Below are 57,671 nucleotides of genomic sequence, written 5' to 3' on the forward strand. Positions count from 1 at the left end.
GTTGTTGATGAGGAGAAAAGGTTGGTGGGTGCGTTGAATATGCATGATTTGCTGAAGGCACGTATTATATAAAATATATGCAAATTGAATAAAAATAGGATTTAAAATTAATGAACCTTTCTCCCGAATTGGAAACAAGAGCCAAAGCCGTTAAGCTACTGATTATGGATGTGGATGGCGTGTTGACCGATGGTCATATCTATATCCGTGATAACGGTGAAGAGATTAAGTCGTTTCACACTTTGGATGGGCACGGTTTGAAAATGTTACAGAATAGCGGTGTCAGAACGGCGATTATTACCGGCAGAGATGCGCCGTCTGTCGGCTTGCGTGTTAAGCAATTAGGTATTAACTATTATTATAAAGGCATACACGATAAAAAAGCGGCCTATGCTGATTTGCGCGCCCAAGCAGGAGTAGAGGAGCATGAGTGTGCTTTTATCGGTGATGATGTGGTTGATTTGCCTGTTATGGTACGCTGCGGTTTGCCGGTTGCCGTACCTGAAGCACATGATTTTACTTTGCGGCATGCGGTTTATATAACGAAGAAGCAGGCAGGAAGAGGTGCGGTACGCGAATTGTGTGATTTGATTATGCTGGCACAGGGAACATTGCAGCCTGCACTGGAAGAGTACATTAAATGATAAAAAAATGGCGAGGCGGTTGGCTGTTTCCGCTGGTTTTGGCACTCGGTTTAGGAGTGTTGAGCGCCTGGTTGGGGCGTATTAGCGAGCTGGATATTGAAGAGGTGGCATTGAATCCGAACGAACCCCAATACTCTATGAGTGGTATTGATGGCCGTCGCTTTGATGAAACCGGCCGTCTGAAAGAGAATCTCAGTGCGAGAAAGGCTTGGCAGTTGCCTAAAAGTGATGATGTTTATTTTGCCGAACCAAATTTGGTGTTATACGGAGAAAGTGGGAGACTGTATGATGTAAATAGCAGTGAAGCCCGCTACAATACAGAAAACCGCCAAGTGGTTTTTGAAAAAAACGTGGTGTTGACCAAAGCGGCTGAAGCGGGACGTCCGGCCGGAATCTTGAAAACATCGAGTTTGACCGTAGATACCCAAAATGAAAATGCTTATACCGATGCAGCGGTTGTGTACCAATACGGACAATCGCAAGGTACGGCACAAGGTGTGCAATACAATCATCAAAAAGGTTTCCTAAATTTACCCTCGAGAGTGAAAGCCATTATTTATGACCCGAAAAATCCTTAAAAGCGCGGCATGGGCCGTATTTTTGGCTGCTGCGCCTGTCGCTTTCGCATTGGAAAGCGATCGTAATCAACCAATTGAAATCGAAGCAGACCAAGGCTCGCTTGATCAGGCTAACCAAGTAACCACTTTCAGTGGGAATGTTATTATCAAACAAGGTTCGCTCAATATCCGTGCCGGAAGCGTAAAAGTTTCGCGCGATGCGAAAGGGCAGCAGCTAATGGCGGCAACGGGCAATCCTGTCCGTTTCGGGCAAACGCTGGATGGTAATAAAGGCCGTGTCGAAGGGCAGGCCAATAATGTCGAATATTCTTCGGCAACAGGCATCGTGAAGTTGACCGGTAATGCCAAAGTTCAACGTGGCGGAGACAGGGCGGAGGGGGCCAGCATCGTTTATAATACCCGCACGGAAGTTTATACCGTTAGCGGCAGCAAGGTTGCCTCCGGTAAAGGCGGTAAGCGGGTAACCGTAGTTATCCAGCCTAATAAATAATTTTGAGCTCAAGATTCATCCGTCAGGCCGTCTGAAATTGACAGAAGCATTTCAGACGGCCTTAAAAACGTTTACAATAACCCCAATCACTTTTTTGAGTTTTCCTATGAATGCTACGCACAGCCGCTTACATGTCGCAAATTTACAGAAAGCGTTTAAAAAGCGCCAAGTAGTGAAAAACTTTTCATTGGATATTGAAAGCGGCGAAGTTGTAGGCTTGCTTGGGCCGAACGGGGCAGGTAAAACCACCAGCTTTTATATGATTGTCGGCTTGATTGCCGCGGATGCCGGTACGGTACAGCTCGATGGGCGGGAAATACGTCATCTGCCGATTCACGAACGCGCGCGGTTGGGTTTGGGTTACCTGCCCCAAGAGGCGTCTATTTTCAGAAAAATGACGGTAGAGCAAAATATCCGGGCGATCTTGGAAATCAGCTTGTCGGATAAGTCGAAAATCGACAGCGAATTAAACCGTTTGTTGGCCGATTTAAATATCGAGCGTTTGAGGGAAAGCCCTGCACCTTCTCTTTCTGGAGGAGAGCGCCGTCGCGTGGAAATCGCCCGTGTATTGGCTATGCAGCCGCGATTTATTTTGCTAGACGAACCCTTTGCGGGTGTAGATCCGATTGCCGTGCTGGATATTCAAAAAATCATTGAGTTTTTAAAGGCACGGGGTATCGGTGTATTGATTACCGACCATAATGTACGGGAAACCCTACGCATCTGTGATCGTGCTTATATTATCAGTGAAGGTACCGTATTAGCCTCAGGCGAACCTGATGAGTTGGTCAATAACGAGCAGGTACGCGCCGTTTATCTTGGTGAAAATTTCGATTATTAACATTCTTTATGAGCAGCCAGACTTTCCGCCTAAAACTGAAACAAACCCAGCAGCTGAACCAAAATTTACAGCAGTCTTTGCGTATTTTGCAGCTGTCGGGTTTGGAGTTGGAGCGGGAGGTGGATGATTGGTTGCAGGATAACCCCCTGCTTGAAAGGGTTGAGGCTGATTTCCAGTCTGAGCCCGAACGAGTTTCCGCTGCACCTGCCCGAACCAACCAAATCGGCGGCGAAGAGGCCGAAGATGTTTGGGCGACTATTGCCGATGAAGATAATTTCCACGAATACTTACACAAGCAAGTCAGCGAGCATCCCCTGAGTGCCGAAGAAGCGGCCAAAGTTCATTTTCTGATTGATTTTCTTGATGAACAAGGCTATTTGACAGATAGTCTTACCGATATTATCGAGCATACACCGCTAGAATGGATGTCGGATGAAGAAGATATCCAGCATGCTTTGGATTGTTTGCAGCAGTTTGATCCCGCAGGTGTTGGCGCTTCGGGTTTGGCTGAATCGTTGCTGTTGCAGTTGCAACGCTTGCCGGCTTCTTCCGCGCGCCAGTGCGCTGCACGGATCACTTTGGAGTATCTGGATGACTTGGGTGGGAGCCGGCAGCAGAATGTGATTAAATTAAAACGCGAGCTTCCGGATGATGCAGATACTATCCATCAGGCATTGGATATTATCGGTAGTCTTAATCCTTTTCCAGCTTACGGTTTTTCAGGAGGAGAACCTGCCGGTTATGTTCAACCCGATGTATGGGTTAAGGAAACTGCCGAGGGATGGACTGTTGGAAGTAACGAACAGGCATGGCCTCAAGTACGGGTTAATCAAGAATTTTACGACTTGCTGAAGAGCAGCCACGATGTGGATCCTGTGTGGAAAGAAAAAATTACCGAGGCACGCCAAAAAATCGAAAGCTTGGCACACCGTAAAAGTACGGTATTGCGTTTGGCGGAATATATTGTTGAACGGCAAGCCGATTTTTTTATTTTCGGTGAAATCGGGCTGACGCCGATGCTGTTGAAAGATGCCGCTGTCGATTTGGGTGTTGCAGAAAGTACGGTGTCCCGAGCTGTTAATCATAAATATTTGGCTTGCCCGCGCGGTGTGTTTGCGTTACGCTACTTCTTCACACAGGCAGTAGATGCAGGTGAGGACAACGAAGGAACCAGCCAAAGTGCAGTTAAAGCGATGCTGGCTCAATTGGTGGAGTCTGAAAATAAATATAAGCCTTATTCGGATCAAGCTTTATGTAAAATGTTGTCGCAGCAGGGGATTGAGATTGCACGGCGTACCGTTGCCAAATATCGCGAATCGATGAATATCGCTCCCGCCCACCAACGCAAGCTCGCACGGTAAGTATTTTTCTCCAATCCGTTTCAGGCGGATTGGAATTCTCAACCGAAGGAGTATAGTTATGAACCTGAAAATTACCGGTCTGAATTTCGATGTTACCGAAGCTATTAAGAATCACGTTGCCGGTAAACTTGAGCGGATTAACCGCCATGCGGAAAATGTGATTTCGGTGACCGTCACCCTTTCGGTGGAGAAAGTTAACAATAAGGCAGAGGCTGATGTACATTTGGCCGGTAAAAATTTGCATGTCGAAGCTGTTGAATCAGATATGTATGCGGCGGTAGATGTATTGATGGACAAACTTGACCGCGCCATTTTGAAGCATAAGGAAAAACGCAATGATGTGCGCTCGGCTCCGGTTCCGGCTGCCGAAGAATAATGTTCTATATTTCTTTTGAAAAACCCTGCTCAGGCAGGGTTTTTATTTATTTATGCCGTCTGAAAGTGTTTTCAGACGGCATATTTGAGGAGATATGAAGAAGGCGTGCCGCACTAGCGTTTGGTGCCGCTTAAACATGCCCAACCGTTATCGATTTGAGCAGGCGCCAAGTCGAACCACTGGCCGTAGATGCCGCTCATTTCCTCTACTTGTTCTTCGAGAATACCGGATAAAACGATACGGCCGCCTTGTTTGGTACGGCCAGCCAGCATTTCACCGAGCATGCGCAACGGATTGGCCAGAATATTGGCAACGACTACATCGAATTGGCCCTGTGGTAAAGCATCCGGAAGATAGAAATGGGCGCTGACATCGTTTTGGGCGGCATTGTCGTTACTGGCGCGGATGGCTTGTTCGTCAATATCTACGCCAGTAGCACTGCCGGCGCCGAGTTTGAGTGCGGCAATGGCCAAAATCCCTGATCCGCAACCATAGTCCAGTATGCTTTCTCCGCCTTTTAAATTGTTATCCAGCCATTGAAGACACAAATGTGTAGTCGGGTGGCTGCCGGTGCCGAATGCCAACCCGGGATCAAGTTGGAGGTTGACTGCTTGGGCATCCGGTACTTCGTGCCATGAGGGAGTAATCCATAGGCGGTCGGAAATTTTAATCGGGTCGAATTGTGATTGCGTAAGGCGAACCCAATCTTGCTCGGGCAGAAGTTCGGTTTCATAAACGGGGATGTTGATTCCGCATTGTTGTGCCGCCGCAGCGATAATCGGATCAACATCGGCTTGTTCTTCAAATAATACGATCACTTTGCTTTGCTGCCAGATTTGCTCGGTCGGCATGCCGGGCTCGCCGAAAATAGCTTGTTCGTTGGCGGTTCCGGCATAGGCGTCTTCAATGGCGGCTGAAAGGGCACCGTGTTCCATAAGTGCGTCTGAGAGAGGCTCCGCGATATGATCGTTGACGGCAATGGTGGTTTGTTGGTAGGCCATAATTTCTTTCATGTAAATTAAGGAGCCGTCTGAATGGTTTCAGACGGCTGATTCAGAATAGGTTCATTTTAACGGAACGGCTGCAATTTAAAAAGGTTTGAGGCCGTCTGAAAAAGCGGGCTTTACACGTCGGTATGATCCATCAGCCCTTTGGCGACTTTATCGGGTGTAAAGCGTACCGATTGAGGGTAGGGATAGAAATCGTCAAACAGGCCTTGTTCGAGCAAGGCTTTTTTCCCTTGCCAGAATTCAGGTGTGAGCAGGTCTTTGTGGTGTTGCAGGAACACTTGCTTCACATCAGGTTCGCCTAGTAGAAACGGGCCGAACTCTTCGGGAAAAACGTCTCCTTTGTGGACCGGATACCAAACCTCACCCGACATTTCGAACTCGGGATTGGGGGCGGGCGGGATGGCGCGGAAGTTGCAGTCGGTCATATATTCGATTTCGTCGTAATCATAGAAAATCACGCGCCCGAAACGGGTCATGCCGAAGTTTTTATACAGCATATCGCCGGGGAAGATGTTGGCAGAGGCCAACTCTTTGAGGGCGTAGCCGTAATCGATGACGGCAGCGGCTTTTTCAGCGGGTTTTGCCTGCTGCATAAAGAGGTTGAGCGGTTTCAAACGATACTCGACATACACGTGTTTGATAATCAGCCAGTCGTCGTTTTCTTCGATTTGTTCGGGCGCCAGTGTGCGCATTTCCTCAATAAATTCTTCACTGCAACGGTTTTTGGGCAGCGGTACATTGGAAAACTCCAAAATATCCGTCATCCGCCCGACGCGGTCATGTTTTTTCACCAAAAGATATTTTTGCCGCACATATTCGCGGTCGAAGTCTTTATTGGGGCCGAACTTATCTTTGATAACTTTGAAAACGTAGGGAAAAGAAGGTAGGGTGAACACCGTCATTACCAAACCTTTTACGCCGGGAGCGAGGATAAATTGGTCGTGGGAGTATTGGAGGTGTTGGGTAAATTCGCGCCACCAGATATTTTTTCCCTGCTTATGCAGACCCACCATGGTATAAAGATCGCCTATGGAACGGACTGGAAGCATATTGTGCAAAAAGCGTACATATCCGCTGGGTACGGGCATATCGACTAAGAAATAGGCTCGTGCAAATGAGAATAAAACGGCAATTTGTTTGGGGTCGAAAAGTGCTGTATCGACAATCAGCTTGCCGTTAGCGTTGTGCAGAACAGCCAGTGCAAAGGGATGGCGGACGCTGCCGTTGATAATCTGCCCGAAAATGTATGCGCCCTTATTCCGGTAAAAAGGTGAGTTCAGCACCTGAACATGCAGGTTCATTTCTTCGGGCGGCCAATCGGTTTGGAAGTGTCGTTTGGCAGCCCGCAAAATATTGCTGATGTCTTTGCCGATATGGGCAAACGGAACATTCCAGCCGAAATGAAAGAGGATATCGCGCATACAACCACGCAGGCCTTGTTTGCTGGGGTAAAACGAGCTGAAAGTGGGCGGGTCCGAGTCGATATATTCTGTGCTGGTGGCCGGTTTTACAAAGATGAATTGATTGTTGTAATACTCTTTTGAAAGCAGGCGGGTAGATACGGAATTGAAAAAAGTTTCTGCCAATTCGGGCTGTTTGTGGTTCACTAAAAGCGCAATATATTCGGTTTTGGCCGCCGCCCATACTTCATCGCTCAGCGCATTGGCGGCATGTTCGCGGCGCAGTGTGTCTACTGCCTCGGAAACCCGCTGATCGTACATCTGGATACGTGTGGCCACCAAATCCTGAATGCCGCGCCAGTTGCGCTCTTCGAAAAACGCCTTGGCTTTGGCGGTTACTTCGCGGTAAAGACGGTAGTGTTTGTTGAAGCCGGCAAGCATGGTTTCTGCAACCGCGCGCCCTTGAAGTTGCGATAGTTGTTGTCGCGTCATGATTTTCCTCAATACTTTGTAGATTTTTTGGCCTGGTTCATTAGTTCAGGCAGCCTGTATTTGATTGTTTATACAAGCGATTGGTTTATAAGTCTAACCTTATAAAGTTTCGGATGATTTTGCAAGCCGCTTGTTTGCTATGACCGTGATTGACCGGGATATTCGGTAGGGTGCTTGAATATTTTTCAGACGGCCTTATATAGGTAAAGATAATTTATATTGAAAGACTGTTGGATACAGGATATCGAAAATGAGCGAACAAAATACCCATACCGAAGAGAATATCGACAATGCAGCCGCTCCGGAGACAGCCGAAGCAGATGCTCAAGAGCAAGCCGTACCGCCTACATACGAAGAATTGCAGGCACGCGTAGAAGAGCTGGAGGGCATGCTGAAAGACGAGCAACTTCGCAGTTTGGCCAATGAGCAAAATTTGCGCCGCCGTCATGTTGAAGAAATCCAATCGGCACACAAATTCGCCGGCCAGAAATTCGCTACCGAAATGCTGCCCGTGAAAGATTATTTGGAGATGGCGCTGCTGGATCAAAGCGGTAATTTCGATGCCCTTAAAATGGGCGTTCAGATGACGCTGACCGAGCTGCAAAAAGCTTTCGACAACACTCAAATCACCGAAATCACCCCTCAGGCCGGAGAAAAACTCGATCCGCACCGTCATCAGGCTATGCAGGCGGTAGAGAGCGAGCAGGAGCCTAATACCATCGTGAGCGTTATGAAAAAAGGTTATGCCTTAAACGAACGCGTATTGCGCCCAGCTATGGTTGTGGTCGCAAAAACTACTGAAGAGTAAAGTTTAAAATGAGTAAATATAACAAACGGTATGAATATTCTTTCAACGACTGGGTACAAGATAATTTTACTGAGTTTTTGCCAGATTATGTCGAAGTAAGTACAGGCGATTATGGATGTCAAGGTGGTTCTTTGGATAGCGAAGAGTTTGAACGCATTGATGTCATTGATTACAAAGAAGGTGAAAATTGTATCCAGTTCACCTTTAAATTATTTGTTAATGCTAACGTGAGTGGTGAGGTTGGTGGCTTTCATGAACCTAATGAGCCAGATAATATGTTTTCCGTTTTTTGTGGGATTGCTGTCAATGATTGTATAGCTATAGGCCATAAACAACATAATGATATTGAGTGGGAATTTTCAAGTAAGGGCAATTACAAGATAGAAAATTTAAGCGGAGAATATTTGGATTAAGATATTTTTATTGCTATTTTCAGATACCTATGTTGGTAAAAATAGCTATCTGAAAACAAATAAAACTATATTTCTATTCAAATATTTGATTTTGAAGTAAATAAAAAAATATCCACAGGTGCTTGAAAACACCGCAATCCCCCTTATCTTGCATAACAATGCTGGGCACCGTGCTAGAAACAGCAAGTAGCCCCAAAGAATTATTCAATCATTAAGGAGCTATAAATCATGGCAAAAGTAATCGGTATTGACTTAGGTACAACCAACTCTTGTTTGGCTATTTCGGAAAACGGCCAAACTAAAGTGATCGAGAATGCCGAAGGCGCACGTACCACCCCGTCAATCATCGCTTATTTGGACGGTGGTGAAATCTTGGTCGGCGCACCGGCCAAGCGTCAAGCCGTAACCAATGCAAAAAATACTATTTATGCCGCCAAACGATTGATCGGCCATAAATTCGAAGATAAAGAAGTACAAAAAGACATTGACTTGATGCCTTTCGAAATCATCAAAGCCGCCAATGGCGACGCTTGGGTGAAAGCACAAGGTAAAGAGCTGTCTCCGCCGCAAGTATCTGCCGAAGTATTGCGCAAAATGAAAGAGGCCGCCGAAGCTTACTTGGGTGAGAAAGTAACCGAAGCCGTGATTACCGTACCGGCTTACTTCAATGACAGCCAACGTCAGGCAACTAAAGATGCCGGCCGTATCGCCGGCTTGGATGTGAAACGTATCATCAACGAACCGACGGCCGCAGCATTGGCGTTCGGTATGGATAAAGGCGACAACAAAGACCGTAAAATCGCCGTGTACGACTTGGGTGGCGGTACTTTCGATATTTCCATTATCGAAATCGCCAATGTGGATGGCGACAAACAATTCGAAGTATTGGCTACCAACGGTGATACTTTCTTGGGCGGTGAAGACTTCGACCAACGTTTGATCGACTACATCATTACCGAGTTCAAAAAAGAACAAGGTATTGATTTGAAACAAGACGTAATGGCTCTACAACGCTTGAAAGAAGCTGCAGAGAAAGCCAAAATCGAATTGTCGAGCGGTCAGCAAACCGAAATCAACCTGCCTTACATCACTATGGATGCGACCGGCCCGAAACATTTGGCGATGAAAATCACCCGTGCCAAGTTCGAAAGCCTGGTAGAAGATTTGATTGAACGTTCTATCGAGCCTTGCCGTATTGCTTTGAAAGATGCGGGCTTGAGCGCAAGCGAAATCGACGACGTGATTTTGGTGGGCGGTCAAACCCGTATGCCGAAAGTACAGGAAGCCGTAAAAGCCTTCTTCGGTAAAGAGCCGCGTAAAGATGTGAACCCCGATGAAGCGGTAGCCGTAGGTGCTGCGATTCAGGGCGAAGTATTGGGCGGCGGCCGCAGCGACGTATTGCTGTTGGACGTAACCCCCTTGTCGCTCGGTATCGAAACTATGGGCGGTGTGATGACCAAGCTGATTCAGAAAAACACCACTATTCCGACCAAGGCTTCACAAACTTTCTCGACTGCCGAAGATAACCAAAGCGCGGTAACCATCCATGTGTTGCAAGGTGAGCGTGAGCGTGCCTCTGCCAATAAATCGCTGGGTAACTTTAACTTGGGCGATATTGCACCGGCTCCGCGCGGCGTACCGCAAATCGAAGTAACATTCGATATTGATGCTAACGGTATCTTGCACGTGTCTGCCAAAGACAAAGGTACCGGTAAAGAAGCCAAGATTACCATTCAAGGTTCTTCCGGTTTGAGCGAGGAAGAAATCGAACGCATGGTGAAAGATGCGGAGGCCAATGCCGAGGAAGATAAAAAGCTGACTGAGCTGGTAGCTTCACGCAATCAGGCCGAAGCATTGATTCACTCGGTGAAAAAATCACTGGCTGATTACGGCGACAAACTGGATGCCGATGAGAAAGCTAAAATCGAAGATGCTTTGAAAGCTGCAGAAGAAGCCGTAAAAGGCGAGGACAAAGCTGATATCGATGCCAAGGCCGAAGCATTGGGTACTGCCAGCCAAAAACTGGGTGAGCTGGTTTATGCTCAAGCCCAAGCGGAAGCCCAAGCAGCTGAAAGCGGCGCACAAGCCGACGGTAAGAAAGACGATGATGTCGTTGACGCCGAGTTTGAAGAAGTGAAAGACAAAAAAGACTAATTGTGTTTAGTTCTTAGTGTAAAAAGCACCGCATATAGTTGCGGTGCTTTTTTATATTCGGATCATTCGTTGATATCAAATGCCGTCTGAAAACTTTCAGACGGCATTTGATTCAATATTATGTAACCGGAAAGAATTGCTTAAGATTTATCAGAATGTGCTACTTGTTATTTCAGTTGATTGTTGTAAATCAAGAGAGGGTTCAAACCTGATGTTTTCTAGTGCGATATAAACGGCAAAGCATTTATTGTCCGTTTAGGGAGAAAAAGGCCGTCTGAACTTCAGACGGCCTTTGAATTTTAACTGCCAAAATATAGGTAAACGGCAAAAAGTTCGTTATCGAACTATCAACTGCTTAGTTTCCCAATCCGGAAAGCTGACGGGTATCGAAGGCAATCATGCGTTCTTCGTTAGTCGGCACAACCATCGCACAAGGCATACTGCCTGCTTGTGTGATGATACCGGCCTTGCCGAAACGTGTGGCTTCATTGGCTGCTTCGTCAAGTTTCAGACCCAGAATGCCGAGGTATCCGATGGTTTTGGCACGGATCAGGCTTGAGTTTTCACCTATACCGCCGGTGAATACGAGCGCATCCAAGCGACCGGTGGCAACGCTCATGGCGGCAATGTATTTGGCTAAGCGGTAAGCGGTGATTTCTAAGGCCAATTTCGCCCCTTCGTGTCCTTCGGCGGCTGCTTCCTGAATAGTGCGCATGTCGTTCGATAGCTCGGAGATGCCCAGCAGTCCCGATTTTTTATTCAGCATATCGTTCACTTCTTTTGCGCTCAAACCGGTGGCCGCTTCAATAAAGGTGAATGCGCCGGGATCAATATCGCCGCTGCGCGTACCCATTACCAAACCTTCCAGAGGAGTCAGGCCCATGCTGGTATCTTTTGATTCTCCGCCCAAAATAGCGGCAACCGACGCACCATTACCCAGGTGTGCAACGATTAGGGCAGTGTCTTTCAAATCTTTGCCAAGCATATCGGCTGCTTCTTGGGCAACGTAGCGGTAGCTTGTACCGTGAAAGCCGTAGCGGCGCAATCCGTATTTGTGATAGAGCTCGCGCGGAACGGCATAGGTGTAGGCATGTTCGGGCATGGTTTGGTGGAATGCAGTATCGAATACGCCGACATTGGGCAGACCAGGGAAAATAGTGCGGGCGGCTTCGATACCGGTGAGGTTGGCGGGATTGTGTAACGGTGCCAGGGGAATACATTCTTCCAATGTGGCAATGACGTCGTCAGTCAGCAACACCGAAGCGGAATATTTTTCTCCGCCGTGTACGACGCGGTGGCCGATGGCCGCAACCAAGCTTTGCAGGTCATGGGATTTTAATTCTTCCAATAGCGCTTCTACGGCACCGGTATGGTCGTTCTTTTCGCCTAATTCAACGCGGTGTTTTTCGCCGGCATGACGTCCGATAAACCATGAATCGCGGTCGGCAGGAAGGGCTTTCGGATTATCAGCATAGCTGAAGGTGATATAAGCATCGGGAGTAGTTAGCTTTTCGGCTAAACAGCTGAGAACCAGTTCGCCGTGTTCGCTATCGAGCAGAGCGCCTTTGAGGGACGAGCTGCCGCAGTTTAAGACCAAAATCATTTTGGGATTGGCTTGCATTTGATATTTCTCCTTTGTGGTTTTTCTTGTGTAGTGCAATGTAATTGAAGAAGATGAGGTTGTGAAATTATTTCTGTGGATTGCTGCCATCAGAAAAATTGATAGAGGTTGTCGGTTTGGAAGATAAAAGGGATATTTACAAGCGTATGAATATCAATAAGATATTTTAAGATGGTAAATTTGGCCGAACGGTTAAGCTTTATGAAAAACGGCTCTACATAAGCAGAGCCGTTTTCAGACGGCCTATTTCTGATTAGGGTCGGGTATGCGGACAAAGCCTTCCATAATGATGCGTGCACTACGGCTCATGATGGCTTTGGTAACCGTCCATTCGCCGTTGCGTTCAACAGCTTGCGCACCGACGCGCAGCGTACCCGAAGGGTGGCCGAAGCGTACAGCCTCGTGGTTGCCTCCGCCTGCCGCCGCATTCACTAAAGTACCGGGAATTGCGGCGGCCGTGCCGATGGCAACGGCAGCGGTTCCCATCATGGCGTGGTGCAGCTTGCCCATGCTTAAAGCGCGAACCAGCAGGTCGACCTCCGCTGCCGCTACGTTTTTACCGCTGGAAGCTTTATAGCTTTGCGGCGGTGCGACAAAGGCGATTTTAGGTGTGTGTTGGCGGGTGGCGGCTTCGGAAAGATCTTGAATCAACCCCATTTTTAATGCCGCATGGGCACGGATGTTTTCGAAGCGGGCTAAGGCCTCCGGGTCGTTGTTAATATCATCTTGCAACTCGGTACCGGTATAGCCGATATCGGCGGCGTTGACAAAAACAGTGGGAATGCCGGCATTGATTAAAGTAGCTTTGAAAGTACCAACTCCGGGTACTTCAAGGTCGTCAACCAAATTTCCGGTTGGGAACATGGCTCCGCCGTCTTCTCCGTCATCTGCAGGGTCGATAAATTCGAGTTGGATTTCTGCGGCGGGGAAGGTTACGCCGTCTAGTTCGAAATCGCCGGTTTCCTGTACTTCGCCGTTACAAACGGGAACATGAGCCACAATGGTTTTTTGAATATTCGCCTGCCAGATCGTAACCGTACAGATGCCGTCTGAAGCGATGCGCTCGGGCGGAATAAAGCCCGCATGAATGGCAAATGCGCCTACGGCGGCGGAAAGGTTGCCGCAATTGCCGCTCCAGTCGACAAACGGTTTGTCGATAGAAACTTGACCGAACAAATAATCGACATCATGACCGGGGCGTGAAGATTTGCTGAGGATTACGGCTTTGCTGGTAGACGAACTGGCATTACCCAAACCGTCTATCTGCTTGCCGTAAGGATCGGGGCTGCCGAGTATGCGCAAAAGGATGTTGTCGCGCGCAGCACCTGCCGTGCGTGCTGCTTCGGGTAAATCCTCGAGTTTGAAAAATACGCCTTTAGAGGTGCCGCCGCGCATATAGGTGGCGGGTATTTTGATCTGCGGGGGAAAGTGGTTCATGATTTGGTTTCCTTTGTAAATCATTTTCTTATGGTTTGTTGCAGAGATTATTTTAGCGTTAATGTTTCCGGAGGCATAGAGGGTGGGAAATTTTGCCGGGATTTTTACCATATGGAGGCGGCTTGATTGCAAAAGGTTGGGCGGCAGGCAGTTTCAGCCGGTTGGCATGGCGCGGTTTTATTAGAATAAACATTCTTTTGCAGGTTAAGGATTTATTAGGTAATCGTGATATGATGGCGGATATTTTATGAAATGGTGATTGGTAAAGGAGAAACCATGTCTGCACCCCAAGCCGTATTGAGCGGCACCGGCTTGTTCACCCCGTCTAACGCGATCAGCAACGATGAGCTGGTGGCAACTTTTAACCGCTATGTTGCGGCCTTTAATGAACGGCATGCCGATGAAATTGCCGCTGGCACAATGGAGCCTTTGGCTGAATCAAGCAGTGAATTTATTGAAAAGGCATCCGGTATCAAAAGCCGTTTCGTATTGGATAAAGAAGGCATTTTGAATCCTGATATCATGTGTCCGCAGTTTCCCAAGCGTAGCAACGAAGAGTTGTCGGTACAGGCCGAAATGGGCGTTGCCGCAGCTAAAGAGGCACTGGAAAACGCCGGCGTAGAAGCTGCCGATATCGATATGGTGTTGGTAGCCAATTCCAATATGCAGCGCGCTTATCCCGCTATGGCGGTAGAAATTCAGACGGCCTTGGGCTGCGGTGGCTTTGCTTTTGATATGAATGTTGCCTGTTCGTCGGCTACATTCGCTCTGCAAACGGCAGCCGATGCGGTGAAAAGCGGCTCGGCTTCGCGCGTATTGATTGTGAATGCGGAAATTTGCTCGGCGCATTTGAATTTCCGCGAACGCGACAGCCACTTTATCTTTGGAGATGCCGCTACGGCGATGGTGGTTGTTCGAGATGACCTGGCCCGGGAGGGGCAGGGATTCCGTATTGTCGGAACGAAGTTGTGGACCCAGTTTTCTAATAATATCCGCAATAATTTCGGTTTTATCAACCGTTGTGAAATGGATGCCGATCCGATGGCGGCGGATAAATTGTTTGTACAAAACGGGCGTAAGGTATTTAAAGAAGTTTGCCCTGCAGTGGGTGAACATATTGTTGCCCATTTGGCCGAAAATCAAATCAAACCGCAAAATGTAGCGCGTTTTTGGCTGCATCAGGCAAACCGTACTATGAACGAATTAATCAGCCGCCGTGTATTGGGTCGTGACGCAAGCGCAGAAGAAGCGCCGATTATTCTTGATCGCTATGCCAATACCAGCTCTGCCGGATCCGTGATTGCATTGCATCTTCATCATGCGGACCTGCCGACCGGCAGTATCGGTGTGTTGTCCAGCTTCGGAGCGGGTTATTCTATCGGTTCGGTAATTTTGGAAAAACGTTAAACCCTGATGTTGATAAGGCCGTCTGAAACTCAAAGTTTCAGACGGCCTTTTTTATTGTTTCGATGCGGCTTAAAGCAGATTCGGGATTTTGTCTGAAATTGTATGCAAATCTATATATTTTTAGCTAAATATTTGATTTTACATTGGTTGACAACGCTATTTGTTTGAATTTACTATCTGACGGACTATCTGGGAAAGATAAATGCGGCAGAAATGGCTTTTGCCGAAAGGTTGGTATGAATGCCGTTGAAACACATAACTAAAGGAGGGTAGGGGTATGAATGATTGGCTTGAGAGAATGCGCGAGGCAATGCCTAATGGGGCAGGCGTATTATGCGATTGGTTTGCTGAAAGTGCCGACAATGCAGTCATTGTTTCGGCAGACGGCCGTGAGTTTATCGATTTTGCAGGCGGTATCGGCGTATTAAACACAGGGCACCGCCATCCGAAAGTGACCGCTGCCGTAGCCGATCAGCTTGACCGCTTTACCCATACGGCTTTCCAGGTCGTGCCGTACCAAAGCTATATCGAATTGGCAGAGCGCATCAATCGGTTGGTGCCGATCCAAGGTAAGGTGAAAAGCCAGTTTTTCTCTAGCGGTGCCGAGGCGGTGGAGAATGCCGTTAAAATCGCGCGCGCGTATACGAAGCGTAACGGCATTATTGCTTTTGGCGGCGCGTTTCACGGACGCACAATGATGACATTGGCACTTACCGGGAAAGTGATGCCGTATCAGGCCGATTTCGGTGCCATGCCCGCAGGTGTATTTCATGCGCTGTATCCTGCCTCTACCCAGAATATCAGCGTTGAGGATGCCGTTAAAAGCATCAAGCGTATTTTCAAAAGCGATATCGCCCCGCATGATGTGGCGGCGATTATTTTGGAACCGGTGCAGGGTGAAGGCGGTTTTAATGTTTGCCCGCCCGAATTTATGCGTGCGGTTCGTAAGATTTGCGACGAACACGGTATCGTGATGATTGCCGACGAAGTACAGGCCGGTTTTGCGCGTACGGGCAAATTGTTTGCTATGGAACACTATGATGTACAGCCCGATATCATGACCATGGCCAAAAGTATGGCGGGCGGGTTCGTATTGAGCGGTGTATCGGGTAAGGCAGAGATTATGGACGCTCCGCGCAAAGGCGGCTTGGGCGGCACTTATGCGGGAAATCCGTTGGGCATAGCGGCTGCTTTGGCGGTATTGGATGTGATTGAGGAAGAAAAATTATGCAATCGCTCAAAAGTTTTGGGCGAGCGGCTGACGACATTCCTAAAAGATTTGAACGCGCCTGAAATCACCGAAATCCGAGGTCTGGGATCAATGGTGGCGGTTGAATTCGGTGATGATGAAAATCCGAACGGTGAATTTGCCGCCAAAGTGCAGAAAGAGGCCATGAACCAACAATTGCTCTTACTTACATGCGGCGCCCACGGTAATGTTATCCGCTTCCTCTACCCGCTGACGATTGAAGATGATACTTTCGATAAAGGCTTGGCGGTGTTGGCACAAGCGATTTCTCGGGCACGAGGTTGAGAGCGGCAGGCCGTCTGAAGCAGGCGGCGGATATACAGATAATCAGTATGAGGAATTCAAATGAAAACCATAGAGCAGTTGCTGCAACATTCTGATGTGAGTTTCGATAAAATTTCAGACGGCTTGGAAGTGACTAATCCGGCTACCGGCGAAACGATTGCTTTCGTACGGAAAACCGATGCAGCAACTTTAAACGGTTTGATTGAGAAAGCGGCACTGGCGCAAAAACAGTGGGCGGTAAAAACTGCCTTAGAGCGCGCCGATATTCTATTGTGCTGGTATCGTTTGTTGAAAGAGAATAAAGAAAACCTCGCCCGTATCATGACTATGGAGCAGGGAAAAAGCCTGATCGAATCGCGCGGCGAGATTGACTATGCCGCCGGTTTTATCCGCTGGTTTGCCGAAGAAGCCCGCCGCATAGACGGTGATATTCTTACGAGTGTGAAGCCAAACCAGAAAATGCTGGTGTTGAAGCAGCCGGTCGGGGTAACTGCCGCTATCACACCGTGGAATTTCCCTGCGGCAATGATTACCCGTAAAGCAGCTCCGGCTTTGGCAGTGGGCTGTGCCATGTTGGTGAAACCTGCCAGCCAAACCCCACTTTCCGCCTATGCGCAAGCCGTGTTGGCTTACGAAGCAGGCGTGCCGGAAGATTTATTTGTGGTCGTGAACGGCAGTGCATCGGAAATAGGCGGTGTGTTTGCCCATCATGAAACCGTACGTAAAATCAGTTTTACCGGTTCTACTGAAGTAGGGGCGAAAATCTTTGCCGAATCTGCAGGGCAGATTAAAAAACTCAGCTTGGAGTTGGGCGGTAATGCGCCGTTTATCGTTTTTGACGATGCGGATGTGGATAAGGCGGTTGAAGGCTTGCTTGCAAGTAAATTCCGCAATAGCGGCCAAACCTGTGTTTGTACAAACCGCGTGTACGCCCATGCGGCAGTTTATGATGAATTCTGCCGGAAATTGGCAGAGAAAGTATCCGGTTTCAAATTGGGTAACGGTTTGGAGGAGGGCGTCAACCAAGGGCCGTTGATTGATGAAAAAGCCGTCTGCAAAGTAGAGGAGCATATTGCCGATGCTCTAGAGAAAGGCGCCGTATGTTTGGCAGGCGGTAAACGCAGCGCTTTGGGAGGAACGTTTTTCGAGCCTACGGTATTGGGCGGCGTAACTGCCGACATGAAAGTCGCACATGAAGAAACCTTCGGCCCGCTCTGTCCGGTATTCAAATTCGAGCATGAAGAAGACGTCGTAGCTGCCGCTAATAATACGGAATTCGGCTTGGCCGCTTATATCTATACGCAAAGTGCTGCCCGTCAATGGCGTGTGGCCGAAGCTTTAGAATATGGCATGGTTGGTATCAATACCGGATTAATCAGCAACGAAGTTGCACCCTTTGGCGGTATCAAGTCCAGCGGCTTGGGACGAGAGGGCAGCAAATACGGGGTAGATGAATATTTGGAATTGAAATATTTGTGTTTGGATTTGGGCTAGAACAGTGTTGCTGCCGTACGATAAAAAAGCCGTCTGAAAATATTTTCAGACGGCTTTTTTAGTTTGATCGGCTTTAGCCGTTAACGTTATCTGTTTGCGGAGCCGGTACTTCAAACACTTGGCGCAGATAAGCGAGGAAAGTGTCGTTGTCGGTCATGGTTTTACCGGGGCTGTCGGAGAGTTTGGCTACCGATTGGCCGTTGCATTCCACCAGTTTCAAAACGATATTGAGGGTGGTCAGCCCCATATCATTGGTTAAGTTGGTACCGATACCGAAGCTGGTTTTGAAGCGGTCTTTGAAGTATTGGTGCAGCGCCCATGATTTTTCGATATTAAGGCCGTCACTGAAAGTCAGCATTTTGGTATGGCTGTCGATTTTCAGTTTTTTATAGTGATGGTAGGCTTTGTCGCCCCATACATAAGGATCTCCGCTGTCGTGGCGCAGGCCGTCGAAAAGCTTGGCGAAGTATAGGTCGAAATCGCGCAGGAAGGCATCCATGCCGACTACGTCGGTTAGGGCGATACCGAGGTCGCCGCGGTATTCGTGTACCCACGCCTCAAGAGCGGCTTTTTGAAAATCGCGCAGGCGGACATCCAATGCCTGAAAGGCTTGTAGAAATTCGTGTGCCATCGTACCGATGGGTGTGATACCGAGTTTTTTAGCAAGGTAAACATTGCTGGTGCCGCGTACGATATTGGGCGCGGCGGCATGAAGGGTTTTGATGACGTGTTCCTGCCAGGCCAGCGTATAGCGGCGGCGGGTGCCGAAATCGGAAATCAGGAACGGAGGATCTTCGGGGTTTTGTTGCTTATCGAGTTCTTGGAGCAGGGCGGCTTTGGCCTGAAGGCGGCACTCGCCTTCGGCGAGGATTTCGGGTGTTTCCAAGCGGCGGAAGTAGAGTTCATTCACGATTGCCAAAGTGAAAATTTCAAAGAACATGGCTTGGATAATCGGGCCTTCTACTTTGATGTTCAGACGGCCTTTGCTGTCTGTGGAAACGGTAATAAAGCGGCGTTTGAGCTGGAAAAGCTCGAGATAGTCGACAAAGTCGCTTTTGATAAAGCGCATATCACGCAGATATTGGAGCTCGTCTTCTTTAAATTTGACTTCGCATAAGGCATCCAGCTCGCGTTCGAGTTCTTCTTTTATTTCGGCCAGCGGGTAAGCTGTTTGATCGTTGTTGCGGCAACGGAATTCATAGACGCCGTGTGCTTGCGGGAATTGGTGCAGCACTACTTGCAGCATGGTGAATTTGTATAAATCAGTATCAAGTAGGGAATGGATAATGGGAGCGTGCGGCATGAGAATGATTCTTATCGGTTGCAATGATGTTATTAAACCACGTTTTACGGAGTTTGGGTATGTACCGGATAGGAAGTCATGTTTAGCTGCAAGTATTTGTCTCAGTTAAGTATCGTATCAGCATGGAAAAGGCCGTCTGAAAGAATATGAAGAGACTGCAAACTGCAAAAGTTTTCAGACGGCCTGCAAACAACAAATTGGTTTTGAAGAACGGTTTATTCCGGCATTTGGAAATGGCAGCGGGCAATGGCGAAAGGTTTTGACTCGTCTGCTTGCCAAGCTTCTACCGAAAGATTGGCTATGCGGCTGCCCTGGCGGGTAAGAATACAGCGGGCATAAGCGGCCTCAGGGCGGGCGGAGCGCAGGTAATCGATAGAAAAATTAATCATTTTGGGTATTTCGGTGAGCCCGGCTTGTTCGTACAGATAAAGTGCCGCACAGCTTTCCATAAAACCGCCGATCAAGCCGCCGTGCAGTGCGGGTAGGAAAACGTTACCGATGAGCTCGGGTTTGTAGGGCAGGGCGTAAATACGGCGGCCTTGGGCGTCTTGGCCGGTTTGCAGGCCGATAAATGCGGCATAGGGCATTAATGATTCGGCAGGCTCGGGTTGGCTTGCGGTGAAGTCGGGAGTCGCCGGAGACGGAGGCGGAAAGCGTTGGTACGATTGACCGGCATGTCGGCTGAAAAAGTTATGCAGCTGCTGTTTTTGCTCATCCGAGAGGGCTGTACGCATGAAAGTGGCGGTACTTAGAGCGATGGGATCGTTCGGATCGTCTTGATAGCAGCGAGTACGGACGAAAGCGACTTGCCCGGCCAAACGGTGGCAGGTGGCGCGGCAGAATACGGGCCGGTCGTTGCGGGCGGGGTGCATATAATCGATGCGCATATCCAGTGTCGCAAGCGCTTCGTAATCGGGCAGGTGGGCGGCAACGGCACAAGCAGAGGCAACGTCGATTAGGGCGCATACCGCGCCGCCGTGTATGGTGTGGCTATCGTTGCGTCCGACCAAATCGGCACGGTTGGCAATGCTTAAAATGGTTTGGCGGTTGCCGGTGTGTTTGAGTTTCAAGCCGATATCGAGACAGTGCGGCAAGGTTAGGTAATGTTCGGAGAGATAGCGGTAGACTTCGGGGTTTTGCGGCATGATTTATCCTTTGCAGTAACAATATTATTTTTATTTGTATTAAGTTTTTGTGCTTAACTTTCAGAGAGGCGCCGTGTCGTTGCCGTCTGAAAGCATTGTTTCGAATTTTTCGCTACCGTCTTGCAGGTGGATTTCGATGGTGTCGAAGCCTTCGTCTTGGATGATGCGTACCAAGCCTTCTTTAGCCAGTTCGAGTAAGGCGATAAAGTTAACAACAACATAGGCAATGCCCTGTTCGGGCTTGAATAATTCGTGAAACAAGCAGCTTCCTTGGCGCAGCCGACGCAAAATACTGCTCATTTGCGCGCGTACGGAAATGGCTTCGCGCACCACTTCGTGGCTTTGCGTGTGTTTGGCGCGGGAGAGAATAGCCAGCCAGGCTTGAGTAAGGTCGGCGGTTTGTACATCGGGCAGCTTGGCTTCAATGGCGATTTCAAGCGGCAGGTATGCCCATGCAAAATCACGGCCAGCACGCGGCAGAGCGTCCAAACCTTGTGCCGCCAGTTTCATTTGTTCGTAGGCAAGCAGGCGGCGTACCAATTCGGCGCGGGGGTCGGCAGCTTCTTCGTCTTCAATGCTTTCGGGCTGAGGCAGCAACAAGCGGGATTTGATTTCTATCAGTACGGCGGCCATCAGCAGATATTCGGCGGCCAAGTCAAACTGATGGGCTTCCATTTGGGCGATATAGTGCAGATATTGTTCGGTGATTTTGATCATCGGAATATCTAGCACATCAATATTTTGCTTGCGGATAAGATACAGCAGCAAATCGAGCGGGCCTTGAAAGCTGTGCAGTACCACCTTAAGCGCATCGGGCGGTATAAACAAATCTTGCGGTAAATCGGTTACCGGTTGGCCGAAAATCCATGCGACGGCATTTTCGGGGGATGAGGGCGGTGCAGAGACGGCTGGCTTATTCATGGGCTGCAATATGGTCGATGGCGGCTTGCGCACAATATAGGCCGAACGAAGCGGTTACCAACATGCTGGCACCGTAACCGGCGCAAGATAAACCTTGAGGGGCGGTATCGGTAGCGCAGGCTTCGCCCGATTGGGGCGGGGTAACGTTTTCGGTGGAATAAACACAGGGTACGCGCATTTTGGCTTGGGTATCTCGTGAAAAACCGTAGCGTTTGCGCAGAGTATAGCGAAGATTGGCCAACAGCGGATCGTGGGTAACACGGCTTAAGTCGGCAGTACGGATAAGGGCCGGATTTTTTTGTCCGCCGGCTCCTCCGCTCATAATAAAAGGTTGCTTTTGGGCGACAAAATATGCGGCCATAGCGGCTTTCACGCGGACTTGATCAATCGCATCAATTACGAAATCAAATTTTTCGGAAAAAATTTCAGGCAGGTTTTCAGGGGTTACAAAATCCTCAATTTCTACCACGTGGCAGCTTGGGTTGATTTGGGTAATCCGCTCTCCGAGTGCGCTGACTTTGGCTTTGCCGAAATCATCCGTAAGTGCGTGAAGCTGGCGGTTAACATTGGATTCGGCAACATTGTCTAAGTCAATCAAGGTAAGTTTGCCTATGCCTGAACGTGCCAATGCTTCGACTGCCCACGAGCCTACCCCGCCTACCCCGACCACGCAAACGTGGGCATTTGCAAAACGCCGTAGCGCTTCGTCTCCGTAAAGGCGGGCAATACCGCCGAAACGACGGGCCGAAACAGGTGGATGCTTAAGCATAAAATGACCTTGTGATAAATCAAAAACCAATAAAATAACAGCTGGCAAAACAATAGGAACGTATTATACTGCAAAGAAAGGGGTGAAACCCAATTATGCCAACGACAGCCGGCTCTTTGAGTCTGCATGAATCAGGAGGATAGATATGTATAAACATTTGGTTGTAGCGGTAGACGGCAGCAGCACCGCACTCAATGCTTTGAAACACGCGGCCGGCTTGGCTGTGGCGATTAATACCAAGCTGACTTTGGTCAATGTGGCCAATCCTGCCGAATATATGGCACTTGCTCCCGAATTTTTGCAGCATGAAAGCTATGAAGCCGCCGCTGTGGCCCAAGGGCATGAAGTATTGGATTTTGCGGTCAATACCGCTAAGGATTTAGGCGTGACCGATGTAGACAAACATCTTCTGGTAGCCAATAAAGGCGCGCGCGAGATGGCTCAGGAATTAGTAGATTATGCCGACTCGCAAGGTGCCGACTTGTTGGTGTTGGGTACGCATGGCCGTACCGGTTTGATGCACCTACTGATGGGCAGCTTCGCCGAAACAGTCATGCGCCAAAGTCATTTGCCACTGTTGGTAATTCGCAGCGAGGGTGAAGAAGAATAATACGCGTTGAATTTGGTATATTTTTATTAAAATGCCGTCTGAAAATTTTCAGACGGCATTTTTCAGATGGCTTTATTTCAATTTTAGTAACGACTCAACGTTTAATAAAATCATCTCATTGTCATCTGCTTTATTCGGATCTCGGCTGCTGGAGTATGGCAGGTTGTTATCGTTGCCAACAATAATATGTTTGTCATCGACTATATCGACATTTTCAATCGTAAAAAATGGAAATTTAAATACGCCTTCGCTTAGTGGTTTCTTGGCGATTTTATCCGGATCTTGAATATTGAGCAGATCGATATAACCTAATTTTTCCACGTTTTGGCCTATATTGTTTTTGCCGAATCTAACTAAATATACCCGTTTGAATTTAGGGAGATTGCTGAAACAGCGGGTAGTATCTTTATCCGTCGGCTTACAGGCTTTTTCGGTGATTCCCTCTCCGTTGTCTCTTTCTATGATTAAAGCACGGTTTGTATCAATCATATTGAAGTCGCCAATAGCATTACCATTGTCTTCCAGCGGGTATTTCCAGAAATTACCCGTCCATTTTTGTTTTTTTACATCAAACTCTAAGATGCGCAGGTAATTTTTTCCATTGTCGTTTTCATAGCTATTTTTATCGGCATCCCATAGAGCTCCCTCCAGCAGAGGATATAATATTTTCCCATCCACAGAAGCCCCCATTCCTTCAAAACCTTTAGAACGGTTGACTTCAAACTTCATCTTTGAGGCCGGGGTGGCCGGTGATTGTAAACTGAAGTGTTCCGGTGATCGGATAACTTTTCCGTTAACTTCGGTTTCAAAAATATTCAATACTTTGCCCGTCAAATCTGCTTGGATAAGGTAAGGGCCGAATTCGTCGCCAATCCAAATATTGCCTCCGATAATCTGTAGGCTCTCCGGATCAAAATCAGCTCCTGTTAAATAACGGGTTTCGGTGGATTCGTTAATAATATGGAAAGGGATTTTTTTATCGGGATCTTTTAAAAAAATGGTTTCAAGCGGAGAGAAAGTGTGGTTTTTAAAATCGATATGATAACGGGTGAGGTATAGCATAAAATCCGGCGAATTTTTTCGGTTTCCTGCGCCGTTATCTGTCAAAACCCAATAACTGTCGTCGGCCATTTTGGTAATGCCGGAATGTCCTTGAAGCGGTTGCCCGTCAAAAGGTAAAAATACACCTGTCGGGCGATTATCCGAAAAGCCTTCAATGCTGTTTAATTTTTCTGTTCGCTTGCTGGTAGTGAACTTCCCCGCATTTGTCAATACTTTAGGGGCATCGGAGGGGGCTTGTATAAAGGATTCGGCAGGTAATATAGCATGGCCGGCCAATATGGCAGGGTGTTCAATAGCAGCGGCCGAAGTATATTGTGCTATTGCGAGTAAGACGGTAGCGGTGAGAACAGATTTACAGGTTTTGAATGTCATGGTGGGAAAATCCTATAGGTTAAGTTTCAATGTAATTTTAGAAACTCAGTATGACAATCTTGTGGCTGTTGGGAATTTTATGGTGCGTTGATCGGTTTTATATATGGCATATATGCTATGCTTTAACTGCTATGTACTTATGATATTAAAGTATTTTATTTTTTAAGCACGTGATTTGTAAGTTATGGAATAGCCTCACATTAAAAGATATAACGCAACAAATTATTTTTAACAATCGTCCAATGTTGTACCGCAAAAATAAAAAATGCCGTCTGAAAATTTTCAGACGGCATTTTTTATTAAGCAATACGATAATGTTTTTGATAATTAGAGGAACCAACCTCGCACGGCTTCTAAGCCGCAGTGGTTAATACATAAACGGGCATTTTGTTGGGTTTTGGGTTTGGCCCGGTAGGCAATGCCGATGCCGGCTTCTTGAAGCATCGGAATATCATTGGCTCCGTCTCCCATGGCTAAAACCTGTTTCTTTCTCAAACCCAGTTTTTTACGGTATTCGGCCAGTAGTGATGCTTTGGCTTCGGCGTCGATAATACGCCCTTGCAAGCGTCCGGTCAGCTTACCGTTTACTATTTCAAGCGTGTTGGCATAGCTGTAATCAAGGCCGAGCCGGTTTTTCAAACGGTCGGTAAAAAATGTGAAACCGCCCGATACCAGCATAAATTTCACCTGATTTTTTTTGCACTCTTCAATCAGATATTCCGCACCGGGCGAAAGCTGTAAAACATAATCGTAAACTTCTTGGAATACGCCCTCTTCCAAGCCTTTGAGCAAAGCGACACGGTGGCGAAGCGATTGTTCGAAATCCAACTCGCCGCGCATTGAGCTTTCGGTAATTTCGGCAACTTGGTCTTTTAGGCCCACACCGGCGGCAATTTCGTCAATACATTCAATAGTAATCAGCGTGGAATCCATATCGCTGACAATCAATCCCAATTCGTTGAAGGGCATATCGGGTACTATGCCGAAATCGATCTGTTGGCGGGTAAGTTCGGCAGCTATGGGGTCGGGCAGGGTGTAATCAGGCTCAACCGCGATGCGTACGATACCGGGTGCGTAGGGTGTGGTTGCCGGTAAACCACCGAGTGTGTAGGAGGCAATATCGGGATGCTGTAAAACGAGAGAATAGCTCATGATGAGTGAAGGTGTGTAGTGGTAAATAAGGCTGGATTATAAAATAATCAGCACGAGCCGTCTGAAAAAATGTAAAAAACGCTTTCCGTTATGGAAAGCGTTTTTTGAAATCTGGCACGCCCACGGGGATTCGAACCCCGGTTGCCGCCGTGAAAGGGCAGTGTCCTAGGCCTCTAGACGATGGGCGCGTAACCGAAGGCAGAACTATACAGATTCATTGTTTTTTCGTCAATAGGGAAATAGCGGAAATATTGTGTTAGGCGTGGAGATTGGGCTGAAGTTGTCTGAAGGCAAGGGCAGGATGCTTGGCGGTTTGCTGTATAATACGGCGGTTTGGACAAAGAAATAATAAAGGATGCCCTTATGTGGTTTAAGCAAATCAGTTTTTACCCGCTCAATCTTGAAAAATTGCCCCAATTGGAAACTCTGGCGGCCAAGCTGGCAGAGGCGGAGTTTACCCCTTGTATGGGTTTGGACTGGTTTAGCGAGGGTTTTGCCGCCCCCGTATCTTTTTCACCCGAACCGGTGTTCCCGGCCGACTACACTTGGTTGGTGGCCTTGAAAAAAGAAGAAAAAGTATTACCGGCAGGTGTAATCCGCGATATTTTGGAAGAACGCGTGGCCGATATCCAGAATGCCGAAGCGCGTAATGTCGGGCGTAAAGAAAAACAAGAGCTAAAAGAGCAGATTACTGATGATCTGCTGCCGCGTGCTTTTACCCGCAGCAGCCGTATTCAGGCGGTTTTTGATACTAAGCACGGCTTTTTGTTGATCAATAATGCCGCCTCCGCCAAAGCGGAAACTATGTTGACTAAATTGCGTGAAGCCTTGGGCGGTTTGGAAGCCAGCCTGCCCAATACCAAGCAGTCTCCCTCAAGCTTGATGACGGAATGGCTGTTGCAAGGCAGTGCGCAAGGCGGGTTTGAGTTGGATAGCGATTGCGAGCTGAAAGGTACTGGTGACGTAGTACCAACCGTAAAAGTATCCAAGCAGGATCTGACCGCCGATGAGGTGGTGCAACATGTGAGAAATGGTAAAACGGTTACCCAATTGGGGCTGACTTGGCGGGATCAGATCAGTTTTATCCTTACCCAGGATTTCACTCTCAAACGTATACAATATCTGGACGTATTACAGGAAGAGGCTGAAAACCACGGCGATGATGCCGCCAGCTTGGCGTTTGCTTCGCAGATTTTGATGAGTGAAGCTTTGAGTACCATGATAGGCGAGTTAGTATCGTATTTAGGTGGCTGGCAGGAATAAACAGTTTAGGCCGTCTGAAAATAATGCGGTAGCGTGTATGAGATTGCGCGCGCTGCCGATTTTCCATAGAATAAACGCTATTTTCCCGCTTGGCGGGACTTATCCGCAGGGAAACAGAAAATGAGCATTAAATCCGACAAATGGATTCGCCGCATGAGCGAGGAATACGGCATGATTGAGCCGTTTGAGCCTAACCAGATTAAAGAAGTCAACGGGCAAAAAATTATTTCATACGGCACTTCAAGCTATGGTTACGATATCCGTTGTGCCAATGAATTCAAGATTTTTACCAATATCAACAGCACGATTGTTGATCCGAAAAACTTTGACCCGAAAAACTTTGTGACGGTAGAAGACGATTGCTGCATTATTCCGCCAAATTCGTTTGCATTGGCACGAACTGTGGAGTATTTCCGTATTCCGCGTAATGTGTTGACCGTATGTTTGGGCAAATCGACTTATGCCCGCTGCGGTATCATTGTTAACGTAACCCCGTTCGAGCCGGAATGGGAAGGTTATGTGACTTTGGAGTTTTCCAATACCACACCGCTGCCGGCGAAAATTTATGCAGGTGAAGGCGTTGCCCAAGTTTTGTTTTTCGAGAGCGACGAAGTATGCGAAACCTCTTATAAAGACCGTAACGGCAAATATATGGGGCAAACGGGTGTAACGTTACCGAAGACCTGATTTTTTGATATATATCTAAAATATATATTTATACAATGCCGTCTGAAAATTTTTCAGGCGGCATTTGATTTATGGTGGCGGTAGAATGAATCGGCAAGAAAATTTCGGATACGGAAGAGCCGGATAGGAAATGATAAATCCCCTGGAAAATTCGAAGGCTTGTATAGTTTGCCGTATGTGATCATGAAAGATGGAATTTGGCTTGGGCGATATGCGGTAAATTGTAGATTTGGCTATAAGCCATACAATTTAATTATATGTTTCTGAATATATTTCAGACGGCCTTATTTTTACATTGCATAGTTACGGTGCGGTTTGTTGCCTCTGCAACGAATAGTTCGGCCAGTTTGGTTTGTTTGTATCGGCTTAAGTGGCTTTTTCATCAGGGTTATTTTAAATTTTTTAACTACCCCTAGTTATCTAGGGCAGGCCTTTGATGAATACAATTTTGATATTTTTTATGATTTTATGAATGGTGGTCGGTGGTTTGCCTCTGATGTGGAAATATTGACGGGTCTCAGGCCATAAAAAATACCGCTCTTATTAAGAGCGGTATTTTTGCACAAATAAAATTATTTACGCAGACCCAAGCGGGTGATGACGTTGCGGTAAGTATCCGGTTGGGTACGGCGCAAGTAGGCCAGCAGACGGCGGCGTTGGCTAACCATTTTCAACAGGCCGCGGCGGCTGTGGTGGTCTTTAGCGTTTGCTTTGAAGTGGGGAGTCAGATCGTTGATGCGGAAAGTCAACAATGCGATTTGTACTTCAGAAGAACCGGTGTCGCCTTCTTTGCGTTGGAAATCTTTGATAATTTGTGCTTTTTGTTCTACGGTCAATGCCATTTTAAAACTCCGAAAATAAAATGAACCTCTCGGTTCGGACAAGTTTGCCAAGCCGAAACCTGTGCAAACTCCTGTATCTGCTAATTGCGGGAGCGCGCGGCTTCCGAAAAAGGCAGAATGCGGATTATGCCATAAATTTTCCGGTTTTGCATATGTTGCGTTCGGAAAATGTTGAATGTTATATAGGGCAAAAATTAGGAAGTGGTGTTCATCAGCCGAAGGGCTTTCAGACGGCCTTTGTCGGCCAAATAATCGGCCAAGCCGATAAATTCACCGTTTTCGCTGTAAATGCGGATAGGCGTGTTGGTCGGCAGGCCGCTGTTTTTAAAGGCGGGTTGTTGGCCGAATTTGAGCATTGTAACGGCATTCTCTGCCAATGTGATGTGAGGCAGGTGTTGCACCAAGGCATCACAGGGCAGTAGGAGTGCATCGCGTTCAGCTTCATTTAATGCTTCGAGTGCTTCAAGCGTATGGGTTTGATCGATGGCGAACCCGGCGGTTTCCGTACGGCGCAGGGCGGTGAGGTGGGCGAAGGTGCCGATGTGTTTGGCGATGTCTTCGGAAAGGGTGCGGATGTAGGTACCTTTGCTGCACCGCACATCTATTACGGCTTTTGGGGCGGTAAATTCACGGATGTTAATGGCATAGATGGTAATGTCGCGGGCTTTTCGTTCGATAACGATGCCTTTGCGGGCATATTCGTAGAGCGGTTTGCCTTCGTGCTTGAGAGCTGAAAACATAGGGGGCACTTGACGTATCGCGCCCGTGAGTGCGGTGCAGGCATCTTGGAATTCTGTAAGGCTGATATCGCTGCGGGCGGTATCAATAATTTCGCCCTCGGCATCTCCTGTGCTACTGGCCTCGCCGAGTTTGAGCGTGGCGGTATAGGCTTTGTCGGCATCCAGCAGGTATTGGGCGAATTTGGTAGCCTCGCCGAAGCAGACAGGTAGCAGGCCGGTAGCCAGCGGGTCGAGTACGCCGGTATGGCCGGCTTTTTCGGCACGGTAGAGACGGCGGGCTTTTTGCAGGGCGGTATTGCTGGACAGGCCTTGGGGCTTATCCAACAGTAATACGCCGTTTACGGGGCGTTTGGCTGTTTTTGCGGGTGTATTCATTGGCGGATAAGTAAAAGGCCGTCTGAAAAGTTTCAGACGGCCTGTGGGGTGAGGTTAGTCGTCTACCGGCTTTTCTTTGGCTACTTCATCAATCAGATGGGAAATGCTCATGCCGCGTTCTACCGATTCATCATATTTGAAGTGCAGTTCGGGCGTGCGGAATACGGTAATACGTTTGCTCAGCTCGCTGCGTAAGAAGCCCTTGGCGTGTTCGAGTGCTTCGGCAGTTACCTCGCGGGTGTTGTCGTCAAGCACGGTGTAGTAGATGGTGGCGTGGCTGTAATCGCGGGTAACTTCAACATCATTGATGGTGATGAAGCCGGCGCGCGGATCTTTTAAGCCGGTACGGACGAGTTCGGCCAATTCGCGCATAATTTGCTCTTTAACGCGGTCGACTCGGGCATAGCCCCGTTGCGGTTTTCTCATGTGTTTATTCCTTTTTATGCAAGGCCGTCTGAAACGGTTTGATGCGAATGTTGGCATTATAACTGCTTTCATCGGCTTTCGGGCGTGCTTGAAGTGCGTTAGAGTAGGTTTGGTTTCAAATACTGGTAGTAAATGTAAGGATTTATTATGGCACGAAAGGTAAAAATCGGATTGGCGGGGTTCGGTATGTCGGCTCAGGTATTTCATCTGCCGTTTTGGCGGGCAGACGGCCGTTTTGAAGTGGTGCGTGTGTTCGAGCGCAGCACGGACAGGGCGCATGAGAAATTGCCGTATGCGTTAACGGTGCGTGAATTTACCGGCCTGCTTGCCGATGATGTCGATTTGGTCGTGATTACCACGCCTAATCAAACGCATTTTGAGTTTGCCAAACAGGCTTTAGAAGCCGGCAAGCATGTAGTGGTGGAAAAGCCATTATGCGCGACGGCTGCCGAGGCGGCGGAATTGGCGGCATTGGCTGAAAAGCAGGGAGTTGTGTTAACGGTTTATCAAAACCGCCGTTGGGACAGTGCGCCGCTGACGGCAAAAAAACTATTGGCGGAGGGGTGTTTGGGTGAGATTGTTGATTGTGATATCCGTTTCGAACGCTATGCCGAAGGTTTGAATAAGAAACGCTGGAAAGAAACGGGCGGTGCAGGTGTGGGGCTGGTGTATGATTTGGGCGTACATTTGGTGGATATGGCGGTAGATTTGTTCGGTATGCCTGCTGAACTTTATGCTGATGTGCGCTACCAGCATGAGGGTGCGCTGAGCGACGATTATTTTCAAATACAGCTTTATTATCAAAACGGTAAGAAGGTATGCCTCACGGCCGGAAAATATATGCGTGAGGCCGGGCCTTTTTTCAGCCTGCACGGTAAGAGAGGCTCGTATGTGAAACATGAGGCCGACAACCAAGAGGCATTATTGGTATCGGGTGCGGCGGTAAAGCCCGGTTGGAATGTGGAGAGTGAAGCGGAGCAGGGTATTTTGCACACGGTGGTAAACGGTGAGGTAGTTCGCTGCCTGATACCTAGTGTATCGGGAGATTACGGGGCTTTTTACCGCAATTTGTATCAGGTGTTGCATGAAGGTGCGGGCTTGGCCGTTACCCCTATTCAGGTAGAAAAGGTATTGGGTTTGTTGGAAAAGGCGTACCAAAGTGCTAACAGTGGTAAACGGCTATCGGTATGCGGGTAATTAAACTGTTTTGCTTGCCGCTCCGGTTTTACAGATTTATTTTGAGTATGTAAGTTTCGGGGCTGTTCCGGATTAGTCGGAGCAGCCCCGAGGTACTTTATTTCAAGCGTTGTGTCAAAAACGGAATTTTAGATACCAGTAGTTTATCAAGCAGCCAGATAGCGGCAATGACTATAGCGGCGGCCGGAAATATCAGCGCAATGGCCAGTAAGATAAATGTTGCGCTTTTCCATGAGGGCAGTGGTCTTCCTTGTGCGGGCGGTACTAACCCGACGGCATCTTGAGGGCGCCGTTTCCACCACATGATCATGCCGGTGATGCACATTAATACGACAGACAAGCAGAATACGACGTTCAACGCTATGCTCCACCAACCCAGTGTACCCATGTGCAGGGCAATACCGACTGCCATCAATTTGCCGATGAAGTTGTAGTCATCGTAAGAAATATCGGCCAAAATTTTGCCGCTGTAGCGGTCGATATGTACGGTGCGGTCGGCTGTCGGGTTGGGGCTGTCGTAGCTCATCGAATCTTGGTTGAGTGTCCATACGCCGGTTTCTCCCTTGGGCAGATATAGTTGGTAGCGGCCTTTGAAGCCGATTTCGCGGGCAAAGCGGTCAACGGTATCTAAAGTAAGCGGTGCTTTATCAATATCGATGCCGTCTGAACCTTTGGTGCTGCCCGAGGCGGGAAGGGGAGTCAAATCCAATACCCACGGAATTTCTTTGGTGGAGCCGCCGTTAAGATCGCCATGTGTTAAGGAGGAGAGCGGCACGGGTTCCACTCCCCATTTGCCAGCCGGAAATTGAGACCATGCTTGTATCATTTTGCCGCCCCAAATGCCTGCCCAAGCCAAACCGGAAAGGCAAAACAGCAAAAGCATAACCGATACCCAGCTACCCACTGCGGCATGAAGGCTGCGCCAAAAGACACGCTTACGCCCCATTTCGGGTAACAGCATGGCTTTAAGGCTGCGCTGTTTGTGCCACCAAAGATAGGCTCCGGTGAGAATCAGCAGAATGGTAAGAGAGGCGGCCGCTTCCATTATAAAGTCGCCGGCAGTGCCGATCAGCAGATCACCATGGATATTGTCGAGCAGGTGGTAAATGCTTTGGTTACGCGGATAGGTGTCGACAACAGTGGCGGTATAGGGATTAACTGCCACCATCGTGGCATTGCCATCGCCGTCGTTTACTCTGAAAACCGCTACCATATTGTCGGCCCTCGGAGCGATGTATTGGGCGACCATACCTTGGGCCGGGTCTATTTTGTCTAATGCAGCCTGAGCTTGTTGGGACAGCGGCTTGACTGTTTGTTGTACGGTAACGGTTTGCCGTTCGCCGTCTTTGCCGCTGATATTGGCAAACAGCATCATCAGCATTCCGGTTACGGCCAAAATGATCAGAAACGGGGCAGCCAGCATGCCGGCATAAAAGTGCCAACGCCAAATCAGCAGATAGCGTTGCGGGTCGGGTTGTTTGGAAGTAGGAGACATATTTTGGAAACGTAAAGTATATTTTAGTGTTAAGCCGCAGCATTATCTGCAACATCGGCAAAAAGCACAATGCGGCAAATTGTCACAGTTATATTTCAGACGGCCTGAGTATTTGCCGAATGGGCAACCGGTTTGGCGATATAATCTGCTTATAATTTTTTACTTTGCCTGATTATGCTTTATCTTTATCAATCAAACCGTCTTGAAACGCTGGCCGATATATTTTGTGTTTTGCATCAGCAACTGCCTTTGAGCCAAGCCCTAGTGCCCGAGGAAGTCGTGGTGCAAAGTCAGGGTATGCGCCGTTATCTAAACCAATATCTAGCAGGGAAAACCGGTATAGCGGCCAATTTACGATTCAGCCTTCCTGCCGGATTAAGTTGGCGGCTGATGCGCGAATTACTTCCCGGTATTCCCGAATTAAGTCCGTTTCATCCCGAAGTATTGCGTTGGCGGTTGTTTGATTTGTTTCAAAACAGCGCTTTTCACGAGCAATCGGTATGCCCCGCCGCTTATCGGGCATTGCACGGTTATTTAGGCAGCAGCGATACGGCGGCTTACCAATTGGCCGGGCAGTTGGCCGATATTTTTGACCAATATCTGGTTTACCGTCCGCAATGGATAGAAAGTTGGCAGAGCGGCGGCTTGTATGGTTTGGGTGATGATGAAATCTGGCAGGCGGAATTGTGGCGTTATCTGGATAATGGCGGCAACCACGCACCGCATCGGGTAGCATTGTGGCAGCAGCTGCTCGGTGCTTTGGATGCCGAACATTTGCCCGAGCGTTTTTTCGTATTCGGCATTGCTACCATGGCGCCGATGTATTTGCAGCTTTTACAAGCTTTGGCCGAACATTGCGACGTACACATTTTCGCTCTAAACCCCAGCAGCCATTATTGGGGTAATGTTATCGAGGCTGCCCAAATCCTGAAAAGTGAAGAGGATACCGATCTTTCCCAAAGCGGTCATCCGCTCTTGGCCTCATTGGGTAAGCAAGGGCGTGATTTCTTCGATGCCCTTACCGAGGCGGGAGTCGCGCAGGAGCGCAGTTTTTATGTTGATAGTGAAAGTCAAGCCGGAATGCTGCAGCAATTGCAGCAGGATATCCAAAATCTGGTTTTACCCGGCAGCGAGAGGAGTTGTCTGCCCGACGGTACTATCCGTATCCGTTGCGCACACAGCCCTTTGCGGGAATTGCAGATTTTAAAGGAGGAGTTGCTGGAGGTGTTGGCGGCAAACCCTGACTGGCAGCCTCATGATATTGCCGTGCTGACTCCTAATATCGAACCTTACAGCCCTTATATAGAAGCTGTATTCGGGCAAGCGCAGGGTAGTGCGCAGGCATTGCCGTATTCGGTTTCGGATGTGCGTCTGAGCCGCCGTCAGCCGCTTTTGTATGCGCTCGAACAGATTCTTGCCTTATTCGACAGCCGTTTTGAGGTTGATAAAATATTGCCTTTACTGGAAAGCAATCTGATATTGCGCCGCTTCAATCTTACCCACGAAGATTTACCGCTGCTTCACACAATTATTGCAGAACTGAATATCCGTTGGGGTTTAGATGGAAATATGCGGCGAAACCACGGCGCAGACGATAATTTATTTACTTGGCAGCAAGGTTTGGACCGGCTGGTGTTGGGCTGGATGTTGCCCGAGGGAGACCTGTCTTTATGGGAGGGTGTCAGTGCCTGGCACAGTGAGCCGAACCAATTGGCCGTACTCAGCCAATTCAGTGCGTTTTTGAATACGCTTGCCAAGCATTACCGCCTATGGCAGCAGGCAGCAGATACGGCACAATGGTGCGTCCGCGTGCGCGGTTTGTTGGGCGAATTGTTTGCGCCCGAAGGAGACGATCAGGCCGCCGTACAACAAATCGAACAGTCGTTGGTACGCTGGCAGGAAGAGGCTTCATTGGCACAGTTTGAAGGGGCATTGCCGCTACACACCGTTATCCGCCATATCGGGCGCTTTCTCGACAGTGAAAGCGAAGCGGGATTTTTACGTGGCGGTATTACGTTTTGCAGCATGGTACCGATGCGCAGCCTGCCGTTTAAGATGATTTGTTTGCTAGGTTTGAACGACGGAGATTACCCGCGCAATACTAAAGCAGCCGGTTTCGATTTGATTTCGCGTTATCCGCAAAAAGGCGACCGCGCCCGCCGTGACGATGACCGCTACTTGTTTTTGGAGGCCATCTTAAGTGCGCGCGAAATCCTTTATTTGTCTTATATAGGGCGTGATATTCAAAATAATGAAATACTTGCTCCTTCATCTTTGTTGAGTGAATTAATCGATACGCTGGCGGCGATGGCAGGTATGCGCAGCAGCGAATACGGTAAAAAATATATTGTGCAGCACCCGTTGCAGGTATTTTCCCGTCGCTATTTTAATGCGGAAAGCGGCTATAGAAGCAGTCGGTCGGATTATGCGGCTGCGTTGAATCAGCCCGTAATCAGTAGACGTTCGTTTTTTGACGGTGCTTTTACCAAGCAACAAGATACGGCAGAAACTTTGATTACCCAGTCGGATTTTCTCAGCTTTTGGCGTAATCCCGTCCGTGCTTGGCTGCAAGGGCAGTTGGGGTGGAGGGAGCCTTATCGTGATGAAGCATGGGAGGCAGCCGAACCGTTCGAACCGAACCGGTCTGATATCGTTTATGCCGAATATACAGAGGCGCGCCGTACTCATGCGGATTTCGGCAGTGTCGGACACCGTTTGCGCGCACAAAGTTTGTTGCCGCCGGGAGAGTTGGGGAGGCTTTGGCAGCAGCGTTTTGAAATTGCGGCGAAATCGTTAGACGGAACGCTTTGTTTGAGCCGTAAGTTGCCGCCACAAGCTTATACTCTGATGCTTGCCAGATATACGCTTGAGGGTAGTTTGGGTCATTGTTACCAACACGGACAGATTTTCTTTCTTGATAGTCAGCCCTACGCACCGCAAAAAATCAGCCTGTATTTGCAACATTTGATTTTTTGTGCGGTCAGGCCGTCTGAAAGCCCTTGTTTCGAAAGTCATATTTTGTATCCCGATCATCATGCCAAGTTGTCGGCAATCACTCAAGAAAATGCTTGTAAGCAGCTTGAAAAGTGGTTGGATTATTTCAGAATCGGGCAGAGCAGGCCGCTTCCGTTTTTTGCGAAAACCAGTTTTGCCGTAGCGGAAAGGTTATTGGCTACCGATGATAGGGAAGCTGCTGAAAATGAAGCGTTTTCACAGTATTTGGGCAGCAAAATGAGCAAGGGGCAATGCGACTATACCGAAGTACGGTTGGTATTCGGACACGATGATGCATTACCTATTGAAACGCCGTTGTTCTGGAACTTGATTGAGGATTTGGTGGTTCCTTTGCTGGAAGTTTTGGCTACTGATAAAACAGAAGATAGTGGTACCGTATAAAAAATGCCGTCTGAAAAATTTCAGACGGCATTTTTTATCATCTACAACTTGCTTAACCGTAACGGCGTTGGAATTCCTGCATAAAGTCGATAAGTGCTTCTACACCTTGCAAAGTCATTGCATTGTAGATGCTGGCGCGCATGCCACCCATCGATTTATAGCCGCGCAATAGTTGCAAGCCGCGGGTAGTTGATTCTTGTGCAAATAATTCATCCAATTCCTTATTGCCGGTATGGAAGATTACATTCATTTTCGAACGGGCACCCGGATGAACTTTATTAATATAGAAGCCGCCGCTGTTATCAATTGCCTCATATAGCGTTTTGGCTTTTAATGTATTAATGGTTTCCATCTGCTCCACGCCGCCTTGGGATTGCAACCAGCGGAATACCAAGCCGGAAATGTAAATCGGATAAGTGGCCGGCGTATTGTACATGCCTTGTTTTTCGATATGCGCTTTGTAGTTCCAAACGTCAGGGATATGGCTGGAGCAACGATCAAGCAAATCTTCGCGGATAATTACAATCGTTGCGCCCGAGGGGCCGATATTTTTTTGCGCACCTGCGTAAATCACACCGAAATCGCTGACATTGATTTTACGCGACAAAATCTCACTCGACATATCGCATACCAAAGGAGGCATGCCGTCTTCCAATTTGGGAACTTCACGGTATTGCAGGCCGTGTACCGTTTCGTTGATCACAAAATGCACAAAGGCGGATTTCGGATCAATATCCCAAGAGCTCACAGGGGGAAGGTTGGTGTAGTTGAATTGCTCGCCGCCGTGGGCCGCCAAATGTACGTCAACGTCGGAAAGTTTGCCCATCTGGCTGTGGGCGATACGGCTCCAGTTGCCTGTTACCACCGAATCCACACGTTTGAAGCCGTTGGCCAGGTTCATCACCACCATATTAAATTGCGCGCTGGCACCGCCCTGCAAAAACAATACTTTGTAATTGTCGGGGATGTCCATCAGCTGGCGCAGATCTTGTTCGGCATGATAGAGAATACTCATAAATACATCCGAACGGTGGCTCATGGTCATCACAGAAAAGCCGGTGCCGTTGTAATCAAACATTTCGCTTTGAGCGGTGCGCAAAACCGACTCGGGTAAAATAGCGGGGCCGGCTGAAAAGTTATAAATCGGAGTAGGAAGCATAGTATCGAAAGCCTTTAAAGGAAGAGAATCCAACCGCCGACAGCCCCGTTGCAGCTGCCTTTTACAGCGGTTGCGGTAAATATACATAACTTAACGTCCGATTCTAGACGCCGCAAAACCTTTACGCAAGCCGAAAAGTAATATTTTTCAACCTTTTTATGATATTGAGTGATAGTGAAAGCATAAAAATATAACAAAAATATTATTAAAAAATAGTGAAAATTACTATTTAAAAAAATTAAAAAGGGAGTTTAACTGATTGAGGAGTAAAAACCGATAATAAAGTATAAATTTGTTTTCAGTTGTATTAGAAGGCTTGAAGCCGTCTGAAAACTGCTTTATGGTTTGTATGGGTTTTCAGGCGGCCTGCTTGCTTCGAAGGCTTGTATGATAAAAGCTTTTCTTTTAAAGATAAGCAGGTTATAATAAAGAAATTTTTCAATTTTCAAGAAAAATGGCCAGTCGGCCATTTTTTTGTTTCCGTGGAGTAAAATGGATATTCAAACCATTCTGGATAAAACCCTGCCCGGTTTGGGCTACGAACTGGTCGACTTCGAGCTTACCGCTCAGGGCGACCTGCGTGTTTTTATTGATAAAGAAGGCGGTATTACCGTTGAAGATTGTGCGACGGCCAGTAACCACCTCAGCCGCCTTTTTATGGTGGAAGATATAGATTACAAGCGTTTGGAAGTATCTAGTCCGGGGCTGGACCGCCCGTTGAAAAAGGCTGCTGATTTCGTGCGTTTTGCAGGTCAGCAGGCAAAAATCAAAACGCGTCTGCCGATAGAAGGGCAAAAAAACTTCATCGGCCGCATCGAAGGTTGTGAAAACGATACCGTACGTATTACATTCGACGGAAAGACCGCCGATATTGAAATCAGCAATATCGACAAAGCCCGTCTGCGTCCCGAATTCAAATTTTAAAAATAGCAGATTGAGATTGGAGAACCATTATGAGTCGTGAAATGCTGCAGCTGGCCGAGGCATTGGCCAGCGAAAAAAACGTGGATACCGAAGTTGTTTTTAAGGCGCTTGAGTTCGCCCTTAGTACCGCCGCCAAGAAAAAGGCGGATAGAGAGCACATGGATGTGCGCGTGGAAATCAACCGTGATAACGGCGAATACCGTACTTTCCGCCGTTGGCTGATTGTTGCCGATGAAGATTATACTTATCCGGATGTTGAAAAAACCATTGAAGAAATTCAAGAGGAAATCCCGGGAACTACTATCCAAATCGGCGAGTATTACGAAGAACAGTTAGAAAACGAAGGTTTTGGCCGACAAGCCGCCCAAACCGCCAAGCAAATTATTTTGCAACGTATCCGTGATGCGGAGCGCGAGCAGATTTTGGAAGACTTCTTGGCCCGTAAAGAAGATATCGTTATGGGTGTGGTAAAGCGTGTGGAGCGTCATGGCACTATTGTGGAAATCGGCAAACTTGATGCTTTGCTGCCGCGTGACCAAATGATCCCGCGCGAAAATTTCCGCAACGGCGACCGTGTCCGCGCATTATTCTTGCGGGTAGATGAAATCGGTAATACAGGCCGTAAGCAGGTTGTCCTCAGCCGTACTTCACGCGAATTTCTTGTTAAGCTTTTTGAAATGGAAGTTCCTGAGATCGAAGACGGTTTGTTGGAAATCAAAGAAGCGGCACGTGATCCCGGTCAGCGCGCTAAAATCGCCGTGAAGGCCAATGATGCGCGTATCGATCCTCAGGGTACTTGTATCGGTGTGCGCGGTTCTCGTGTGAATGCCGTGACCAACGAGTTGGCCGGCGAGCGAATCGATGTGGTGTTGTGGTCTCCTGAAACCGCTCAATTTGTGATCAATGCGCTTTCGCCGGCGGAAGTAAGCCGAATCGTGATTGATGAAGACAAACATGCGGTAGATGTGATTGTTGCCGAAGACCAATTGGCGTTGGCCATCGGTCGTGGCGGCCAAAACGTACGCCTTGCTGCGGATTTGACCGGCTGGCAGCTGAATATTATGACTGTAGCTGAAGCCGAAGAACGGAACGAGGCTGAAAATACGGCTATCCGCAACCTCTTTATCCAACATTTGAATGTAGATGAAGAGACTGCCGATGTTTTGGTGGAAGAGGGTTTTGCTACTTTGGAAGAAGTTGCATACGTACCGGTCAGCGAAATGCTGGAAATCGAAGGTTTTGACGAAGCTATCGTGGAAACGCTGCGTAACCGCGCCCGTGATGCCATTCTTACTTTGGCGATCGCATCAGAAGAAAAATTGGAAGATGTGGCGGAGGACATGAAAACTCTAGACGGTATCGACCAAGAGATGTTGCGTGATCTGGCACAGGCCGGCATTACTAATCGTGATGATTTGGCCGAGTTGTCGGTAGATGAGCTGATTGAGATTACCGGCGTTAGCGAAGAGGAAGCCAAAAAAGTAATTTTGGCAGCCCGCGCTCACTGGTTTAATGAAGAAAACTAAGGGGGTAAAGTATGAGTAACAATACCGTAGAACAATTTGCCGCCGAACTTAAACGCCCGGTTGAAGATTTATTGAAACAGCTTCAAGAAGCTGGAGTAGCTAAAACTTCTGGTAGTGACAGTATTACTTCGGAAGACAAACAGCTTCTGCTTGCTTATTTGAAAAAATCACATGGCAGCGAAAGCGGCACCATTAGTGTGGGACGTAAAAAGGCGGAGGTCAGCAATATCGGCGGCGTACAAGTTGAAACTCGGCGTCGAGAACGCAAGATCCGCGTACCTTCGGCAGAAGAGCTGGCAGCCGAAGCAAAGGCTAAAGCTGCTGCAGAAGCCGCTGCCCGTGCCGAAGAAGAAGCCCGTCAAGCCGAGCTGAAAAAGGCTGCCGAAGAGGCCGAGCGGATTGCGGCAGAAAAAGCCGCCGCCCAACAAGCTGAGGCTGATAAAGCAGCCAAACAGCAAGAGGAAAAAGCTCCTGCGGCAGAAACAGTGGATACACCGAAAGGTAAAAACAAACCTGTTCCGAAAGCAAAAGTACAGCCGGTACCTAAACCGGTGGAGGTGATTAGTGCCGAAGAGCAGGCAGCACGTGAAGAAGAAGCGCGCCGCGCCGCAGCTTTACGTGCCCATCAAGAGGCTTTGCTACGTGAAAAACAAGAGCGTCAAGCACGCCGTGAAGCTGTGAAACTACAAGCCCAACAGGAAGCCAAAGCAGCTAAAGAGGCTAAAAATACCGAGCCTCGCTCTGCCAAGCCGACTGAAAAGAAACCGTTGGTAACTGCTGCGGCTGCCACTCCCGCTGCTCCGGTACGTGCTAAAAAAGAGGATCGTTACAGCCAGGACGATAAAGAGACACGTCCGCGCGGCGGTAAAGGTAAAGGCCGTGACCGCAATGCGAACCGTGAAGAAGAGCGTGCACGTGGCGGTAAAAAAGGTAAAAAACAACTTAAGTTGGAACCGAACCAACACGCTTTCCAAGCACCTACCGAGCCTGTAGTGCATGAGGTATTGGTACCTGAAACCATTACCGTGGCCGAGTTGGCGCACAAAATGGCCGTCAAAGCGGTTGAAGTGATCAAAGTGCTAATGAAAATGGGCATGATGGTAACCATCAACCAGGCATTGGATCAGGATACTGCCTTGATTGTAGTGGAAGAGATGGGGCATATCGGTAAAGCTGCGGCAGCAGATGATCCGGAAGCTTTCTTGGAAAACAGTGAGGGTGAAGCTGCACACGAAGTACAGCACCGCCCGCCCGTTGTAACGGTGATGGGCCACGTTGACCATGGTAAAACTTCGTTGCTCGACTATATCCGCCGTGCCAAAGTGGTACAAGGAGAAGCGGGTGGCATTACCCAACATATCGGTGCTTATCATGTGGAAACCCCTCGTGGTGTTATTACTTTCCTAGATACACCCGGACATGAGGCATTTACCGCCATGCGTGCCCGAGGTGCAAAGGCTACCGATATCGTAATTTTGGTGGTGGCTGCCGATGACGGTGTTATGCCGCAGACCATCGAGGCGATAGCCCACTCTAAAGCAGCGGGTGTACCGATTGTTGTCGCGGTAAATAAAATTGATAAAGATACTGCCAATCCTGAGCGTATCCGCCAAGAGTTGACCGCGCACGAGGTAGTGCCGGACGAATGGGGCGGTGATGTACAGTTTGTCGATGTATCGGCTAAAAAAGGCCTTAATATTGATGCATTGCTTGAGGCGGTATTGCTTGAAGCAGAAGTATTAGAGCTGTCGGCCCCTGTGGATGCGCCGGCTAAAGGTATCATCGTAGAGGCACGCTTGGACAAAGGCCGCGGCGCGGTTGCAACCTTGTTAGTGCAAAGTGGTACATTACGTAAAGGCGATATGCTTCTTGCCGGTACTGCTTTCGGTAAAATCCGCGCGATGATGGATGAAAACGGTAAGCCTATTGAAGAGGCCGGACCATCTATTCCGGTGGAGATTCTCGGTTTGTCGGATGTGCCTAATGCCGGTGAGGATGCCATGGTATTGGCTGATGAGAAAAAAGCACGTGAAATTGCTTTGTTCCGCCAAGGCAAGTACCGTGATGTCCGCTTGGCTAAGCAGCAGGCAGCGAAGTTGGAAAATATGTTCAACAATATGGGCGAGAATCAAACCCAATCGTTGTCAGTTATTATCAAGGCCGATGTACAGGGTTCTTACGAGGCATTGGCCGGTAGCCTGAAAAAACTGTCGAATGATGAAGTAAAAGTAAACGTATTGCACAGCGGCGTAGGCGGTATTACCGAATCCGATGTCAATCTGGCTATTGCCTCCGGTGCATTCATTATCGGCTTTAATGTGCGCGCTGATGGTTCTGCCCGTAAATTGGCTGAAAATGAAAATGTGGAAATCCGTTACTACAATATCATTTACGATGCCATTGATGATGTGAAGGCAGCTATGAGCGGTATGTTGGCGCCGGAAGAGAAAGAGAATGTTATTGGTACGGTAGAAATCCGCCAAGTAATCAGCGTATCTAAAGTCGGCAATATTGCGGGCTGTATGGTAACCGACGGTATGGTGAAACGTGATTCCCACGTACGCTTGATCCGCAATAACGTGGTTATCCATACCGGAGAGTTGGCTTCTTTGAAACGTTATAAAGACGATGTAAAAGAAGTGAAGATGGGCTTCGAGTGCGGCTTAATGCTGAAAAATTACAACGACATTATGGAAGGCGACCAGCTGGAAGTATTTGAAATCGTAGAAGTAGCGCGTTCGTTGTAACTAGCGTTTCTTTTGAAAGGCCGTCTGAACTTTTAGTATTCTACAAATTTAAGAATACTAAAAGTTCAGACGGCCTTTTTATAGAAAATTTATGGCGAATAAATTTTTTAGCCGGCATAACATATTCTATTTTTACTTGATGGTTGGATAATCTTGTCATAGGCATAATTGCTGTTTATGATAAAGCTTTAATATATCAATTAAAAAAACTTAACAGCTCAAATTTGAGAATAAGCAGGCGGCAACAGCTGTAAAGCTATTTCGAATTTCGGCAGCAAACCTCAAATTAATCGCTTAAGGAAAATATTTATGAAAATTACCGGTTTCGGCGAAGTGCTTTGGGACGATTTCCCTGATGGCAAGGTATTGGGAGGCGCTCCGCTTAATGTGGCGGTACGGTTGCGCGCACTCGGTGCTGATGCAGCGATTATCAGCCGTCGCGGTGATGATGAAAATGGTGAAGAGATTACTCGTTGCATTCGGGAGAAAAATGTTTCAACCGAGTGGATTCAGGTTGATGATATACAGGCTACCGGTCTGGTAAAGGTGATGCTAGATGACAAAAATTCCGCATCCTATGACATTGTTTACCCTTGTGCCTGGGATCGTATCCAAATTGAAGAAGCGGCTATAGAGCGTGTGGCCGAATCAGATGCTTTTATTTATGGCAGCTTGGCTGTGCGCGATGAAGTTTCCCTAAATACGCTTGATCGTCTGCTTAAAGAGGCTAAATATAAGATTTTTGATGTAAATCTGAGAGCACCGCATTATCAGACGGAACGTGTGTTGAACTTGATGGAACAATCTGATTTTATCAAGCTAAATGATGATGAATTGTATGAATTAGCTGAAAAATTAGGCTCTCCCTATCATAGTTTGGAACAAAATATCCTCTTCTTGGCTGGGCTGACTAATACGGAAAGTATTTGTGTGACTTTAGGTAATCATGGTGCAGTATTATACCGTTATGGTGAAATGTATCATTACAGCGGTTTCCGGGTAAAAGTTGCAGATACTGTAGGTGCTGGGGATAGTTTTTTGGCAGGTTTGGTTTTTCAACTACTCAAGCAGGTACCACCGCAAGAGGCTCTTACTTTCGCCTGCGCATTGGGCGCTTTGGTTGCGGCACGCCATGGCGCAACGCCCGATATCGCTTTGCAAGAAATTGAAAGCTTTATAAATCCTGCCTAAATTTGTAGCCGTTAACTATAGGTAGATATATCTGCTGAAATTATATAGGCCGTCTGAAAATACAGTACAAATAGTTTAGTATGTTGATATGGTTAAATATAAAAATGCCGTCTGTAGATGATTTTCAGACGGCATTTTAGTTTCTGATTGAAGAAGTAGAATCAACCGGATTTTGTAGAATGCTTATAACTATGATATTTAACGGGAAAGGTTGTTTAGCCGTTCACTAAAATTACTTAAGTCGACACCTACCGAGCGTGCGGCTTCTAGAATTTCGTTTGAATCTTTACCTTTTTCAGCTTGGGTGTAGGCCCATAATAAAGTACTGCGTGTACCGGTACGGCAGTAGGCCAAAACAGGGGCCGGGTGCTGTTGGCGGAGAGAATCGAATTTCGCTGCGTCTTCCGTATTAATAGCCGGTGCCGTAACCGGTTGGTGAACATGATGTCGGATGCCGGCAGTATCTAGCCATTGGCAAATTGTGTTGAAGGAGGGTTGGTTTTCTTCTTCTCCGTCGGGACGGTTGCAGATAACGGTTTGGATGCCGAGCTCTGTAGCTTTTTGGATATCTTCCTCGGAAAGCTGCGGAGCTATATAAAGATTGTCATCAAGTTTGCGGATACTCATGGTTTACTCCTTTGTTTTAGGCGGTTACAGATGATTTTGGGTTCGGTAACTAATCAAAAAATTATAACTTGGCTGCTGAGCTATTTGGCTGGGCAACTGGTAATGTACAAATAAAGATTTTGCTCCGGCGATATTGAAAGCATCAGAAGCCTTTTATGATGTTAGCAGATGGAGCGGATATTTGATGTTTTAATATATTAAAATTAACCGATGCCGTCTGAAAAGTTTTCAGACGGCATCGGTATATATTTTGCGTATTCAACAATGTTTGCTTATTGGTATTTATACGGTGATGTTTGAGAAAAGCCAGCGGTAAGCTGTTTCTCGATCAGTTATGTTCAGCAAAGCGGTGTCACAATCGGCTTGCTGCACAGTCATTAATGTTTCATGTAAAACGCCGTGGCGGAAATAATGTAGTTTGGCGGTCTCGCCAATTGCCAGCGAAGACCATTGTTTGTCGAAATCAGTACAGGCAAACCCGTTAAGCGCAATGATACGGTCTTGAGGGCAGAGTGCGGTGGATTCGGCACTACCTCCGTTAAAGACGTGGGTTAGAGTGATGTTGTCGGCATTTTGTTTGTAACGGGCACCGAAATCAGTAGCAGGAAGTATTGTTTCCGGCTGGGCTTCAATAAAGTCGCCTCCATGACTGCGGGGGAGGGCTTGCCACTGTAGATGGATACCTACCGAAGCCAAACAGGTTTCTAAGGGCAGATCTTCAGTTGAATATAAGGCCGTCTGAAAAAAATCTTGTAGGTTAAGGCCGGTAATTTCTTGGCAGCGGGTTTGCCAATGCTGTTCAGGAATCCCCGTGCGTGTGTGGCACCAGTCTTGGTAAAGTATTTGCATTACATTATCAAGACTGTATCGGTTGTTACTTTCTTTGCGTATGAGCAAGTCCAAGCACAAAGCGGCCAAGGCACCTTTTTGATAATAGCTGACAATAGCATTCGGGCTGTTTTCGTCTTGCTTGTAGTACTTATTCCACGCGGTAAAGCTGGATTCTGCCAAGGTCTGTTTCAGACGGCCTTTGCCCTGCTGAACCCGTGTGATGTTTTTAGCTAGAAGTTTTAAGTAAGCCTCCGGGCTGATAACGCCGCTGCGCACTAAAAACAAATCATCGTAGTAAGAGGTAATACCTTCGAATGCCCAAAGCTGCTCGGTGTAGTTTTCGCTATCAAGTCGGTAAGGAAGAAAAGCTGCCGGCTTGATGGATTTGACATTCCATGCGTGAAAATACTCATGGCTGAACAATCCGAGTAGTTGGATGTAGTCATCATTGGGAAGTGCCGTATTTGCTTGAGGCAGGGACTTTCTATCGGCCAGTAGGGCGGTGCTGCTGATATGTTCCAGGCCGCCATAAATGTTGTTTCCCAAATGCAATAGGAAAAGATACTCGTTAAAGGGAACGGGTTTCCCAAACATATTCAATTGTGCCGTACAGATTTTCTGTATGTCGTTTAGCAATCGTGTGCGGTCAAAGTCGGCATAATGTCCGCTCAGTGCGATTCGGTGATTGATACCGGCTGCCTCGAAATCTAAAAATTCCAGCTTGCCTATTTCAAAAGGATGATCGATTAATTCGGCATAGGAGCCGGCTTGGAAAACATGGGAGCCTTTAGCCGGCAGAGTGGTAGCCGTTTGCCAGTTTTGAGGTAAACCGCATAATTCGATTTGGTGTGGAAGATGTTCGTAATTCGGTGAGTAGAGAAATAGACAGGCACCATCAAAAAATGCCCGCTCCGAAGTCAGATAAGCACCGCGGACAGATAAATCATAGGCGTAAACGGTGTAGCAAATTTGCCACTTTCCTGAGCGGGCTTCGGTTTCCCAGTGATTTTTAGTAATTTGGGTGATCTTGGCAGGTTTGCTATCGCAAAATGCTTCAATCTGAATGATATGGCGCGAAAAATCACGGATCAGGTAGCTGCCAGGTACCCAGTTGGGTAGTTTTAGTTGTAAAGGAGTGTTATCGCAATGTGTAACGGTGAGGCGGATTTGCCATTGGTGCGCAGTCGGGTTGGCAGTTAAATGATAGTGCAACATGGAGCGAAATCTCTAAATGTTAAGTTTTGTAGGGCGAAGTGGAGCACGCTTGATTTGTGTCAAGAAACATTGTCCGGCTAACCTATAATCTTACAAAATCTGACCAAAGGCAACTTGTTAGCATCGTAAAGATTACGGTTCTATACGGATTTGACTTGGTACAACACAGGTTTTGCTTTAGAATATCTCAGTTAAGCTTCTGCTGGCTGTACCTTCTAGGGCTGTCGGTGGTGTTAAATTAAGAAAAATCGGGTATATCTTTGCGTGTTTTTGTCGGGCATCGTTCCGTTCAGAGGCCGCCTAGGCGAAACCGATAGTATATTATTAGTAAAGCCATGTTTAATGGAGACCCTCATGGAAACGCAAACTTATAACTACAAGGTGGTGCGCCAGTTCGCCATCATGACTGTAGTTTGGGGTATCGTGGGCATGCTGGTGGGTGTGATTATTGCAGCCCAGCTGTTTGCTCCTTCCCTAAATTTGGCGGAAGTCGGCCCGTGGTTCCACTTCGGCCGCTTACGTCCGCTGCATACTAATGCGGTTATTTTTGCATTTGGCGGTTGCGGTCTGTTTGCCACATCTTATTATGTTGTGCAGCGCACCTGTAATGTCCGCCTTTTCGGCGGTAATATCCTGCCTGCCATTACATTCTGGGGTTGGCAGCTGGTTATCGTGTTGGCGGCCATTACTTTACCGTTGGGCCTTACGCAAGGTAAAGAGTATGCCGAATTGGAATGGCCGATTGATATTTTGATTGCTTTGGTTTGGGTAACCTATGCAGTTGTATTCTTCGGTACTATTGCAACACGTAAAATCAAACACATTTATGTGGCAAACTGGTTCTATGGCGCGTTTATCTTGGCGGTAGCCTTATTGCATATTGTTAATAACCTGAGCGTTCCGGCCGGTCTGATGAAGTCATATCCGATTTATTCGGGTGCGATTGATGCCATGGTTCAATGGTGGTACGGGCATAATGCGGTAGGTTTCTTCCTGACAGCAGCCTTCTTGGGCATGATGTATTACTTCGTTCCCAAACAAGCTGGGCGCCCGGTTTATTCTTACCGTTTGTCTGTTGTGCACTTCTGGGCTTTGATTTTTACCTACATGTGGGCAGGTCCGCATCATTTGCACTACACCGCATTGCCGGATTGGACTCAATCTTTAGGTATGGTTTTGTCGTTGATTTTGTTCGCACCTTCTTGGGGTGGTATGATCAACGGTATTATGACTCTCTCCGGTGCATGGCATAAATTACGTACCGATCCGATTTTGAAATTCTTGGTAGTATCACTTTCGTTCTACGGTATGTCGACTTTCGAAGGTCCAATGATGTCGATTAAAACCGTTAACGCATTGAGCCACTATACCGACTGGACTGTAGGTCACGTTCATTCCGGCGCTTTGGGATGGGTAGGTTTTATTACTATCGGTTCCATCTATTATCTGATTCCCCGCTTGTGGGGCAAAAAAGAAATGTACAGCACCAAGCTGATTGAAGCGCATTTCTGGATCGCAACTATCGGTGTAGTGTTGTATATCGCCTCTATGTGGATTTCAGGTGTTATGCAAGGCCTGATGTGGGGTGCTTTAAATGATGATGGTACGCTGACTTATTCTTTCGTTGAAGCTGTAAAAGGCAGTATGCCTTTCTATATGATCCGTTTCTTCGGCGGCTTGCTGTATTTGAGCGGTATGGTTCTGATGGCTTATAACGTTTACCGCACTGTAGTAAGCGGAAAAGCCGTAGATGCGGAAATTCCTGCGGTTTCCCAAACACAGCATCATTAAAAACCTGAAAGATAGGCTACTAAAATGAAATTACAACAACTAGCTGAAGAAAAAGTCGGGTTCCTGATTGTGTTTACCTTCTTGGTAATCAGTGTAGGTTTCCTGATTGAAATCGTACCATTGTTTTTTACTAAATCCGTAACCGAGCCTGCGCCGGGGGTAAAGCCTTATAGCGCGTTGCAGGTAGCCGGTCGTGACATTTATGTACGTGAAGGTTGTTATAACTGCCACTCACAAATGATCCGTCCCTTCCGTGCGGAAACCGAACGTTACGGCCATTATTCCGTTGGCGGAGAATCGGTTTATGACCGTCCTTTCCAGTGGGGTTCTAAGCGTACAGGTCCGGATTTGGCCCGTGTAGGTGGCCGCTATTCTGACGAATGGCACCGTATCCATCTGTTGAATCCGCGTGATGTTGTGCCGGAGTCTAATATGCCTGCCTTCCCATGGCTTGCACGTAATGCGGTGAATCCTGAAATCGCTGTACGTAATATGAAAGCCCTACGTGCAGCAGGAACGCCTTACAGCGATGCAGACATTGAAAAAGCACCTCAAGAACTTGCTAATAAGTCTGAATTGGATGCCGTCATCGCTTACCTGCAAGGCTTGGGTTTGGCATTGAAAAACGTAAGGTAACATCATGGATATTAATTGGGTGCGTTCCCTCTTTACAGTTTGGGTTTTTATCAGCTTCTTATTGGTTCTCTATATTGTATTGAACCGACGGAATAAGCAAAACTATAACGATGCGGCAGATAGCATTATTAATGATGATGATTTACCGCATGAGGAAACCACCCGATTACCCCGTGATAACGGAGCAAAATAATGAACACAACCTCACAATTTACCAGTAATTTCTGGAATATATACATTGCAGCGATTGTTGTGCTCAGCTTTGTCGGTTTGGCTTGGCTGTTGCTGTCGCAAAATAAAACCAAAGCACCGCCTAAGGGTGAAGATGTTAAAACAATGGGACACTCATGGGATGGTATTGAGGAATATAACAATCCTCTGCCCCGTTGGTGGTTTTATCTTTTCATTCTGACGATGGTTTTTGGTGCCGGTTATTTGGCACTTTATCCTGGTTTGGGTGATTACAAGGGTTTCCTCAATTGGACTAGCCACAACCAGTATGAAAAAGAAGTTAGTCAAGCTAATGAGCAATATGGCAAGATTTATGCCAAATTTGCCAATATGCCGATTGAGCAGGTTGCAAAAGACCCTCAAGCACAACGTATTGGTAAAAACCTGTTTGATACCTACTGTATTCAATGTCATGGTTCTGATGCCAAAGGTTCTAAAGGTTTCCCGAACTTAACCGACCACGATTGGTTATGGGGGGGAGAACCGGATAAAATCCGTGAAACTATTGAAAAAGGCCGTGTAGGTGTGATGGCTGCATGGGGTCCGGTGTTAGGTGAGGAACGTGTGAAAGATGTGGCGAATTATGTGATGTCTTTATCCAAACCTAAAGGCCAGTATGACGAAGAACGTGCCGCCCGTGGTAATCTGTTGTTTCACGGCGGTCCAGCAAACTGCTTTACTTGCCATGGCGATAAAGGTCAGGGTATCCAAGGCTTGGGTCCGAATTTAACGGATGATGTGTGGCTGTGGGGCGGTACTCAGAAAGCAATTATCGAAACCATTACTAACGGTCGTCATAATCAAATGCCGGCATGGGCAAACTTCTTGGATAATGACAAACTACATATTATGACTGCTTATGTTTGGGGTTTGTCTAATAAAGATGGTAAAGTTCCGGCGGTTGCAGCTAAACCTGCAGAGCCTGCTGTTACCAATACTGCTCCTGCTGAGTCGAATGATACCGCACGTGTTTCTTTGGAAAATGGCGTTGCAAAATTCTACTTTGCAACAGGTAAAAATGAAGTTGCAGCCGATGCGGTGACCGTTGCTGAAGAATTGGTAAAAGCCGGAAAAGATGGCAAAAAGCTGATTATTAGTGGTTTTGCAGATAGTACGGGTGATGCGGCTTCTAACGAAGAGCTATCTAAGAAACGTGCTCAAGCAGTTCAGGCTTTCCTCGAAGCTCAAGGTGTGGATGCTAAAAATATTGAGTTACGCAAACCTGAAAATACCACCGGTGCACAGGGCGATGCCGCTGAAGGCCGCCGTGTTGAGGTAAAGATTGAAGGCTAACCAGGTGATACGTACTTAATTTGAAAAAAACTACCCGCTATTATAATAAATAGCGGGTAGTTTTTATTTGGGTCGGATTAGTATGATATTGTAGCCAATGATTTAGAAAAGACAGGCAATCGTGGTGAGCGTTAATTTCAGATGGGATTAAAAGTGTTTATAAAAAAACCGAGTAATCGAATACATAATTACTCGGTTTTTTTTATTTGTTGATGCTTAGTTATTTTAGGCGGAATTCAGCTGCACGCGCATGGGCAGTTAACATTTCACCGTGGGCTAAAGTACTGGCAATTTTTCCAAGCTTTTGAGCGCCTGTCTCTGATACTTGGATCAGGCTGCTGCGCTTTTGAAAATCATAAGTACCTAAAGGTGAGGAGAAGCGTGCGGTTCTGCTTGTAGGTAAAACATGGTTAGGTCCAGCGCAATAGTCGCCAAGGCTTTCACTGGTATATTTTCCCATGAAAATAGCTCCGGCATGGCGGATTTTAGCGGCCCATACATCTGGGTTTTCTACAGATAATTCCAGGTGTTCGGGGGCAATATAATTGGCGATTTCACATGCTTCGTTTAAATCTTTTGCAAGAATGAATGCGCCCCTATTTGTTAGTGATGATTCAATAATAGTGCGGCGGGGCATTTCTGCGATTAGACGGTTCATGGATGCTTGAACATTGTCAAGGTATGGCTGCGAAGTAGAGATTAAGATGGCTTGGGCAATTTCATCATGCTCGGCTTGGCTAAATAAATCCATAGCCACCCAATCGGCAGGTGTGCTGCCATCGGCAATAACTAGAATTTCGGAAGGGCCCGCTACCATATCAATGCCGACGACCCCGAATACACGGCGCTTTGCGGCGGCCACAAATGCATTACCCGGGCCGGTAATTTTGTCTACTTGCGGGATGCTTTCAGTCCCATATGCTAATGCGGCTACAGCTTGTGCTCCGCCTACAGTGAAAACCTTGGTGACGCCCGCAATATAGGCGGCAGCCAATACAATATCATTGCGCTCACCTTTGGGGGTCGGTACAACCATAATAATTTCCGGTACGCCGGCAACATGTGCGGGCATAGCATTCATAATAACCGAACTGGGATAGGCGGCTTTGCCTCCGGGAACGTAAATGCCGACACGATCCAAAGGTGTAATTTGCTGTCCGAGTAATGTTCCATCTTCATCAGTATATTGCCATGAGTTCATTTTTTGATGCCGGTGGTATTTTTCAACGCGTTCGGCAGCAGTTTTTAAGGCCGTCTGAACTTCTATAGGTAAGCGCTCAAAAGCCTGTTGGAGATCTGTTTGGCTTAAGCTAAGGTCTGCCATGGTTTTGGCGGAAGTACCATCGAAACGGTTGGTGTATTCGATTACAGCCGTATCGCCGCGTGTTTGTACATCAGTGCATATATCGGCTACGATTTGATCAATTTTCGGATCTTGGGCAGTTTCAAAAGCAAGAAGGGCTTTGAGTTCATCTTGAAAATTAGGAGATTGGGTATTTAAGTGTTTCATAAAAGCAGGCTCTAGAAGTATGTTACATCATAGTTTTAACATTGCGGATATATTCTTTGCCTTCATGGCTGTAAATTTCTACCCATGTCGGCAAAATGTTGCGTACTGCTTGAGATACGGTTTTTTGACCTAGAGTTTTGGGGTTGAAATCTGGGTCAAGCTGACGGATTCGGCTGCATACATTGTTGAGTTCTGTGCCTGTACCGTTATCTGTTTGCGATTCAATAATTTCCTGTACTAAGCGGATAAAACGGCGGTAGCTTTGTCGACGGATATAGACTGTTGTATTGCCTATAGTTTTTATATCAATTTTAGGCAGTGTACGAACTAAATCAGAGAATTTACCGAAACCGTAGCTGCGGTGGTCGAAATCGGGATTGGTTTTACCTATATAGCTACGCAGACTGCCTAGTTGTACCCAACCATTATCATCTGCGGTTTCTTTAATGGCACGATAGATAATTTCTTCGGCATTGGCAGGTTGCTCGGCATACTTGAGTTCGGTTGTTGTTTGTGTGACGGTTTTCTCGGTATTAGTTGCTTGTGCGGCAGCCAATAGATTTTCAGTGTAAATGAAAGTATCGCAGGCTTTTCGGAATGATTCGGGTGTTTTCTTTTCACCGAAGCCATATACGGTTACACCGTTTTCACGGATACGAGATGCGAGGCGGGTGAAGTCACTATCACTGGAAACGATACAAAAACCATCAAAAGTTTTGCTGTAAAGTAAATCCATGGCATCAATCACTAACGCCATGTCGGTTGCATTTTTGCCTTTGGTGTAAGCAAATTGCTGAACAGGAATAATAGCATGCGGTAGCAAGGCTTCTTTCCATTTGTTTAGACCGCTGCTCCAATCTCCATAAATACGTTTTACGCTGGCGATACCATATTTGGCAATTTCTGCCAATAGGGGGGCGATAATGTCGGCCGAGGCGTTATCCGCATCAATTAAAACAGCTAATTTTTTTTCGGTTAGCAAAGTGGTTTTCCTATCAATTTAAGTATGGTGATATTGCTTAGAGTACAGTTTGTTTTATGTTTTACCACACTGTTTGGTTGCCACTGATACGGTTGTTTTGTCCATGGTCGCGTATCATTATTTGAGGTTGTAGGCGATAAATCCGGTTGTTGGAAACGGTATTGTTATCGGCAAAATCAGCATTATCGGCACTGCTGCCGAATGAGTAGCCCGCATCTGCTTGACAGTAGTTTCGCTTGCCGTTACGAGCTCCTAACCAAATCGAAGGCAAGCTGCCTTTATATTTCCTATAAAAAAATGTATTGTTTCTAATAATGTTTTCAGACGGCGTTTGATGGCGTATGGTGCCGCCTTCTCCACAATTGCGGTACAGGTATATACCGCCTTTATTTAAGGATGAAAAGCGGTTGTTTTGAAAAGTATTGCGTGCAGAGCCATCAATGGCAATCAACTCCCGAGCAGTTTTGCTGTCGACGGTATTGCGGATGAAAGTATTATTTGCACTTTCTGCGTCTAAATAAACGGCTACGCTATTGCTTCTGCCACTGATATGACTATCGGAAACGGTAATTTGCGTCACTCCCGGGGCAATGTATAAAGGTATGCGTCCATGGCCGTTAATAATTAAATTTTCTAACCGAATATTACGAGGAGCTGCTTGTTGTGCACGTTGGGTATGATCATTTTGAAGAGAAGAGGTACGTAATAATCCCCCCTCTCCGTTGGCAGCCATACCTTGAATCCGTATGGAACCCTCTATTCGGCAATTGCGCAAAGTAATATTTTGCGGTGCCTGCCATTGCCCTTTTTGTTGGATTGAGCGAATAAGCACACTATCGATTTTGCCTGACTTTCCGGAGTCGATGGTTGCTCCGTTGCAATCGAAAGTAATACCGCTGGCTTGATTGCCACTGAAAATCAGACGTTTGCCGATGCGGGCGGTTGCAGGCAGGGTGGCGGAACAGCGAACTTCAATACTGTTGTTTTCGCTGTCGGTAGGAGTCAAAATATCTGCAAGCTGGGAATTACTGCACATAGTAGTTTGGGTTGCCATTACGGCAGACCAAGGAAAATACAATAATACTGGCAGTATGGTTCGGTAGCGGCGGTACATATTCATTTTGATGTTATTTAGGCGTTTATTACGCCGGCAAAGGCATCAATAATGGGTTGGATAGTAGAGTATTTAACCTTTAATGCAGCTTTATTTACGACGAGGCGGCTGGAGATGTCGGCAATGTGTTCTACGGCCTCCAAGTTGTTAGCCTTGAGTGTACCTCCGGTAGATACCAAATCAACAATCGCATCACTTAATCCTACTAATGGAGCCAACTCCATTGAACCATAGAGTTTGATGATATCGACGTGTACACCTTTCCCTGCAAAATGTTCGGCAGCGATATCAGGATATTTTGTTGCCACACGTAAACGGCTTCCCGGTTGTGATGCTGCGGCGTAATTGAAGCCTTTGCGTACGGCAACCATCATACGGCATTTGGCAATTTGTAAATCAAGCGGCTGATACAGCCCATCTCCGCCGTGTTCGATTAGAACATCTTTGCCTGCGATACCGAAGTCGGCGGCACCATATTGAACGTAGGTAGGCACGTCGGAGGCGCGGACAATGACCAAACGTACATTAGGTAGATTGGTGCCGATAATTAATTTTCTTGAACTGCCGGGTTCTTCTTCTGGTTTGATTCCTGCAGCTGCCAATAAGGGCAAAGTTTCATCAAAAATACGCCCTTTGGAAAGGGCAATGGTCAGACCTGTTTCAGACATAGGTATTCCGGATATAAATGCCGTCTGAAAGAACAAAAGGTTCTGTTTTGTTCCCATGCGGCTTTCAATTTTTCAAAATATGTATTCTATAACAAAACCCGCCAAATAGGCGGGTTGCGGTAGGTAATGTTTAGAGCAAAGTTTTAATATCATCGGCGATTTGTGCTGCTGTACTGCCGTATGGTGCAAAAATAGCTACTTCACCGTTCTTATCTAATAAATAAGTACCAGCCGAGTGATCGACTAAATATACTTTTTCAGATTGTTGATTTGCTTTTGCGGAAACAACTTGGTATTGCTGTTTGATAAGGGGCAGGCTTTGATCACCAGTAACGGTTAGTCCGATAAAGTCAGGATGAAACTGTTTGACATATTTACCGATTAATTCGGGTGTGTCGCGCTCCGGGTCAACGCTGGCAAATACAACAGATACATCTTTAGCGGATTCCCCCAATTGCTCGATAGTATCTTTGTAAGTTAATAATTCGGTAGGGCATATGTCAGGGCAGTGTGTGTAACCAAAAGACAAAATGACCACTTTGCCTTTTAATTTACTTAATTGAAAGAGATTGCCGTTACCGTCAGTCATGGTGAAGTCACCACCAATATTTTGATTGCGTATATCAGTACCATGCAGTTTGGTTGCCTGTGTTGCGGATGCTGCTGTATCAGAGGATGCAGGGGTAATAGTGGCAGATTGTTGAGGCTGGCATGCACATAGTAAGGCGATAAGGCTGCCAGAGAAAAGCAGGTATGGATATTTCATGATCGGACTCCATTGGTAACGGTATTATATTAATATATTTTCTACCTTATGGTGATATTTGTTTTCCATTATAAATAGGCATTTTTTATAGATAGGAACGTTTGTGATTATGGGGAATTTTGAATTTAATTTTTAATATTTTCAATATGTTAAAAAAAAATTCAAAAATAATTGATAGAATTGGTTTACAAGGTAAAAAACACTGATATAATGTTGACTTCTTCACCAGCCCAGGTGGCGAAATTGGTAGACGCAGGGGACTCAAAATCCCCCGCCGAAAGGTGTGTCGGTTCGAGTCCGACCCTGGGCACCACACTGAAAAAACAGCAGCCTTTTAGGTTGCTTTTTTTACGTCTTATATTATCCAATAACGTCCACAAGATTTAATCAGGGCAAGGCTTTCAGCCGGTTTACCCATTCCCCCGTCACCGATTTTATATCCAATAACGTCCAATGCAATCCTGTTGAATCAACCAAAAAGCGGGGGTATATTTTGGGGTATCTTGCAAATACCCCTGAAAAAATACCCCCAAATGCCACTAAATGACCGTCAAATTAAAAATGCCAAGCCAACAGATAAGCCCTATAAGCTTTCAGATGGGGCAGGCCTGCATCTGGTTATTACCCCCGCAGGCGGTAAATTATGGCGATTGAAGTACCGTATTGATAGAAAAGAAAAACTGCTTTCAATCGGTAAATACCCTGCTGTATCACTCTCAGAAGCTCGCGAAGCAGCTAATAATGCACGCGCTATGTTGGCAGCAGGGCAAGACCCAAGCGCGACCAAACAGCAAGCGAAAGCCGAAAGAGCAGCAGCACTGGCTAACACCTTTCAGGCAATCACCCATCAATGGCACGCGGCCAACCTGCATCGCTGGAAGCCCATACATGCAGAAAGGGTATTACACCACTTCCAGAAAGACGTACTACCGTTAATCGGCAATATGCCGTTGGATGAAATCAATGTGGCGGCCATTAAGAACCTGTTAGATCGCATCGTTGTACGCGGTTCAATTCCGACTGCCGAGAAAATCAGGCAATGGATAGGGGCCGTTTTTGAATATGCGGCCATGTTGGAATTAACAGACCGTAACCCCGCCCGTGCATTAAAGCAGTATTTGCCCAAACCCAAAACCAAGCACATGCCCGCTTTGCCGGGTGAAGAGCTGACCGAATTTTACCGCCGCTTGCTTGTGGCCGATGTGAACCAGCAGAACAGAATCGGCGTGATGTTGATTATGCTGGTGTTTTTGCGTAATACCGAATTGCGGGGCGGTATGTGGGCAGAAATCGACTTCAAGGCCAAGCTATGGCGCGTTCCGGCCGAAAGAATGAAGCGGCCAAGACCGCATGAAGTTCCATTGTCGGATTGGACAATTGAGCTATTGCAAGAGCTACACGGTTTAACCAGCCAAACGCCCTACCTGTTTCCCAGTCACAAAAATACCAGCGGCTATATCAGTGAAAATACCTTGGGCAAAATCATCAATAACATGGGCTATAAAGGCATTGCCACACCCCACGGCTTCCGCAGCCTCGCCAGTAGCGTACTGAATGAACAAGGCTTTAATCCTGATGCTATCGAATTGCAGCTTGCCCACGTTGAAGAAAACAAGATAAGAGCCGCCTATAACCGAGCTGACTACATGGAAGAACGCCGGGCAATGATGCAGTGGTATAGCGATTATCTGAAAGAGCGGTATAACAAAGCAGTGGATAGCCTGAAAGCTGTTGCCAGCGGGTTATAGGTTGCCTGAAAGTCACAAACACCAGTTCCGTTGCTGTTTTTTGTTGCTGAACGTAAACCCTATTGCACACCAGTGGGCTTTAATCTATCATTTTGATACATAAGTAAGGGAAACATGGATAAGCAAGAGATAATCAGACTAATCAGGATGGCGGCCACAGACGGCAAAGTTTTTTATACCGCCCATGCAGAGCAGCGCATGTTGGAGCGCAGTATATCCCGCATTATGGTTCACCAATGCCTATTAGCTGGCATATCGGAAGCACACAGACACCTGTACACAATACCGACTATCACACCTATGAATGCCGTCTAAGCCACTATATGGCAGGTGTAAATTATGATGTGGTAGCTGCAATCAATCCCGCCGATCCTACCGCCATTGTTGTAACCGTTATTAACACAGAGGAATAGCTATCATGTATCAATACAAATTATCAGGGCTTGATAATGTATGGCTGGTAAACGGCTACACCATCGAGCAGACACCATACGGCGAGGCAGTGCATATTGACCACGCAAATGAGCTAGATACAGTCATTGCGCTTGAATTGGTAAAACAACAAGATGCACTTACAGCAGCAGAGTTTCGTTTTATCCGCCAACAGCTAGGCATGAGCCAAAGCGATGTGGGTGCATTCATGGGGGTGGATAATCAAACGGTAGCCCGCTGGGAGAAAAAAGAAACCCCGTTGCCACCCTATGCTGACAGATTGATGCGTGTATTGTTTACAGGGCATCAAGTCAAAGACACCAGTATTTATAGCTTGGTACAAACATTCAACGCTATTGATAAAGCCAAAAACAGCCGTATCGTGTTAACCAAATCAGAAACATGGCAGGGAGAATTACAGCCCTGTTAAGGCTACCTGAAACCTACAAACACCAGCCGCCCCGC

Annotated in this window: 51 protein-coding genes and 2 tRNA genes (1 of these 53 running past the window's edge); 30 read left to right on the forward strand and 23 right to left on the reverse strand. The window is 47.2% G+C overall.

The features are described 5' to 3' along the window. The 7 genes from LVJ86_RS01745 to hpf all read left to right on the forward strand — a co-directional run. Positions 1-72, forward strand: partial view of a KpsF/GutQ family sugar-phosphate isomerase gene (locus tag LVJ86_RS01745; RefSeq protein ID WP_047759905.1) — the 3' portion only. 906 nt of this gene lie to the left of the window's left edge; 72 of the gene's 978 nt are visible here — the last part of the coding sequence; its start codon lies beyond the left edge, outside the window; the stop codon is at positions 70-72. 38 nt (positions 73-110) lie between these two features. Further along, positions 111-644, forward strand: coding sequence for a KdsC family phosphatase (locus LVJ86_RS01750; RefSeq protein WP_047759904.1), 534 nt, complete (start codon positions 111-113; stop codon positions 642-644). Further along, the gene (gene lptC, locus LVJ86_RS01755; protein ID WP_047759903.1) at positions 641-1,222 is read left to right on the forward strand and encodes an LPS export ABC transporter periplasmic protein LptC; all 582 of its coding nucleotides are present in this window, start codon (positions 641-643) and stop codon (positions 1,220-1,222) included. Before LVJ86_RS01750 ends, lptC begins: the two co-directional genes overlap by 4 nt. Next, positions 1,203-1,712 (forward strand): lipopolysaccharide transport periplasmic protein LptA, encoded by a 510-nt coding sequence (gene lptA / locus LVJ86_RS01760; protein ID WP_047759902.1) that lies wholly within the window; start codon positions 1,203-1,205, stop codon positions 1,710-1,712. The genes lptC and lptA overlap by 20 nt, the downstream gene beginning before the upstream one ends. Positions 1,713-1,818: 106 nt before the next feature. Continuing rightward, complete coding sequence (gene lptB / locus LVJ86_RS01765; RefSeq protein ID WP_047759901.1) at positions 1,819-2,553, forward strand: LPS export ABC transporter ATP-binding protein; 735 nt, start codon at positions 1,819-1,821, stop codon at positions 2,551-2,553. Between the two features lie 8 nt (positions 2,554-2,561). Next, positions 2,562-3,914, forward strand: a complete 1,353-nt coding sequence (rpoN, locus tag LVJ86_RS01770) for an RNA polymerase factor sigma-54 (protein WP_047759900.1) — start codon at positions 2,562-2,564, stop codon at positions 3,912-3,914. 58 nt (positions 3,915-3,972) lie between these two features. Further along, positions 3,973-4,290 (forward strand): ribosome hibernation-promoting factor, HPF/YfiA family, encoded by a 318-nt coding sequence (hpf, locus tag LVJ86_RS01775; protein WP_047759899.1) that lies wholly within the window; start codon positions 3,973-3,975, stop codon positions 4,288-4,290. A gap of 113 nt (positions 4,291-4,403) precedes the next feature. On the opposite strand, the gene prmA is transcribed toward hpf, so the two are convergent. Together prmA and aceK are read right to left on the reverse strand one after the other, a co-directional pair. Beyond that, positions 4,404-5,291 (reverse strand): 50S ribosomal protein L11 methyltransferase, encoded by an 888-nt coding sequence (gene prmA, locus LVJ86_RS01780; RefSeq protein WP_047760049.1) that lies wholly within the window; start codon positions 5,289-5,291, stop codon positions 4,404-4,406. 122 nt (positions 5,292-5,413) lie between these two features. Beyond that, complete coding sequence (gene aceK, locus LVJ86_RS01785) at positions 5,414-7,192, reverse strand: bifunctional isocitrate dehydrogenase kinase/phosphatase (RefSeq protein WP_047759898.1); 1,779 nt, start codon at positions 7,190-7,192, stop codon at positions 5,414-5,416. Positions 7,193-7,442: 250 nt separating this feature from the next. Here aceK and grpE point away from each other — a divergent pair, with 250 nt between their 5' ends. From grpE to dnaK, 3 genes are all read left to right on the forward strand, one after another. Next, positions 7,443-8,000, forward strand: a complete 558-nt coding sequence (grpE, locus tag LVJ86_RS01790; protein WP_047759897.1) for a nucleotide exchange factor GrpE — start codon at positions 7,443-7,445, stop codon at positions 7,998-8,000. A gap of 8 nt (positions 8,001-8,008) precedes the next feature. Further along, positions 8,009-8,413 (forward strand): hypothetical protein, encoded by a 405-nt coding sequence (locus LVJ86_RS01795; RefSeq protein ID WP_047759896.1) that lies wholly within the window; start codon positions 8,009-8,011, stop codon positions 8,411-8,413. Between the two features lie 228 nt (positions 8,414-8,641). Further along, complete coding sequence (dnaK, locus tag LVJ86_RS01800) at positions 8,642-10,567, forward strand: molecular chaperone DnaK (protein WP_047759895.1); 1,926 nt, start codon at positions 8,642-8,644, stop codon at positions 10,565-10,567. A gap of 355 nt (positions 10,568-10,922) precedes the next feature. Here the strand turns inward: dnaK and LVJ86_RS01805 are convergent, their stop codons facing one another. Continuing rightward, complete coding sequence (locus tag LVJ86_RS01805; RefSeq protein ID WP_047759894.1) at positions 10,923-12,188, reverse strand: acetate kinase; 1,266 nt, start codon at positions 12,186-12,188, stop codon at positions 10,923-10,925. A 243-nt stretch (positions 12,189-12,431) separates the two neighbouring features. Then, complete coding sequence (prpF, locus tag LVJ86_RS01810) at positions 12,432-13,625, reverse strand: 2-methylaconitate cis-trans isomerase PrpF (RefSeq protein WP_047760048.1); 1,194 nt, start codon at positions 13,623-13,625, stop codon at positions 12,432-12,434. 276 nt (positions 13,626-13,901) lie between these two features. On the opposite strand from prpF, the gene LVJ86_RS01815 reads away from it, so the two are divergent. The 3 genes from LVJ86_RS01815 (at position 13,902) to LVJ86_RS01825 (ending at position 18,060) form a co-directional block, all read left to right on the forward strand. Beyond that, positions 13,902-15,032, forward strand: a complete 1,131-nt coding sequence (locus tag LVJ86_RS01815; RefSeq protein ID WP_047760047.1) for a beta-ketoacyl-ACP synthase III — start codon at positions 13,902-13,904, stop codon at positions 15,030-15,032. A 277-nt stretch (positions 15,033-15,309) separates the two neighbouring features. Beyond that, positions 15,310-16,566, forward strand: coding sequence for a 4-aminobutyrate--2-oxoglutarate transaminase (gene gabT, locus LVJ86_RS01820; protein WP_047759893.1), 1,257 nt, complete (start codon positions 15,310-15,312; stop codon positions 16,564-16,566). 60 nt (positions 16,567-16,626) lie between these two features. Then, positions 16,627-18,060 (forward strand): NAD-dependent succinate-semialdehyde dehydrogenase, encoded by a 1,434-nt coding sequence (locus LVJ86_RS01825; RefSeq protein WP_047759892.1) that lies wholly within the window; start codon positions 16,627-16,629, stop codon positions 18,058-18,060. A gap of 73 nt (positions 18,061-18,133) precedes the next feature. Here LVJ86_RS01825 and pncB read toward each other — a convergent pair whose 3' ends face one another. From pncB to LVJ86_RS01845, 4 genes are all read right to left on the reverse strand, one after another. Next, complete coding sequence (pncB, locus tag LVJ86_RS01830) at positions 18,134-19,363, reverse strand: nicotinate phosphoribosyltransferase (protein WP_047759891.1); 1,230 nt, start codon at positions 19,361-19,363, stop codon at positions 18,134-18,136. A gap of 215 nt (positions 19,364-19,578) precedes the next feature. Next, positions 19,579-20,508 (reverse strand): PaaI family thioesterase, encoded by a 930-nt coding sequence (locus tag LVJ86_RS01835; RefSeq protein WP_075968061.1) that lies wholly within the window; start codon positions 20,506-20,508, stop codon positions 19,579-19,581. A gap of 60 nt (positions 20,509-20,568) precedes the next feature. Next, a complete protein-coding gene (locus LVJ86_RS01840) occupies positions 20,569-21,429 on the reverse strand; it encodes a segregation and condensation protein A (protein ID WP_047759890.1) in 861 nt (286 codons plus the stop codon). After that, entirely contained in the window at positions 21,422-22,198 is a 777-nt protein-coding gene (locus LVJ86_RS01845) for a tRNA threonylcarbamoyladenosine dehydratase (protein ID WP_047759889.1), read from the reverse strand. The genes LVJ86_RS01840 and LVJ86_RS01845 overlap by 8 nt, the downstream gene beginning before the upstream one ends. Positions 22,199-22,343: 145 nt before the next feature. On the opposite strand from LVJ86_RS01845, the gene LVJ86_RS01850 reads away from it, so the two are divergent. Beyond that, positions 22,344-22,808, forward strand: coding sequence for a universal stress protein (locus LVJ86_RS01850; protein WP_047759888.1), 465 nt, complete (start codon positions 22,344-22,346; stop codon positions 22,806-22,808). Between the two features lie 72 nt (positions 22,809-22,880). Here the strand turns inward: LVJ86_RS01850 and LVJ86_RS01855 are convergent, their stop codons facing one another. The 3 genes from LVJ86_RS01855 to LVJ86_RS01865 all read right to left on the reverse strand — a co-directional run bounded on the left by LVJ86_RS01855 (position 22,881) and on the right by LVJ86_RS01865 (position 25,582). After that, positions 22,881-24,242 carry an esterase-like activity of phytase family protein gene (locus tag LVJ86_RS01855; RefSeq protein WP_047759887.1) on the reverse strand — a complete coding sequence of 454 codons (1,362 nt, stop codon included), beginning with the start codon at positions 24,240-24,242 and terminating at the stop codon, positions 22,881-22,883. Positions 24,243-24,569: 327 nt separating this feature from the next. Further along, positions 24,570-25,394: a phosphoserine phosphatase SerB gene (gene serB, locus LVJ86_RS01860; protein ID WP_047759886.1), complete on the reverse strand. Its 825-nt coding sequence runs from the start codon at positions 25,392-25,394 to the stop codon at positions 24,570-24,572. 112 nt (positions 25,395-25,506) lie between these two features. Next, positions 25,507-25,582: transfer RNA gene (locus LVJ86_RS01865), tRNA-Glu, on the reverse strand. A 175-nt stretch (positions 25,583-25,757) separates the two neighbouring features. Between LVJ86_RS01865 and LVJ86_RS01870 the strand changes: the two genes are divergently transcribed. Together LVJ86_RS01870 and dcd are read left to right on the forward strand one after the other, a co-directional pair. Then, positions 25,758-26,657, forward strand: a complete 900-nt coding sequence (locus LVJ86_RS01870) for a recombination-associated protein RdgC (RefSeq protein ID WP_047759885.1) — start codon at positions 25,758-25,760, stop codon at positions 26,655-26,657. Between the two features lie 120 nt (positions 26,658-26,777). Then, the gene (dcd, locus tag LVJ86_RS01875; protein ID WP_047759884.1) at positions 26,778-27,344 is read left to right on the forward strand and encodes a dCTP deaminase; all 567 of its coding nucleotides are present in this window, start codon (positions 26,778-26,780) and stop codon (positions 27,342-27,344) included. Between the two features lie 572 nt (positions 27,345-27,916). On the opposite strand, the gene rpsO is transcribed toward dcd, so the two are convergent. From rpsO to rbfA, 3 genes are all read right to left on the reverse strand, one after another. Continuing rightward, on the reverse strand, positions 27,917-28,186 hold the full coding sequence (rpsO, locus tag LVJ86_RS01880) for a 30S ribosomal protein S15 (RefSeq protein WP_047759883.1): 270 nt from the start codon (positions 28,184-28,186) through the stop codon (positions 27,917-27,919). 194 nt (positions 28,187-28,380) lie between these two features. Continuing rightward, a complete protein-coding gene (gene truB / locus LVJ86_RS01885; protein ID WP_047759882.1) occupies positions 28,381-29,301 on the reverse strand; it encodes a tRNA pseudouridine(55) synthase TruB in 921 nt (306 codons plus the stop codon). A gap of 54 nt (positions 29,302-29,355) precedes the next feature. Then, positions 29,356-29,727: a 30S ribosome-binding factor RbfA gene (gene rbfA / locus LVJ86_RS01890; RefSeq protein WP_047759881.1), complete on the reverse strand. Its 372-nt coding sequence runs from the start codon at positions 29,725-29,727 to the stop codon at positions 29,356-29,358. A 147-nt stretch (positions 29,728-29,874) separates the two neighbouring features. Between rbfA and LVJ86_RS01895 the strand changes: the two genes are divergently transcribed. Next, positions 29,875-30,924, forward strand: coding sequence for a Gfo/Idh/MocA family oxidoreductase (locus tag LVJ86_RS01895; RefSeq protein WP_047759880.1), 1,050 nt, complete (start codon positions 29,875-29,877; stop codon positions 30,922-30,924). 97 nt (positions 30,925-31,021) lie between these two features. Here the strand turns inward: LVJ86_RS01895 and LVJ86_RS01900 are convergent, their stop codons facing one another. After that, positions 31,022-32,419 (reverse strand): PepSY-associated TM helix domain-containing protein, encoded by a 1,398-nt coding sequence (locus LVJ86_RS01900; RefSeq protein WP_047759879.1) that lies wholly within the window; start codon positions 32,417-32,419, stop codon positions 31,022-31,024. Between the two features lie 174 nt (positions 32,420-32,593). Between LVJ86_RS01900 and recC the strand changes: the two genes are divergently transcribed. Further along, positions 32,594-35,815, forward strand: a complete 3,222-nt coding sequence (gene recC, locus LVJ86_RS01905; RefSeq protein WP_047759878.1) for an exodeoxyribonuclease V subunit gamma — start codon at positions 32,594-32,596, stop codon at positions 35,813-35,815. A 52-nt stretch (positions 35,816-35,867) separates the two neighbouring features. On the opposite strand, the gene serC is transcribed toward recC, so the two are convergent. Further along, positions 35,868-36,974, reverse strand: coding sequence for a phosphoserine transaminase (gene serC, locus LVJ86_RS01910; RefSeq protein WP_047760044.1), 1,107 nt, complete (start codon positions 36,972-36,974; stop codon positions 35,868-35,870). A gap of 492 nt (positions 36,975-37,466) precedes the next feature. On the opposite strand from serC, the gene rimP reads away from it, so the two are divergent. The 4 genes from rimP (at position 37,467) to LVJ86_RS01930 (ending at position 43,362) form a co-directional block, all read left to right on the forward strand. Next, the gene (gene rimP, locus LVJ86_RS01915; RefSeq protein ID WP_047759877.1) at positions 37,467-37,898 is read left to right on the forward strand and encodes a ribosome maturation factor RimP; all 432 of its coding nucleotides are present in this window, start codon (positions 37,467-37,469) and stop codon (positions 37,896-37,898) included. A gap of 29 nt (positions 37,899-37,927) precedes the next feature. Further along, a complete protein-coding gene (gene nusA, locus LVJ86_RS01920; protein ID WP_047759876.1) occupies positions 37,928-39,424 on the forward strand; it encodes a transcription termination factor NusA in 1,497 nt (498 codons plus the stop codon). Between the two features lie 11 nt (positions 39,425-39,435). Beyond that, complete coding sequence (gene infB, locus LVJ86_RS01925; protein ID WP_047759875.1) at positions 39,436-42,171, forward strand: translation initiation factor IF-2; 2,736 nt, start codon at positions 39,436-39,438, stop codon at positions 42,169-42,171. A 309-nt stretch (positions 42,172-42,480) separates the two neighbouring features. Beyond that, a complete protein-coding gene (locus tag LVJ86_RS01930) occupies positions 42,481-43,362 on the forward strand; it encodes a carbohydrate kinase family protein (protein WP_047759874.1) in 882 nt (293 codons plus the stop codon). 198 nt (positions 43,363-43,560) lie between these two features. On the opposite strand, the gene LVJ86_RS01935 is transcribed toward LVJ86_RS01930, so the two are convergent. Both LVJ86_RS01935 and LVJ86_RS01940 read right to left on the reverse strand, forming a co-directional pair. After that, positions 43,561-43,989, reverse strand: a complete 429-nt coding sequence (locus tag LVJ86_RS01935) for a TIGR01244 family sulfur transferase (protein WP_047759873.1) — start codon at positions 43,987-43,989, stop codon at positions 43,561-43,563. A gap of 282 nt (positions 43,990-44,271) precedes the next feature. Next, positions 44,272-46,035 (reverse strand): M61 family metallopeptidase, encoded by a 1,764-nt coding sequence (locus LVJ86_RS01940; protein WP_047759872.1) that lies wholly within the window; start codon positions 46,033-46,035, stop codon positions 44,272-44,274. A 354-nt stretch (positions 46,036-46,389) separates the two neighbouring features. Between LVJ86_RS01940 and ccoN the strand changes: the two genes are divergently transcribed. Genes ccoN through ccoP form a run of 4 tightly spaced genes read left to right on the forward strand, consistent with a single transcriptional unit; the run spans position 46,390 to position 49,986 of the window. Next, on the forward strand, positions 46,390-47,826 hold the full coding sequence (ccoN, locus tag LVJ86_RS01945) for a cytochrome-c oxidase, cbb3-type subunit I (RefSeq protein WP_200900147.1): 1,437 nt from the start codon (positions 46,390-46,392) through the stop codon (positions 47,824-47,826). A 24-nt stretch (positions 47,827-47,850) separates the two neighbouring features. After that, positions 47,851-48,462 carry a cytochrome-c oxidase, cbb3-type subunit II gene (gene ccoO / locus LVJ86_RS01950; RefSeq protein WP_047759870.1) on the forward strand — a complete coding sequence of 204 codons (612 nt, stop codon included), beginning with the start codon at positions 47,851-47,853 and terminating at the stop codon, positions 48,460-48,462. Between the two features lie 4 nt (positions 48,463-48,466). Further along, entirely contained in the window at positions 48,467-48,655 is a 189-nt protein-coding gene (locus tag LVJ86_RS01955) for a cbb3-type cytochrome oxidase subunit 3 (RefSeq protein ID WP_047759869.1), read from the forward strand. After that, positions 48,655-49,986: a cytochrome-c oxidase, cbb3-type subunit III gene (ccoP, locus tag LVJ86_RS01960; RefSeq protein WP_075968060.1), complete on the forward strand. Its 1,332-nt coding sequence runs from the start codon at positions 48,655-48,657 to the stop codon at positions 49,984-49,986. The genes LVJ86_RS01955 and ccoP overlap by 1 nt, the downstream gene beginning before the upstream one ends. A gap of 220 nt (positions 49,987-50,206) precedes the next feature. Here the strand turns inward: ccoP and hisD are convergent, their stop codons facing one another. From hisD to LVJ86_RS01985, 5 genes are all read right to left on the reverse strand, one after another. Then, positions 50,207-51,496, reverse strand: coding sequence for a histidinol dehydrogenase (hisD, locus tag LVJ86_RS01965; RefSeq protein ID WP_047759868.1), 1,290 nt, complete (start codon positions 51,494-51,496; stop codon positions 50,207-50,209). A gap of 22 nt (positions 51,497-51,518) precedes the next feature. Beyond that, positions 51,519-52,496 (reverse strand): NYN domain-containing protein, encoded by a 978-nt coding sequence (locus tag LVJ86_RS01970; protein ID WP_047759867.1) that lies wholly within the window; start codon positions 52,494-52,496, stop codon positions 51,519-51,521. 43 nt (positions 52,497-52,539) lie between these two features. Then, positions 52,540-53,532 (reverse strand): right-handed parallel beta-helix repeat-containing protein, encoded by a 993-nt coding sequence (locus LVJ86_RS01975; protein WP_075968065.1) that lies wholly within the window; start codon positions 53,530-53,532, stop codon positions 52,540-52,542. 77 nt (positions 53,533-53,609) lie between these two features. After that, positions 53,610-54,260: an ATP phosphoribosyltransferase gene (gene hisG, locus LVJ86_RS01980; protein ID WP_047759866.1), complete on the reverse strand. Its 651-nt coding sequence runs from the start codon at positions 54,258-54,260 to the stop codon at positions 53,610-53,612. Between the two features lie 130 nt (positions 54,261-54,390). Beyond that, a complete protein-coding gene (locus tag LVJ86_RS01985) occupies positions 54,391-55,026 on the reverse strand; it encodes an SCO family protein (RefSeq protein ID WP_047759865.1) in 636 nt (211 codons plus the stop codon). A gap of 228 nt (positions 55,027-55,254) precedes the next feature. Between LVJ86_RS01985 and LVJ86_RS01990 the strand changes: the two genes are divergently transcribed. The 4 genes from LVJ86_RS01990 to LVJ86_RS02005 all read left to right on the forward strand — a co-directional run bounded on the left by LVJ86_RS01990 (position 55,255) and on the right by LVJ86_RS02005 (position 57,636). Beyond that, a tRNA-Leu gene (locus LVJ86_RS01990) sits at positions 55,255-55,339 on the forward strand. 220 nt (positions 55,340-55,559) lie between these two features. Then, positions 55,560-56,774 carry a tyrosine-type recombinase/integrase gene (locus LVJ86_RS01995; RefSeq protein ID WP_244702587.1) on the forward strand — a complete coding sequence of 405 codons (1,215 nt, stop codon included), beginning with the start codon at positions 55,560-55,562 and terminating at the stop codon, positions 56,772-56,774. Positions 56,775-57,010: 236 nt separating this feature from the next. Beyond that, on the forward strand, positions 57,011-57,187 hold the full coding sequence (locus LVJ86_RS02000; RefSeq protein WP_162488657.1) for a hypothetical protein: 177 nt from the start codon (positions 57,011-57,013) through the stop codon (positions 57,185-57,187). 5 nt (positions 57,188-57,192) lie between these two features. Next, positions 57,193-57,636, forward strand: coding sequence for a helix-turn-helix domain-containing protein (locus tag LVJ86_RS02005; RefSeq protein WP_053008373.1), 444 nt, complete (start codon positions 57,193-57,195; stop codon positions 57,634-57,636). Positions 57,637-57,671 lie beyond the last annotated feature (35 nt).

Source organism: Neisseria arctica, assembly GCF_022870905.1.
Taxonomy (GTDB): Bacteria; Pseudomonadota; Gammaproteobacteria; order Burkholderiales; family Neisseriaceae; genus Neisseria; species Neisseria arctica.

Excerpts from the sequence above, each read along its gene's own strand:
- LVJ86_RS01825 (WP_047759892.1), top strand. The coding sequence starts at position 16,627 with ATGAAAACCATAGAGCAGTTGCTGCAACATTCTGATGTGAGTTTCGAT.
- serC (WP_047760044.1), bottom strand. The coding sequence starts at position 36,974 with ATGCTTCCTACTCCGATTTATAACTTTTCAGCCGGCCCCGCTATTTTA.
- rimP (WP_047759877.1), top strand. The coding sequence starts at position 37,467 with ATGGATATTCAAACCATTCTGGATAAAACCCTGCCCGGTTTGGGCTAC.
- LVJ86_RS01985 (WP_047759865.1), bottom strand. The coding sequence starts at position 55,026 with ATGAAATATCCATACCTGCTTTTCTCTGGCAGCCTTATCGCCTTACTA.
- LVJ86_RS01855 (WP_047759887.1), bottom strand. The coding sequence starts at position 24,242 with ATGACATTCAAAACCTGTAAATCTGTTCTCACCGCTACCGTCTTACTC.
- gabT (WP_047759893.1), top strand. The coding sequence starts at position 15,310 with ATGAATGATTGGCTTGAGAGAATGCGCGAGGCAATGCCTAATGGGGCA.
- LVJ86_RS01940 (WP_047759872.1), bottom strand. The coding sequence starts at position 46,035 with ATGTTGCACTATCATTTAACTGCCAACCCGACTGCGCACCAATGGCAA.
- LVJ86_RS02000 (WP_162488657.1), top strand. The coding sequence starts at position 57,011 with ATGCCTATTAGCTGGCATATCGGAAGCACACAGACACCTGTACACAAT.
- truB (WP_047759882.1), bottom strand. The coding sequence starts at position 29,301 with ATGAATACACCCGCAAAAACAGCCAAACGCCCCGTAAACGGCGTATTA.
- LVJ86_RS01870 (WP_047759885.1), top strand. The coding sequence starts at position 25,758 with ATGTGGTTTAAGCAAATCAGTTTTTACCCGCTCAATCTTGAAAAATTG.
- aceK (WP_047759898.1), bottom strand. The coding sequence starts at position 7,192 with ATGACGCGACAACAACTATCGCAACTTCAAGGGCGCGCGGTTGCAGAA.
- prmA (WP_047760049.1), bottom strand. The coding sequence starts at position 5,291 with ATGGCCTACCAACAAACCACCATTGCCGTCAACGATCATATCGCGGAG.
- serB (WP_047759886.1), bottom strand. The coding sequence starts at position 25,394 with ATGAGCTATTCTCTCGTTTTACAGCATCCCGATATTGCCTCCTACACA.
- LVJ86_RS01955 (WP_047759869.1), top strand. The coding sequence starts at position 48,467 with ATGGATATTAATTGGGTGCGTTCCCTCTTTACAGTTTGGGTTTTTATC.
- LVJ86_RS01935 (WP_047759873.1), bottom strand. The coding sequence starts at position 43,989 with ATGAGTATCCGCAAACTTGATGACAATCTTTATATAGCTCCGCAGCTT.
- ccoP (WP_075968060.1), top strand. The coding sequence starts at position 48,655 with ATGAACACAACCTCACAATTTACCAGTAATTTCTGGAATATATACATT.
- lptA (WP_047759902.1), top strand. The coding sequence starts at position 1,203 with ATGACCCGAAAAATCCTTAAAAGCGCGGCATGGGCCGTATTTTTGGCT.
- rpoN (WP_047759900.1), top strand. The coding sequence starts at position 2,562 with ATGAGCAGCCAGACTTTCCGCCTAAAACTGAAACAAACCCAGCAGCTG.
- rpsO (WP_047759883.1), bottom strand. The coding sequence starts at position 28,186 with ATGGCATTGACCGTAGAACAAAAAGCACAAATTATCAAAGATTTCCAA.
- LVJ86_RS01845 (WP_047759889.1), bottom strand. The coding sequence starts at position 22,198 with ATGCTTAAGCATCCACCTGTTTCGGCCCGTCGTTTCGGCGGTATTGCC.
- LVJ86_RS01850 (WP_047759888.1), top strand. The coding sequence starts at position 22,344 with ATGTATAAACATTTGGTTGTAGCGGTAGACGGCAGCAGCACCGCACTC.
- prpF (WP_047760048.1), bottom strand. The coding sequence starts at position 13,625 with ATGAACCACTTTCCCCCGCAGATCAAAATACCCGCCACCTATATGCGC.
- rbfA (WP_047759881.1), bottom strand. The coding sequence starts at position 29,727 with ATGAGAAAACCGCAACGGGGCTATGCCCGAGTCGACCGCGTTAAAGAG.
- LVJ86_RS02005 (WP_053008373.1), top strand. The coding sequence starts at position 57,193 with ATGTATCAATACAAATTATCAGGGCTTGATAATGTATGGCTGGTAAAC.
- ccoN (WP_200900147.1), top strand. The coding sequence starts at position 46,390 with ATGGAAACGCAAACTTATAACTACAAGGTGGTGCGCCAGTTCGCCATC.
- ccoO (WP_047759870.1), top strand. The coding sequence starts at position 47,851 with ATGAAATTACAACAACTAGCTGAAGAAAAAGTCGGGTTCCTGATTGTG.
- LVJ86_RS01750 (WP_047759904.1), top strand. The coding sequence starts at position 111 with ATGAACCTTTCTCCCGAATTGGAAACAAGAGCCAAAGCCGTTAAGCTA.
- dcd (WP_047759884.1), top strand. The coding sequence starts at position 26,778 with ATGAGCATTAAATCCGACAAATGGATTCGCCGCATGAGCGAGGAATAC.
- LVJ86_RS01975 (WP_075968065.1), bottom strand. The coding sequence starts at position 53,532 with ATGGCAACCCAAACTACTATGTGCAGTAATTCCCAGCTTGCAGATATT.
- hisD (WP_047759868.1), bottom strand. The coding sequence starts at position 51,496 with ATGAAACACTTAAATACCCAATCTCCTAATTTTCAAGATGAACTCAAA.
- infB (WP_047759875.1), top strand. The coding sequence starts at position 39,436 with ATGAGTAACAATACCGTAGAACAATTTGCCGCCGAACTTAAACGCCCG.
- LVJ86_RS01805 (WP_047759894.1), bottom strand. The coding sequence starts at position 12,188 with ATGCAAGCCAATCCCAAAATGATTTTGGTCTTAAACTGCGGCAGCTCG.
- lptC (WP_047759903.1), top strand. The coding sequence starts at position 641 with ATGATAAAAAAATGGCGAGGCGGTTGGCTGTTTCCGCTGGTTTTGGCA.
- grpE (WP_047759897.1), top strand. The coding sequence starts at position 7,443 with ATGAGCGAACAAAATACCCATACCGAAGAGAATATCGACAATGCAGCC.
- LVJ86_RS01840 (WP_047759890.1), bottom strand. The coding sequence starts at position 21,429 with ATGAATAAGCCAGCCGTCTCTGCACCGCCCTCATCCCCCGAAAATGCC.
- recC (WP_047759878.1), top strand. The coding sequence starts at position 32,594 with ATGCTTTATCTTTATCAATCAAACCGTCTTGAAACGCTGGCCGATATA.
- LVJ86_RS01815 (WP_047760047.1), top strand. The coding sequence starts at position 13,902 with ATGTCTGCACCCCAAGCCGTATTGAGCGGCACCGGCTTGTTCACCCCG.
- LVJ86_RS01900 (WP_047759879.1), bottom strand. The coding sequence starts at position 32,419 with ATGTCTCCTACTTCCAAACAACCCGACCCGCAACGCTATCTGCTGATT.
- hisG (WP_047759866.1), bottom strand. The coding sequence starts at position 54,260 with ATGTCTGAAACAGGTCTGACCATTGCCCTTTCCAAAGGGCGTATTTTT.
- nusA (WP_047759876.1), top strand. The coding sequence starts at position 37,928 with ATGAGTCGTGAAATGCTGCAGCTGGCCGAGGCATTGGCCAGCGAAAAA.
- LVJ86_RS01995 (WP_244702587.1), top strand. The coding sequence starts at position 55,560 with ATGCCACTAAATGACCGTCAAATTAAAAATGCCAAGCCAACAGATAAG.
- LVJ86_RS01930 (WP_047759874.1), top strand. The coding sequence starts at position 42,481 with ATGAAAATTACCGGTTTCGGCGAAGTGCTTTGGGACGATTTCCCTGAT.
- LVJ86_RS01895 (WP_047759880.1), top strand. The coding sequence starts at position 29,875 with ATGGCACGAAAGGTAAAAATCGGATTGGCGGGGTTCGGTATGTCGGCT.
- LVJ86_RS01835 (WP_075968061.1), bottom strand. The coding sequence starts at position 20,508 with ATGCCGCAAAACCCCGAAGTCTACCGCTATCTCTCCGAACATTACCTA.
- hpf (WP_047759899.1), top strand. The coding sequence starts at position 3,973 with ATGAACCTGAAAATTACCGGTCTGAATTTCGATGTTACCGAAGCTATT.
- pncB (WP_047759891.1), bottom strand. The coding sequence starts at position 19,363 with ATGCCGCACGCTCCCATTATCCATTCCCTACTTGATACTGATTTATAC.
- LVJ86_RS01795 (WP_047759896.1), top strand. The coding sequence starts at position 8,009 with ATGAGTAAATATAACAAACGGTATGAATATTCTTTCAACGACTGGGTA.
- lptB (WP_047759901.1), top strand. The coding sequence starts at position 1,819 with ATGAATGCTACGCACAGCCGCTTACATGTCGCAAATTTACAGAAAGCG.
- dnaK (WP_047759895.1), top strand. The coding sequence starts at position 8,642 with ATGGCAAAAGTAATCGGTATTGACTTAGGTACAACCAACTCTTGTTTG.